At 51.7% G+C, this 55,776-nt stretch carries 60 protein-coding genes (1 of these 60 only partly in view); 28 read left to right on the top strand and 32 right to left on the bottom strand.

Annotated features, from left to right (window positions below):
- The coding region (locus PJE062_RS25215; RefSeq protein WP_008553085.1) for an SDR family oxidoreductase at window positions 1-848 on the top strand (848 nt) is incomplete at its 5' end.
- 51 nt (window positions 849-899) lie between these two features.
- On the opposite strand, the gene PJE062_RS25220 is transcribed toward PJE062_RS25215, so the two are convergent.
- Window positions 900-1,313, bottom strand: a complete 414-nt coding sequence (locus PJE062_RS25220; protein ID WP_008553028.1) for a GFA family protein — start codon at window positions 1,311-1,313, stop codon at window positions 900-902.
- Window positions 1,314-1,376: 63 nt separating this feature from the next.
- Window positions 1,377-1,793, bottom strand: coding sequence for a GFA family protein (locus PJE062_RS25225; RefSeq protein WP_008553102.1), 417 nt, complete (start codon window positions 1,791-1,793; stop codon window positions 1,377-1,379).
- Between the two features lie 205 nt (window positions 1,794-1,998).
- Here PJE062_RS25225 and PJE062_RS25230 point away from each other — a divergent pair, with 205 nt between their 5' ends.
- The 4 genes from PJE062_RS25230 (at window position 1,999) to PJE062_RS25895 (ending at window position 5,178) form a co-directional block, all read left to right on the top strand.
- Window positions 1,999-2,631 carry a DUF2799 domain-containing protein gene (locus PJE062_RS25230; protein ID WP_008553080.1) on the top strand — a complete coding sequence of 211 codons (633 nt, stop codon included), beginning with the start codon at window positions 1,999-2,001 and terminating at the stop codon, window positions 2,629-2,631.
- Window positions 2,632-2,672: 41 nt separating this feature from the next.
- The gene (locus PJE062_RS25235; protein WP_008553094.1) at window positions 2,673-3,125 is read left to right on the top strand and encodes a YtoQ family protein; all 453 of its coding nucleotides are present in this window, start codon (window positions 2,673-2,675) and stop codon (window positions 3,123-3,125) included.
- A 124-nt stretch (window positions 3,126-3,249) separates the two neighbouring features.
- A complete protein-coding gene (locus tag PJE062_RS25240) occupies window positions 3,250-4,377 on the top strand; it encodes a glycosyltransferase family 2 protein (RefSeq protein ID WP_008553048.1) in 1,128 nt (375 codons plus the stop codon).
- 33 nt (window positions 4,378-4,410) lie between these two features.
- Window positions 4,411-5,178: an FkbM family methyltransferase gene (locus PJE062_RS25895; RefSeq protein WP_008553023.1), complete on the top strand. Its 768-nt coding sequence runs from the start codon at window positions 4,411-4,413 to the stop codon at window positions 5,176-5,178.
- Between the two features lie 70 nt (window positions 5,179-5,248).
- Here PJE062_RS25895 and PJE062_RS25250 read toward each other — a convergent pair whose 3' ends face one another.
- Window positions 5,249-6,724: a methyl-accepting chemotaxis protein gene (locus PJE062_RS25250; protein ID WP_008553035.1), complete on the bottom strand. Its 1,476-nt coding sequence runs from the start codon at window positions 6,722-6,724 to the stop codon at window positions 5,249-5,251.
- Between the two features lie 163 nt (window positions 6,725-6,887).
- Between PJE062_RS25250 and PJE062_RS25255 the strand changes: the two genes are divergently transcribed.
- A complete protein-coding gene (locus PJE062_RS25255; RefSeq protein WP_037038240.1) occupies window positions 6,888-7,301 on the top strand; it encodes a GNAT family acetyltransferase in 414 nt (137 codons plus the stop codon).
- Window positions 7,302-7,691: 390 nt separating this feature from the next.
- Window positions 7,692-9,593, top strand: a complete 1,902-nt coding sequence (locus PJE062_RS25260) for a PhoX family phosphatase (protein WP_008553079.1) — start codon at window positions 7,692-7,694, stop codon at window positions 9,591-9,593.
- 93 nt (window positions 9,594-9,686) lie between these two features.
- Here the strand turns inward: PJE062_RS25260 and PJE062_RS25265 are convergent, their stop codons facing one another.
- The 9 genes from PJE062_RS25265 to PJE062_RS25305 form a co-directional block, all read right to left on the bottom strand.
- On the bottom strand, window positions 9,687-10,235 hold the full coding sequence (locus PJE062_RS25265) for a YbhB/YbcL family Raf kinase inhibitor-like protein (protein WP_008553114.1): 549 nt from the start codon (window positions 10,233-10,235) through the stop codon (window positions 9,687-9,689).
- Window positions 10,236-10,333: 98 nt separating this feature from the next.
- The gene (locus tag PJE062_RS25270) at window positions 10,334-11,125 is read right to left on the bottom strand and encodes an AraC family transcriptional regulator (protein ID WP_008553138.1); all 792 of its coding nucleotides are present in this window, start codon (window positions 11,123-11,125) and stop codon (window positions 10,334-10,336) included.
- 109 nt (window positions 11,126-11,234) lie between these two features.
- The gene (locus PJE062_RS25275; protein ID WP_008553083.1) at window positions 11,235-11,618 is read right to left on the bottom strand and encodes a GFA family protein; all 384 of its coding nucleotides are present in this window, start codon (window positions 11,616-11,618) and stop codon (window positions 11,235-11,237) included.
- A gap of 122 nt (window positions 11,619-11,740) precedes the next feature.
- Entirely contained in the window at window positions 11,741-12,097 is a 357-nt protein-coding gene (rplT, locus tag PJE062_RS25280; protein WP_008553032.1) for a 50S ribosomal protein L20, read from the bottom strand.
- A gap of 28 nt (window positions 12,098-12,125) precedes the next feature.
- Window positions 12,126-12,323, bottom strand: coding sequence for a 50S ribosomal protein L35 (rpmI, locus tag PJE062_RS25285; protein WP_008553139.1), 198 nt, complete (start codon window positions 12,321-12,323; stop codon window positions 12,126-12,128).
- A gap of 282 nt (window positions 12,324-12,605) precedes the next feature.
- On the bottom strand, window positions 12,606-13,115 hold the full coding sequence (locus tag PJE062_RS25900) for a nucleoside deaminase (protein ID WP_008553062.1): 510 nt from the start codon (window positions 13,113-13,115) through the stop codon (window positions 12,606-12,608).
- Window positions 13,116-13,155: 40 nt separating this feature from the next.
- Entirely contained in the window at window positions 13,156-13,707 is a 552-nt protein-coding gene (locus PJE062_RS25295) for a nucleoside deaminase (protein ID WP_083793311.1), read from the bottom strand.
- An 86-nt stretch (window positions 13,708-13,793) separates the two neighbouring features.
- On the bottom strand, window positions 13,794-14,336 hold the full coding sequence (gene infC / locus PJE062_RS25300; protein WP_083417159.1) for a translation initiation factor IF-3: 543 nt from the start codon (window positions 14,334-14,336) through the stop codon (window positions 13,794-13,796).
- A gap of 190 nt (window positions 14,337-14,526) precedes the next feature.
- Entirely contained in the window at window positions 14,527-15,702 is a 1,176-nt protein-coding gene (locus PJE062_RS25305) for a glycosyltransferase family 4 protein (protein ID WP_247643149.1), read from the bottom strand.
- Window positions 15,703-15,833: 131 nt separating this feature from the next.
- Here PJE062_RS25305 and PJE062_RS25310 point away from each other — a divergent pair, with 131 nt between their 5' ends.
- Window positions 15,834-16,622 (top strand): carboxylesterase, encoded by a 789-nt coding sequence (locus PJE062_RS25310; protein ID WP_008553066.1) that lies wholly within the window; start codon window positions 15,834-15,836, stop codon window positions 16,620-16,622.
- Window positions 16,623-16,656: 34 nt separating this feature from the next.
- On the opposite strand, the gene PJE062_RS25315 is transcribed toward PJE062_RS25310, so the two are convergent.
- On the bottom strand, window positions 16,657-17,553 hold the full coding sequence (locus tag PJE062_RS25315; RefSeq protein ID WP_208982489.1) for a LysR family transcriptional regulator: 897 nt from the start codon (window positions 17,551-17,553) through the stop codon (window positions 16,657-16,659).
- 130 nt (window positions 17,554-17,683) lie between these two features.
- On the opposite strand from PJE062_RS25315, the gene PJE062_RS25320 reads away from it, so the two are divergent.
- From PJE062_RS25320 to PJE062_RS25330, 3 genes are all read left to right on the top strand, one after another.
- The gene (locus PJE062_RS25320) at window positions 17,684-18,193 is read left to right on the top strand and encodes a lactoylglutathione lyase family protein (protein WP_008553135.1); all 510 of its coding nucleotides are present in this window, start codon (window positions 17,684-17,686) and stop codon (window positions 18,191-18,193) included.
- A gap of 130 nt (window positions 18,194-18,323) precedes the next feature.
- Window positions 18,324-18,947 (top strand): flavodoxin family protein, encoded by a 624-nt coding sequence (locus tag PJE062_RS25325; RefSeq protein ID WP_008553058.1) that lies wholly within the window; start codon window positions 18,324-18,326, stop codon window positions 18,945-18,947.
- A gap of 75 nt (window positions 18,948-19,022) precedes the next feature.
- Window positions 19,023-19,343, top strand: coding sequence for a multidrug efflux SMR transporter (locus PJE062_RS25330; RefSeq protein WP_008553111.1), 321 nt, complete (start codon window positions 19,023-19,025; stop codon window positions 19,341-19,343).
- Window positions 19,344-19,346: 3 nt separating this feature from the next.
- On the opposite strand, the gene PJE062_RS25335 is transcribed toward PJE062_RS25330, so the two are convergent.
- From PJE062_RS25335 to PJE062_RS25345, 3 genes are all read right to left on the bottom strand, one after another.
- Entirely contained in the window at window positions 19,347-20,222 is an 876-nt protein-coding gene (locus tag PJE062_RS25335) for a nucleoside-diphosphate kinase (RefSeq protein ID WP_008553044.1), read from the bottom strand.
- A gap of 8 nt (window positions 20,223-20,230) precedes the next feature.
- A complete protein-coding gene (locus PJE062_RS25340; protein WP_008553031.1) occupies window positions 20,231-20,953 on the bottom strand; it encodes an SDR family oxidoreductase in 723 nt (240 codons plus the stop codon).
- A gap of 160 nt (window positions 20,954-21,113) precedes the next feature.
- A complete protein-coding gene (locus PJE062_RS25345) occupies window positions 21,114-22,037 on the bottom strand; it encodes a LysR family transcriptional regulator (RefSeq protein ID WP_008553132.1) in 924 nt (307 codons plus the stop codon).
- 88 nt (window positions 22,038-22,125) lie between these two features.
- On the opposite strand from PJE062_RS25345, the gene PJE062_RS25350 reads away from it, so the two are divergent.
- The 4 genes from PJE062_RS25350 to PJE062_RS25365 all read left to right on the top strand — a co-directional run bounded on the left by PJE062_RS25350 (window position 22,126) and on the right by PJE062_RS25365 (window position 25,938).
- Window positions 22,126-22,707 (top strand): flavodoxin family protein, encoded by a 582-nt coding sequence (locus tag PJE062_RS25350; protein ID WP_008553099.1) that lies wholly within the window; start codon window positions 22,126-22,128, stop codon window positions 22,705-22,707.
- A gap of 132 nt (window positions 22,708-22,839) precedes the next feature.
- Complete coding sequence (locus PJE062_RS25355) at window positions 22,840-23,883, top strand: patatin-like phospholipase family protein (protein ID WP_008553026.1); 1,044 nt, start codon at window positions 22,840-22,842, stop codon at window positions 23,881-23,883.
- Between the two features lie 88 nt (window positions 23,884-23,971).
- Complete coding sequence (gene mepA / locus PJE062_RS25360; RefSeq protein WP_008553030.1) at window positions 23,972-24,982, top strand: penicillin-insensitive murein endopeptidase; 1,011 nt, start codon at window positions 23,972-23,974, stop codon at window positions 24,980-24,982.
- Window positions 24,983-25,233: 251 nt separating this feature from the next.
- Window positions 25,234-25,938, top strand: a complete 705-nt coding sequence (locus PJE062_RS25365) for a hypothetical protein (RefSeq protein WP_008553040.1) — start codon at window positions 25,234-25,236, stop codon at window positions 25,936-25,938.
- A gap of 64 nt (window positions 25,939-26,002) precedes the next feature.
- Here PJE062_RS25365 and PJE062_RS25370 read toward each other — a convergent pair whose 3' ends face one another.
- Window positions 26,003-26,530, bottom strand: a complete 528-nt coding sequence (locus tag PJE062_RS25370; RefSeq protein WP_008553086.1) for a GNAT family N-acetyltransferase — start codon at window positions 26,528-26,530, stop codon at window positions 26,003-26,005.
- A 398-nt stretch (window positions 26,531-26,928) separates the two neighbouring features.
- On the opposite strand from PJE062_RS25370, the gene PJE062_RS25375 reads away from it, so the two are divergent.
- The 3 genes from PJE062_RS25375 to PJE062_RS25385 all read left to right on the top strand — a co-directional run bounded on the left by PJE062_RS25375 (window position 26,929) and on the right by PJE062_RS25385 (window position 30,368).
- Complete coding sequence (locus PJE062_RS25375; protein WP_008553081.1) at window positions 26,929-27,672, top strand: hypothetical protein; 744 nt, start codon at window positions 26,929-26,931, stop codon at window positions 27,670-27,672.
- 129 nt (window positions 27,673-27,801) lie between these two features.
- Window positions 27,802-29,607, top strand: a complete 1,806-nt coding sequence (lepA, locus tag PJE062_RS25380) for a translation elongation factor 4 (RefSeq protein ID WP_008553078.1) — start codon at window positions 27,802-27,804, stop codon at window positions 29,605-29,607.
- Between the two features lie 182 nt (window positions 29,608-29,789).
- Entirely contained in the window at window positions 29,790-30,368 is a 579-nt protein-coding gene (locus tag PJE062_RS25385) for an alkylphosphonate utilization protein (RefSeq protein ID WP_008553136.1), read from the top strand.
- Window positions 30,369-30,444: 76 nt separating this feature from the next.
- Here the strand turns inward: PJE062_RS25385 and PJE062_RS25390 are convergent, their stop codons facing one another.
- The 7 genes from PJE062_RS25390 to PJE062_RS25415 form a co-directional block, all read right to left on the bottom strand.
- Window positions 30,445-31,104 (bottom strand): outer membrane protein, encoded by a 660-nt coding sequence (locus tag PJE062_RS25390; RefSeq protein WP_008553124.1) that lies wholly within the window; start codon window positions 31,102-31,104, stop codon window positions 30,445-30,447.
- A gap of 189 nt (window positions 31,105-31,293) precedes the next feature.
- Window positions 31,294-31,578, bottom strand: a complete 285-nt coding sequence (locus tag PJE062_RS25395; protein ID WP_008553112.1) for a hypothetical protein — start codon at window positions 31,576-31,578, stop codon at window positions 31,294-31,296.
- 58 nt (window positions 31,579-31,636) lie between these two features.
- On the bottom strand, window positions 31,637-31,774 hold the full coding sequence (locus PJE062_RS26445) for a hypothetical protein (RefSeq protein ID WP_008553128.1): 138 nt from the start codon (window positions 31,772-31,774) through the stop codon (window positions 31,637-31,639).
- An 89-nt stretch (window positions 31,775-31,863) separates the two neighbouring features.
- Complete coding sequence (locus PJE062_RS25400) at window positions 31,864-32,523, bottom strand: hypothetical protein (RefSeq protein WP_008553113.1); 660 nt, start codon at window positions 32,521-32,523, stop codon at window positions 31,864-31,866.
- A gap of 139 nt (window positions 32,524-32,662) precedes the next feature.
- Entirely contained in the window at window positions 32,663-33,157 is a 495-nt protein-coding gene (locus PJE062_RS25405; protein ID WP_008553046.1) for a DUF2165 domain-containing protein, read from the bottom strand.
- Between the two features lie 110 nt (window positions 33,158-33,267).
- Window positions 33,268-34,152 carry an alpha/beta fold hydrolase gene (locus PJE062_RS25410; protein ID WP_008553061.1) on the bottom strand — a complete coding sequence of 295 codons (885 nt, stop codon included), beginning with the start codon at window positions 34,150-34,152 and terminating at the stop codon, window positions 33,268-33,270.
- 258 nt (window positions 34,153-34,410) lie between these two features.
- Entirely contained in the window at window positions 34,411-35,325 is a 915-nt protein-coding gene (locus tag PJE062_RS25415; protein WP_037038273.1) for a LysR family transcriptional regulator, read from the bottom strand.
- A gap of 122 nt (window positions 35,326-35,447) precedes the next feature.
- Here PJE062_RS25415 and PJE062_RS25420 point away from each other — a divergent pair, with 122 nt between their 5' ends.
- From PJE062_RS25420 to PJE062_RS25430, 3 genes are all read left to right on the top strand, one after another.
- Window positions 35,448-36,374, top strand: a complete 927-nt coding sequence (locus PJE062_RS25420) for an SDR family NAD(P)-dependent oxidoreductase (RefSeq protein ID WP_008553073.1) — start codon at window positions 35,448-35,450, stop codon at window positions 36,372-36,374.
- 101 nt (window positions 36,375-36,475) lie between these two features.
- A complete protein-coding gene (locus PJE062_RS25425; RefSeq protein WP_008553141.1) occupies window positions 36,476-36,847 on the top strand; it encodes a DUF4345 family protein in 372 nt (123 codons plus the stop codon).
- Between the two features lie 617 nt (window positions 36,848-37,464).
- Window positions 37,465-37,911, top strand: a complete 447-nt coding sequence (locus PJE062_RS25430) for a DUF2267 domain-containing protein (protein WP_008553033.1) — start codon at window positions 37,465-37,467, stop codon at window positions 37,909-37,911.
- On the opposite strand, the gene PJE062_RS25435 is transcribed toward PJE062_RS25430, so the two are convergent.
- Window positions 37,908-38,792, bottom strand: a complete 885-nt coding sequence (locus tag PJE062_RS25435; RefSeq protein ID WP_008553039.1) for an AraC family transcriptional regulator — start codon at window positions 38,790-38,792, stop codon at window positions 37,908-37,910. The genes PJE062_RS25430 and PJE062_RS25435 overlap by 4 nt on opposite strands.
- 212 nt (window positions 38,793-39,004) lie before the next feature.
- Here PJE062_RS25435 and PJE062_RS25440 point away from each other — a divergent pair, with 212 nt between their 5' ends.
- The 3 genes from PJE062_RS25440 to PJE062_RS25450 all read left to right on the top strand — a co-directional run bounded on the left by PJE062_RS25440 (window position 39,005) and on the right by PJE062_RS25450 (window position 42,396).
- Window positions 39,005-39,619: an NAD(P)H-dependent oxidoreductase gene (locus PJE062_RS25440; protein ID WP_008553090.1), complete on the top strand. Its 615-nt coding sequence runs from the start codon at window positions 39,005-39,007 to the stop codon at window positions 39,617-39,619.
- Between the two features lie 325 nt (window positions 39,620-39,944).
- Window positions 39,945-41,777, top strand: a complete 1,833-nt coding sequence (locus PJE062_RS25445) for a cation:proton antiporter (protein ID WP_008553127.1) — start codon at window positions 39,945-39,947, stop codon at window positions 41,775-41,777.
- A 190-nt stretch (window positions 41,778-41,967) separates the two neighbouring features.
- Window positions 41,968-42,396 carry a hypothetical protein gene (locus PJE062_RS25450; RefSeq protein ID WP_008553130.1) on the top strand — a complete coding sequence of 143 codons (429 nt, stop codon included), beginning with the start codon at window positions 41,968-41,970 and terminating at the stop codon, window positions 42,394-42,396.
- A gap of 27 nt (window positions 42,397-42,423) precedes the next feature.
- On the opposite strand, the gene PJE062_RS25455 is transcribed toward PJE062_RS25450, so the two are convergent.
- The 3 genes from PJE062_RS25455 to PJE062_RS25465 form a co-directional block, all read right to left on the bottom strand.
- Window positions 42,424-43,212 (bottom strand): hypothetical protein, encoded by a 789-nt coding sequence (locus tag PJE062_RS25455; protein WP_008553057.1) that lies wholly within the window; start codon window positions 43,210-43,212, stop codon window positions 42,424-42,426.
- Between the two features lie 118 nt (window positions 43,213-43,330).
- On the bottom strand, window positions 43,331-43,510 hold the full coding sequence (locus PJE062_RS25460) for a hypothetical protein (protein ID WP_157039348.1): 180 nt from the start codon (window positions 43,508-43,510) through the stop codon (window positions 43,331-43,333).
- 93 nt (window positions 43,511-43,603) lie between these two features.
- Window positions 43,604-46,294, bottom strand: coding sequence for an autotransporter domain-containing protein (locus PJE062_RS25465; RefSeq protein WP_050773984.1), 2,691 nt, complete (start codon window positions 46,292-46,294; stop codon window positions 43,604-43,606).
- A gap of 461 nt (window positions 46,295-46,755) precedes the next feature.
- Between PJE062_RS25465 and PJE062_RS25470 the strand changes: the two genes are divergently transcribed.
- Window positions 46,756-47,343 (top strand): AprI/Inh family metalloprotease inhibitor, encoded by a 588-nt coding sequence (locus PJE062_RS25470; protein WP_083793313.1) that lies wholly within the window; start codon window positions 46,756-46,758, stop codon window positions 47,341-47,343.
- 385 nt (window positions 47,344-47,728) lie between these two features.
- On the opposite strand, the gene PJE062_RS25480 is transcribed toward PJE062_RS25470, so the two are convergent.
- From PJE062_RS25480 to PJE062_RS25500, 4 genes are all read right to left on the bottom strand, one after another.
- Window positions 47,729-49,012 carry an amino acid permease gene (locus tag PJE062_RS25480; RefSeq protein ID WP_008553051.1) on the bottom strand — a complete coding sequence of 428 codons (1,284 nt, stop codon included), beginning with the start codon at window positions 49,010-49,012 and terminating at the stop codon, window positions 47,729-47,731.
- Window positions 49,013-49,224: 212 nt separating this feature from the next.
- Window positions 49,225-50,601: a tyrosine phenol-lyase gene (locus PJE062_RS25485; protein WP_008553084.1), complete on the bottom strand. Its 1,377-nt coding sequence runs from the start codon at window positions 50,599-50,601 to the stop codon at window positions 49,225-49,227.
- A gap of 1,285 nt (window positions 50,602-51,886) precedes the next feature.
- Window positions 51,887-52,153 (bottom strand): hypothetical protein, encoded by a 267-nt coding sequence (locus tag PJE062_RS25495; protein WP_037038275.1) that lies wholly within the window; start codon window positions 52,151-52,153, stop codon window positions 51,887-51,889.
- 1,361 nt (window positions 52,154-53,514) lie between these two features.
- Window positions 53,515-53,790 (bottom strand): GIY-YIG nuclease family protein, encoded by a 276-nt coding sequence (locus tag PJE062_RS25500; protein WP_037038260.1) that lies wholly within the window; start codon window positions 53,788-53,790, stop codon window positions 53,515-53,517.
- A gap of 325 nt (window positions 53,791-54,115) precedes the next feature.
- On the opposite strand from PJE062_RS25500, the gene bamE (PJE062_RS25505) reads away from it, so the two are divergent.
- From bamE (PJE062_RS25505) to PJE062_RS25515, 3 genes are all read left to right on the top strand, one after another.
- Window positions 54,116-54,514 carry an outer membrane protein assembly factor BamE gene (gene bamE / locus PJE062_RS25505; RefSeq protein ID WP_208982490.1) on the top strand — a complete coding sequence of 133 codons (399 nt, stop codon included), beginning with the start codon at window positions 54,116-54,118 and terminating at the stop codon, window positions 54,512-54,514.
- A 496-nt stretch (window positions 54,515-55,010) separates the two neighbouring features.
- Window positions 55,011-55,400: an outer membrane protein assembly factor BamE gene (gene bamE, locus PJE062_RS25510; protein ID WP_037038278.1), complete on the top strand. Its 390-nt coding sequence runs from the start codon at window positions 55,011-55,013 to the stop codon at window positions 55,398-55,400.
- A gap of 204 nt (window positions 55,401-55,604) precedes the next feature.
- A protein-coding gene (locus PJE062_RS25515) for a DUF134 domain-containing protein (RefSeq protein WP_008553105.1) crosses the window boundary here: on the top strand, window positions 55,605-55,776 show its beginning. The gene runs 275 nt beyond the window's last position; only the first 172 of its 447 coding nucleotides appear in the window; it begins with the start codon at window positions 55,605-55,607; the stop codon falls past the right edge of the window.

Genomic DNA, 55,776 nt, shown 5'->3' on the forward strand with positions numbered 1-55,776 from the left:
TGGGAGCTGGATACTCAGCTCGCCATTTTGTGAAAATGTATGGAACCGAGTTTTCCTGGATTGGCGGGACGACCCGCTCCGAGGAAAAAATGGCGGACCTGCAATCCAAAGGGATTCATCCGATCCTTTTTGATGGCGAAACAGCAAGTGATGAGTTGTTAGAGGCGATTTCGTCTGCAACGCACATTCTGGTTTCAGCTGCCCCAACCGATGATGGCGATCCTTTGCTGTACGCAGCACGAGATGCTGTAGTAGAATCGAAGCCAACAGCGATCTGCTATCTTTCCACCATCGGCGTTTATGGTGACCATGAGGGCCGGTGGGTTACAGAAACAGCTGAGTGTAATCCAACCTCCAAACGCTCTAAGCTGCGCCTTGAAGCGGAGAAGGAATGGCTTGTATTTTCTGAAGAAAGCGGCATCCCGGTCAGTATTCTGCGCCTTGCTGGTATCTATGGCCGTGGACAGAACGCACTATGCAATCTGGACAAGGGTAAAGCGCGCCGGATTATCAAGGAAGGTCAGGTCTTTAACCGCATTCACGTGAGTGATATCGCGGGTGCAGTTCAGCATGCCTTTGAGGACAATGCATCCGGCATCTTCAACGTTTCTGATGATGCGCCTTGTCCGCCTGAAGATGTGGTGGAGTATGCCGCCCGTCTGATGGGCGTTGAACCACCGCCAGCAATTGCTTTTGAAGATGCCGACCTTTCGCCTATGGCGATCTCGTTTTATGGCGAGGTGAAGCGTGCAAGCAATGCGAAGCTCAAAGGGGCTTTGGGATACAAGTTTAAGTTCCCAACCTATCGTGAAGCGCTCGACTATATGTGGGAGAACGGGTGGAGCTAGAGCCTGTTAGGAACATGCTCTGATCCAGCCGCTCACCTTGCACCGGTTTTATTAGACTGTTTCGTGTTGAGGCAGGTCTCCTTCTATTTCGTAGTAATCGCCTTTGCTGGCGCAGAAGATGTGACCTGCCGTTTTCAGGCCTGTCGGCTCATCCAACAGCCCAGCGCTGAAGTAAACTTCATGAGCAATCTCGGGGATTTTGTCTCCGTGATAAAACAGGCTGCTGCCACAATTGCTGCAATAAGCGCGTCTTGCGTAATCAGATGAGCGGTAATAGGAGATGTTCTCTTCGCCGCTCTCAACTTTCAAAGCATCAAATGGAATCGCCAGCGCATGGAACGGGCCACTGTTCCAGCGGCGACACATGGTACAATGGCATAGGCCAACCTCTTTTTTTGGCACTTCTGCTTTGAATGAAACCTCACCACAGAGGCACTTCCCTTTATAGATCTTCAGATCAGACATACCTACTTCCCCAATACATTTCGCGTATCTGCCAAGACAATCCGATATGGATATATCTGCCCGTTAATCCTCATGGCCATACTGCGGGCGGCCATCCTCAATTTCATAGTAATCAGCCTTGGCAGCACAGAAAATGTGGTTGCCTGCACTCAAGCCAGTTGGCTGGTCCAAGGCGCCCACTGCAATCGAGATGCGATCTTTCCATTGTGGGTGGCGGTCTGCATGCCAGAACAGGTTTGAGCCGCACTTTGAACAGAAGCCGCGGCGGGCAAAATCAGAGGATTCGTAGTACTTGACGGCATCTTCCCCCGCAGTGAACTGCAGGTTCTTCAGAGGCAGGCTATAGGCATCAAAAGGACCACTCCCCCACTGCCGACATTGCTTGCAATGACAAGTGCTGATTGGTTCGTCTGGTGCCTCACCTTCAAAGGCGACTGCGCCGCATAAACAACGTCCTTTAAACTCGATTGTCTTTGTCATCTGACTATCCAATACCTACTGAAAAGGGGTTGTCTCTCGAATCGAGAGATATATGATTCCTTAAAGAGAACATATAGAGAACATTTGTATTCAGCAAGCGTTCAGGTTAAGTCTCCTATGTGGGTTTTCATAGATTCCAATTTTGTCCATTCAGATGTGCTGGGCACCGCCCAATCGGATGGACCGTTTAGAAGGCATGTTGGGGATGCGGGTAGCTTTAGCTGTTGTGGGACTTGGATTGGCACTGAGCGGGTGTGCCTCTCTTTCTGAAGAAGATTGCAAGATCGGGGATTGGCAGGGCATCGGAGTCGTTGATGGCCGCGCTGGCTACACCTCCGACAAACTGAACGAGCACACCAAAGCTTGCAGTAAGTATGGCGTCACGCCAGACGTAAGCGCTTACATGGCAGGCCGAACCATCGGGCTTCAAAGTTACTGCACGCCGATCTCCGGCTTTGAGCAGGGCCGTGAGGGCAAAAACTACCGTGGTGTCTGCCCGATTGCGACTGAAGAGAATTTCAAAGTTGGCTATTCCCTGGGTAATCAGCTTTATGCAGCCAATGAAGCTGCCAGCGACGCTCAGGAATCCGTTTGGGAAATCCAGCGCCGCATCGACAGGCTGGAAGAAGAAGCACGCGGTGAAGACTGCAAGTCAGGCAAAGAAGGAAAGGCGTGTCGCAAAGCTGCAGACGCTGCACGAACAGACTCCTATCTGGCACGGGCTGACTTGCTGCTTGCACAAAACCGGCTGTTCTCTTTGGAGCGTCAACGTGATCGTGTCCGAAAAGAAGTCACCAACAAGCTGCTTGACCTTGAACCAAGCTACAACCCCTCCTAAAATTTGCAGGCAAATGCAGATTCTTAGGGGAAGGCGAGCCGATGAAAACGTGGCGTGTTTATCTTTCAGGTGAGATCCACACCGATTGGAGAGAGCGAATTGAACATGGTGCGGCAGATGCAGGCCTGCCTGTCCATTTCGATAGTGCCGTAACTGATCACGAAGCCAGCGATGATTGCGGTGTTGAGATTTTGGGCGCTGAAGAAAGCAATTTCTGGCGGGACCACAAAGGTGCGAAGGTCAATGCCATCCGCACCCGGACGCTGCTCTCTGAGGCAGATATCGTTGTGGTGCGTTTTGGTGACAAGTACCGCCAATGGAATGCTGCTTTCGATGCCGGCTTCGCTTCAGCTCTGGGCAAAAGCATCATCGTGCTGCACGATCCGGCACTGACGCACCCACTGAAGGAAGTAGACGCAGCAGCCTTGGCGGTGGCCGAAGACCCAGATCAGGTGGTTGATCTACTGCGCTACGTGATCCGCGGCGAACTGTAAGCCCCTCCCAATTCAAGGGAAGACGCTCCAATAACACAGCCCTACACTCCCCTCTCAACAAGAGGAACGAGTGTGGGGCTTTTGTTTTTTAATGGCCTAATCACTCAACTGGTGGGCAGGTGCAGTGACGAGTGTTCGCGATCTTTTTGATTTTGATGAGTTTCCCAAAATCAGTTTGCCGGAAGATGGGATAATCGTTATCACGAGAGCCCGTAATGAGATGTTGAGATTGCCCTTTTTTCTGGAGCATTACCGGAGTATTGGGGCAAGTCATATCTTCGTTGTCGATAATGACTCCACTGACGATACAGCAGCTTTTCTGGAAACACAGCCAGACGTTACGCGGTTTCACACCAGCAAGCTCTATAAGCAGTTCAAACGAAACTGGCTGCTCGCCATTTTAAATGAGTTTTGCACCGATCGCTGGACTATTCTGGCGGATACAGACGAACAGTTTGTTTATCCAGGATGGCCAGAAACCAAACTGACTAACCTGACAACTTATTGGGACAGTGTTGGTGCAGAGGGCGTAATAGCTCCGCTGATCGACATGTACTCCGACAAGCCACTGGTTGATGTTGATTACAAGCAAGGAGACCCATTTCTTTCTGCATGCCCATACTTTGACACGACCTCAAGTTGGGCGATCACACGACCTCCAGAGGGACGCACTCCAGGTTTTGAAGTGCGAGGCGGTATCAGAGGACGCCTATTCGGTATTCCTCCTAAAAGGCGTGAGTTCTTTCCGCTCAATCGCTTACGTAACTTGTACCTCGCACCTGCACATATTCACTGGCGGTTACCATTACGAGATTATGTAGAAAGACGCCTAAAGCGCTTTTTGTACAAGCAGTGCCCACAACTCACGAAAGTTCCCCTTATCAGGTGGAACCCGACTTACTCCGAAATGTGGAGCGTTCACCGCATCGACATCAGGACCAAGCTGGCTGATGACTGGGGAGCAATGCTGCACTTCAAGTTCTTTCAGGACTTCAAGTTTCGCGTTGAAGAAGAACTAACCAGACAAGCTTACTACGCTAATGGATTAGAATATAAGGCCTATTACGAGGGCCTTGAAAAGATCCTACATCAGTCACCTGCATATTCAGGATCAATGAAGCTCTCAAGCGTGGAGGACATCTATGCATCCCGACAAGCCTACTGTTCGCGTGAGCTACAAAAATACTTGAAGCAACTTGCCCACCAACCTCATGTGACGACTTCTCCTTCTCAAAAAGGTGCCGTTGCCTAAGTCTTTGCTACACACAATTATTGGAGTCTTGGAATGCGGTTTTTTGAAAACCTTGAACATCAATACAAAATGCGTCGGCAATACAAGAAGTTGCGCGGCATCAAGTTGGATGTTTCTCAATCTGAAATCGACCTTTATGTCAAAGAGCAAATCGTTCGCGGCCTTTACGAGCATGAAGAGTTTTATCTTCTGACACGGTTGCTGAAGCCTGAAGACCGTGTGTTAGAGCTGGGGGCGTGCGTTGGCTTCTTATCAGCAGCAGCTGCCAAGATATGCGGTTCAAGCAATGTGATGTGTGTTGAGGCTAATCCTGAACTAATCTCGGTTATTGAAACCAATCACTCGCTGAATGGTGTGTCACCCCAATTAGTCAGTGGCATAGCAGCCCTCAAGGACGTTGAGCAGTCTGAGTTCTTTGTAGGAGAACGAGCCTCTGGTTCATCAATACTTGAAAGGGAAGGCAGCCGAAAAATTCTGCAGAAAACAGTCAACGTCAATCGACTGATCGCAGAGTTTGAACCGAGCTTTCTGATGATGGATATCGAAGGTGCAGAAATCGACCTTTTACCAGCATTAGACTTGTCTGACATTCGCATGTTGATTGTTGAATTTCACCCAAAACTCAATGGTTTCGATGCAATAACGGAGTGCATCAACGTGCTCACAGAAAAAGGCTTCGCATTACGGGTTGATCAATGCCAGAACAAATGCATGGTGCTTCAACGGACTACAGATCCTGACCATGCAATGAGTTCACAACTCAGCCATGTTCTTGAAGAGCAAGGTGTCCTTTCTCAGTAGTTTATTTTGCATATTCGCATTGATTTTATGGCTGCCGTTTTCGACAGCCATGTGCTTTTATAGAACAACATCACGCATTGAAAGCGATGAGGGTGTTGCCCCAGTGGCGGCCTTTGATCCAGATGGGGGCTGAGACGAGTTTGATCATCATGATCTTTCCGCCGCCCATATCCCGGCGATAGGTTTGCAGGCTGTACTCTTTGGTGTTTTTGCTTGCATTCAGGCCAGCGCGGTCGTCAAACATTCTGCGGTTACGGCAGTTGGCGGCGTTCCAGACCGGGTCATTGCCCTGAGGCTTGGAATACTCTTTGCTGTGCGTTGGAAGATAAGCGTTTTTATCCAGTGCAGCACAGAAGATGATGTGTGGATCCAGATCTTTGACTGGTTCCTGAATGTCAGGCAAAACCCGGTCAGTCATTTGTGTGAAAGACGCCATGAATTGGACGGGGTTTGATCCCTCAATCGGGGTGTAGTTGAAGTCAAAGAGATCGTTGATTGAGATGCGGCCTGCATCCACTTCGCCTTCAAAGGCTTCCATGGTTTTAGCTGCAGCATCCTTGGCGTATTCAATCATCTGCTGATTGAGATTATCGCCATGTTCGACGGCAACTTCGGCCAGAAGAGCATCGGCAGTTTGTGACGTTCCTAGCATCTGGCCGGATACCTGCTCAATGCTCTCAGCATTGGCGGAGACCACACCGACCATTTCATCGCGATTGCGCAGCAGTTCGTCCGTATCAGCGTCATTGTTTGCGCAAGCGATGCGGATGGATTCTGTGTTGGCAGAGATGTTATCGACCATTGCTTCCAGCTCGTGGAAGAGATCGTTGATGGACTGTGTGCCGTTTTCAGCAGTCGCTACTGTATCAAGTGCGCCCTTACCGAGATCCACCAGAGTATCTGCTTCTTTGCCGAGCTGAAGGATTGTTTGGTCAATTTGTTCAGTCGCGACTGTGGTTTGCGTCGCAAGCGCCTTCACTTCGCTGGCAACCACGGCAAAGCCTTTGCCAGCCTCGCCTGCACGAGCCGCCTCAATTGTTGCGTTGAGGGCCAGAAGGTTGGTCTGACGGGCGATGGCGTCAATGGAACTGGAGAACTGACGCACATTCGCAAACGAGGCCTGGAGGCCTTCCAGTTGACGATTGATGTTGCTGATGGTTGTCGACAGACTGTTGATGTTGGCGAGTGCATCTGTCACCACTTCCTGAGACTTGGACATGGTATCGCGGGCATTGGTCGTCTGCTCTGCTGTCTGCTCAACGGCTGAGCTCACTTCCCGGTTACTCTCAACAACACGTCCAGAAGCTTCCTGAAGGCTTTCCATGGCTGTTTTCAGAGCGCCTGCGGTGTTGTTGACGGCATCCAGCTCTCCCGCAGCTGAGGCCATATCCAACGCGAGTGCGTCCAGCTCACCAAACAAGCGTGCACTATCTATTGAACTCTTAGGTTCTGTAATTTCCACTTCAGCAGACTGACCGATTACTTCTCCTTGGTCATTTGCAGCAGTTTCGGCGAGCAGTTGTGTGTTTCGCTTAAAAAAAGCCATGTCAAAAACCTCTCAATCGCGCAAAGGTTTTCATAGTTTTACTTATAGATTATTAACCTTGTTATTAATCCTCTCTCCCATTACAAGTGACTGGATTACAAGGGATAATAACAAAACATCCTGTGACTAAACTTCTATTTTCTAATTACTATGCGCGGTGCATATGATTTGTCGTGAAATGCGTCTGTCCGATCGGGACGCGGTTATTGCTCTTTGGAAGGCCGCTGGCGTCTTTCGTGAATGGAATGATCCAGTTCGGGATATTGCAAAAGCACTTGAGGGCGAACACTCAACTATTCTTGTCGGAGAACTGGACGGCATGATTGCCACCAGCATCATGTGCGGAGAGGATGGGCATCGCGGCTGGTTTTATTATGTCAGCACACATCCGGATCATCAGGGCAAAGGGTTAGGCAAAGCTATTACAGCTGCTGCAGAAGACTGGTTGCGCGAACGAGGCATCTGGAAAGTTAACCTGCTTGTACGTGGAGGTAACAGCCAGGTCGCGAGCTTTTATGAGGCACAAGGTTACAAGAACACCCAGAGCATCTGCCTGCAAAAGGTGATTGAGCCATAGACCATCAAGTTTTTATTCAGAATATTTAGTGGCTGTGAAACTTGCGGTAATCGATGCTGCGGTTTATAGGGTTTGGAAATTTCCTGTTGAGCCGTATAGCGTTGGGCGTCAATTCACTGAATTTTCATAGAGCTCCTTAATCAAGCCAAGCATCTTCGTCACATTTTGCAGTATTTTCTCATCTAAAATTAGAATAACGGAACAATATATAGGTATCACAACAAGTTAGCTAACTGACGCTCGTCAGATCTATATTTCACTTCTATGATTCCAATAATATGAATACAATACTCATATTACATCTGCAGTATTTTATAGGATTTATTGTTTCGTAAAGTTGTCATGCAGGCGCCTTAGTGTGCGCTCACCTTCTTCTACGGGATATTTCTAATGGCTAATGATTTGACGAATGAGCTCACAGCAGATGAGTGGGATGAGTTGAACTTCCCTCGTGCTGAAGAGAATGAATTTGACCGCGTTGTTGAGCGCGCAATTTCGCGCCGCGGTTTTCTGGGTGGTGTGCTGGCATTTGGTTCCGGCGCAGCGGTGATGGGCACAGGTGTGCTTGGTCTTTCCGCTTCTGAGGCGAAGGCGTCTGTTTCGCGTTTTGCTTTTCAGCCAATTCCAACATTTACTGACGCGACTGTTCATGTTCCGGAAGGATATAACTGGAAGATCCTGGCTCGCTGGGGCGATGCTCTGGTAGATGGTGCTGAAGAGTTCGATCATGAGACCGGTGGCTCTGCAGCGGGTGCAGACAAAGTGTTTGGTGAAAACACCGACGGCATGGAGAGCTTCCAGTATCAAGGCAAGCAACTACTGGCGATCAACCATGAATATGCCAATCGCCGCATCAACCTGCCTCAGAATGAAGATGGAACTCCAAAGAGCGCTGATGATGTTCTGAAACTGCAGCACCTTCAGGGTGTTGTGGTTATTGAAGTGGAAGAAGGCGATAGTGGTTGGGCGATCGTGAAGAACAGCCCGTTCAATCGCCGCATCACGCACAATACGCCGATGACACTTGCTGGGCCGGCGGCAGGTCACCTTCTGCTGCAAACTGCGGCTGATCCTTCAGGCACGCAGTCTCTTGGCACATTCAACAACTGTGGTTCTGGTAAGACACCATGGGGTACTTATCTGACCTGCGAAGAGAACTTCAACGGTTACTTTGGTGCAACCGATGCAGCTCCTGTAGAGCGCATGGACGGTGTTGATGCCGGGTACAAGCGCTATGGCGTCACGGATACCGGCTACAACTACGACTACCACAAGTTCGATGAGCGCTTTGACATAGCGAAAAACCCGAATGAGCCTCATCGTGCAGGCTGGGTGGTTGAGATTGATCCAACAGATCCAAACTCAACACCTGTCAAACGCACTGCACTGGGTCGCTTCAAGCACGAGAATGCAGAGGCGGTTTTGGCGCCAGATGGCCGCGTTGTTGTTTACATGGGCGATGATGAGCGCGGTGAGTTCATGTACCGCTTTGTCTCCAATGGTGTTTATGCACCGGGTCAGCCAACTGATGGTTTGCTGGATGACGGCACCCTTTATGTTGCCAAGTTCAATGATGATCAGACGGGCGAATGGTTGGCTCTGACACCAGACACAACAGGCATGGATGCGGCCAGCATCGTGATCTTCAGTCGTATTGCTGGTTCTGCTGTTGGCGCGACCACCATGGATCGTCCTGAGTGGATTTCAGCCAATCCCAATGCAGTTGAGGCGTACTGCTGCCTGACCAACAACAAGAACCGCGGCGTGAAGCCTAATGCAGGTGGTGATGACACCTCTGTCAACGGGCCGAACCCACGTGAGACCAACAAGTATGGCCAGATCGTGCGTTGGCGTCCTCATAATGAGGATCATGCCTCAGACACGTTCGATTGGGATCTCTATGTGATGGCTGGCAACCCAACCGTTCACGAAGGGCCCAAGGCTGGTTCTGAAAACGTGAATGCGGGCAACATGTTCAACTCTCCGGACGGTATGGGGTTTGACGAGAGTGGGCTTGTGTGGATCCAGACGGATGGTAGCGACAGCAATGAAGGTGACTTTGCTGGCATGGGTAACAACCAGATGCTGGTTGGTGATCCTGTGACGGGTGAGATTGCGCGCTTCATGACTGGTCCTAAGGGAGCTGAAGTGACCGGCCTGACATGGTCTGCTGATCGCCGCAGCATGTTTGTGGGCATTCAGCACCCAGGCGGTAACTGGCCAGATGGCGGTAAGCTGCCTCGCTCTTCCGTTATCGTGATCAAGCGCGACGATAATGGTGTGATTGGCTAAGCAGCCTTTCCAGCTTGAACGATATTGCCCTTCGGGAGTTGCCCTCCCGAAGGGTTTCATTTTGTGACTGTCACACTAGCGAAAGCTGAGCCTTTAGTGGCTGAAGACGGCAGTGATTTTGGCAGTCTGAAGTGTGTTCGCGCCAATCATATAGCCGACCAGTGCATTGCTTGGGTTCTCAGGGAGATCCAGTGCAGGCACGCCAAGTGCATGGATGGTGAAGATGTAGCGGTGTACCTCACCTGCCGGTGGGCAGGCACCGCCAAATCCTTTCGCACCGTAGTCGTTGGTGATTTCCATTGAGCCAGCAGGCAAAGTTTTGTTGTTGCTCGCGCCTTCTTCAAAAGAGTTTGTCGAGGCTGGGATGTTCACCACATTCCAGTGCCACCATCCAGAACCTGTTGGTGCATCTGGATCATAAGCAGTAAGGGCGAAGCTTTTGGTGCCTTCTGGCGCGTTGGACCAGCTGAGCTGCGGTGAGAGGTTGCCTCCGGTGCATCCGAACCCGTTGTAAACGAACTGGTTCGTAAGCTGCTGACCTTCAGCAATAGATGTGCTGGTGAGCTTAAAGTCTTGCGCTTGAGCAGCAGATGCAAATGAAGCTGCGATGGCCAGAGCAGTTATGAGTGGTTTCCGGAACATGTTTTCTCCAGTAACTTGGGGCGTTGAACATGTTCCATCTATAGGTTGCTTTGAAAAGACACGCTTTCACGTGCCACTCATAAACTATCAAATTTCGATCAACCCTCCCTCACTCTGATCTCTTTTGGGCGAATCCCAAAGCGTTTTTTGAAAGCCTCAGAGAAATGAGAGGGGGTATTAAACCCGCAGTCCAGCGCAATATTCGAGATTGGTTCATGCGTGGACTGCAACAAGGTCAGACCTTTTTCCAACCGGGTATGGAGCAGAACCTTTGCGAAGCCATGCCCGGACTTGGCAAGCCATCGGCGGAAGGTCGCCTCACTCATCGCAAAGTGGCTGGCAACGTCGGTGGCGCGCCATGCATAGCTCAAGTCGGTTTCAATGAGGCTGCGCACCTTGCTTAAAGGGTTGTCTGTATCAGGCTTTGACAAGTTTACGCCGATATGGCGTAGCCAGATGAGCGGCTCCAAGAGTCGGTGCTGCCTTAAGGCTTCTGGCAGTGAGGTATTTGCTAGTGTCTCTTTCATAAGAGCGAGCACATCTTCTGGCTTATGCTCTTTTCCACGCACCACCTGGATACCTGTAGCTGCTGGAGCTGCCGGTTGACCTGCATACACTGCATCTATCAGCGTGTTGGCAATGCTGACGCCATCTGCCTGATAATCGGCATCTACGAGCGGTCTGTTCTCAAGGCTGATGATAGAACCGGGAGGAAAGATGAAGAGATCACCCTCTGAACCGATCAGCTCACCGTTGTGCGGGCAAATTACCTTTTTCGTTCCCTTATGAATGAACGACAGGAAGGTTTGATGGAAGTACATGTCCGTGAACGTGGCTCGAGTGGCCTGCGTGATCAAGTGAATGGACAGGCCTGAGTCGTCTGGCAACATCCTGTCAGCTGTTTCATTTCGGAGTTGGGGCACTTTCACTGGTACTTTCAAACACCGCAGGTATCACGGTTTTACCGAGCTGGGTCAGAATGGCAAGCATTGCCCGTAATCAGAACCGTTGGATCTGAGGCGCATCATCGGTGATCTCGTAGTAGTCACCTTTGTCTTTGACGAAGATATGCTTGCCGATGTGCAAGTCGTTTGGCTCATCCAGACAACCGGCTGCGATAGCGATGTAGTCTTCCGCATGGATTTTATAGAACAGGCTCGATCCGCATCCCTTGCAGAAACCACGCTTTGCAAAATGTGAGGAAGCGTACCATTCAAGCCCATCGTCAATTGTGAAGGTGACTGCGCTTTCAGGAGCTACTGTGGAGGCCCAGACGTGGCCGCTTGTGCGCCGACACTGGCTACAGTGGCAGACTGTGACGCTGTCTCTCACTGCTTCCACCTGAAACTGAACTTTGCCGCACTCGCATTTGCCAGTGACCATGTTCCCTCTCCCCTCATTTATCAAGGAACCAAGATAGGGAGGAGGCTTTGGCCGAACAACAAAAAAAGCAGGCTCCTCTCGGAACCTGCCTTTTAAAAAGCTTCTGCTTCCTGCTTTAGCAATTAAGCTACAGCAGCCTGTGCTTTTTCAACCAGAGCCTTGAATGCGTCAGGCTGGTTGATTGCCAGGTCAGAAAGAACCTTACGGTCAACTTCGATGCCAGCTTTGTTCAAGCCATCGATGAAGCGGCCGTAGGTCATGCCGTGTTCACGGGTCGCAGCGTTGATACGCTGGATCCAGAGTGCACGGAAGTTGCGCTTGCGAGCCTTGCGGTCGCGGTAAGCGTACTGTGCCGCTTTCTCGACTGCCTGCTTAGCAACGCGGATGGTGTTCTTACGACGGCCGTAGTAACCTTTGGCTGCCTTAATAACTTTTTTATGACGAGCGTGGGCGGTAACGCCTCTTTTTACACGTGACATGGTTGTCTCCTGGTCTCAGCTTTAAGGCTTAGCCGTAAGGCAGATATTTTTTCACGATACGAGCATCTGCATCACACAGAGTGGTGGTACCACGTGCATTACGGATGAACTTGTTCGTGCGTTTGATCATGCCGTGGCGCTTGCCAGCCTGAGCACATTTAACTTTGCCAGTCGCGGTCAGTTTGAAGCGCTTTTTGGCTCCAGACTTCGTCTTCAACTTGGGCATTTTGCGTCCTTTCTTGTGATGATCAGCGAACCGATCAAAAATTTGCAATGGATGCATCAGAAGCCGCCACGGCATGCCCTGTATTTCCGTCTTAATTCCTATAAATTATAGGAGGCAGAATACCGCCGGGCGACTTTGAACGCGGCCTTATAAAACTGCCAGCGTGGGAATGCAAGAAGATTCCCGTCAAACTCGGCTTGAATAGCCAGAGTTCAACCAGTTTACACCCCTGCCCTTGCCAGAGTGTGCATGACTACGGTGTCGCGGGGTGTTTTCGGCTCTTCAGATCCTGATGCCAAGTCTTTTAAGTGCACGGCCATAATCCGTAAAGAGCTGCTGGCAAGCCTGGCGTTCAACACCCTCAAAAATTGCTATTTCAGGTCGCTGAACCATGCTTGCAGCCAGGTCTTTGGCCCGCAGGTTCATTTCCTGCGGCCAGAAGTTTGTAGCGTCCTCATTGGTGTAAGCCCCAAACACCAGCGTGTCGAAACCGGCCCAGATGGTGGCGGCCATGCACATGGCGCATGGCTCACACGTGCTGTAGAGGATGCCGCCCGGAAAACTGCGGGTCTTGCTGGTCTCACTGGCGAGCCGAATGGCATTGATTTCACCGTGGCAGGTGGGATCACACTCCTTGATCACAGAATCATAAGCCTGCGCCAGCAGCTCACCTTCAGAGGAGTAGACTGCACAGCCAAATGGCGATGGGTAGGGTGTCTCCAGCGAAGTCGCAGTATAAGCAATCAGCTCTCTCATGCGCTGATGGTGCAGCTCCAGTTCGCTTTCTGTCATCACGTCCCTCCCCGATCTTTAGTTTCGCGAGGTTTGTTCGTTAGATGCGAATGCCGAGTTTGATCATGGTACTTGCGCAGTCAGTGAAGAGCTGCCGACAGGCATCGCGTTCAACCCCTTCGATGATCTCAATCTTCGGACGCATGATCACGTGCTCTGCGATATCGCGCGCGCGCAGGTCCATCTCCTGCGGCCAGAAGTTGATTGCATCCTCATTTGTGAAAGCACCAAAGACCAACGTTTCCACTCCGATACTGATGGTTGCTGTCATGCACATCGGGCAAGGCTCTGAAGTGGCGTAGAGGATGCTGCCGGGAAAGCTACGGGTCTGATACTTTTTGCAGGCTTCGCGAATGGCGTTGAGTTCGCCATGGCTGCTGGGATCGCATTCGCGGACCATTCTGTTGTAGGCTTGTGCGAGTAACGTCCCGTCTGAGCCATATAAAGCGCCACCGAAGGGCGTGGGATATGGTGTTTCAAAGGAGGTTGCAGTGTATTCCACCAGCGCCTGCATGCGCTTTTGGTGTGTAGCCAGCTCGTTGTCCATGTGCTCCAACCGTGTTTCGTTGCCCCAAATGAAAATACCCGACACGCTGTGCCGGGTAATCTCAAAATTCTCTGGGGCTTCGGTTGAGTAGCTACACAGAAACCAAGCTGGAGCGCTTCAACCTGAGCCTATTAACGAGAAATAGGTGCTAGCACCATCATCATCTGGCGACCTTCCAGCTTAGGATGGGATTCGACCTTAGCGATATCTTGGGTCTCTTCCTTCACCTTAAGCAGAAGCTTCATGCCGAGATCTTGGTGAGCCATTTCACGGCCACGGAAGCGCAAGGTTACCTTCACCTTGTCTCCGCTCTCAAAGAAACGCATCATGTTTCGCATCTTCACTTCATAATCATGAGTGTCGATGTTTGGACGCATCTTGATTTCTTTGATCTCAACGATCTTCTGTTTTTTGCGTGCTTCAGCAGCTTTCTTCTGAGCTTGGTACTTGTAACGACCATAGTCCAGAATCTTACAAACAGGTGGTTGACTGTTCGGAGCAATTTCGACCAGATCCAAACCTTGTTCCACCGCCATTGCGAGGGCTTCTTCGGTTGGAGTTGGGCCGAGGTTCTCACCTTCGGCGTTGATCAGCTGCACTTCGCGAACGCGAATCTCTTTATTGGTGCGCGGCCCTTCCTTAGTGGGTGGCGGTGCGCGAAACGGACGGCGAATGTGAGTATCTCCTCTTTAGACTGCCGAACTTGCGAATATTTGATTGCAGTTCAATGACTCGTTCCAACTGTTTCGTCAAGTCGAGAAACACTTCCCAAGAACATCATTTTCGCTGCGTCGCTAGAATCAGGAAAAATGCCACGTAAGTCAACACTAGTTTTGTAGGTTCTGACGCGACATTTACAACCAGTTAGCAGTCTGTTGGTAACAGCTCCCGGTAAACGTTTAGTGTGGCTGAGCACATGGCCTGTTTGGTGAAGGATCGCTCGACATGATCATGGGCGCGCTTTGTTAGTTTTGCCCGCTCTTCTTCACTCATATCCAGCGCCTGCGCCATGAGATCACAGAGCTCTTCTGCATTGCCATTCTCAAAATGCCAGCCTGTACGTTCTTCAGCTTTCACGATTGGCGGCACGAGCACGGTTTCCGGCACAGCGCCGATGTTAGAAACGATAATAGGCACACCTGCGGCCTGCGCTTCGACAGCTGCACGACCAAAGGCTTCCGCCTCAATGGAGGCCACGACAGAAGCATCTGCAATCGCGAGGGCTGCCGGCACATCAGAACAATGGCCAACGATGCGTACGTGTTCGATCAACTCAGACTCTGCGATCTGCAACTCAAGAGACTGGCGGTAGGCTTCGCGGCCCTGATCATCACCAGCCAGAACCACCAGAACATCATCATAGCCACCACGCTCGATCAGCTGGCGCGTGGCTTCGATCAGAACACGCTGGCCTTTCCATTCCGTCAGGCGCGCCAGGTTCATAACAACGCGGCGGTTATCGGAAACACCCCAGCGGGCACGTAGATCTGTCACGCGCTCATCGCTGATGTTGTCCCGATTAAAGGATTCAACATCTGGTCCACGATAGATGACCGAGGTCTTACCCTTAGTGCGTGGGTCACGTTTTTCGACCAGATCCGCAGTAAAGCGAGAGTTGGCAATCACTTTGTCTGCGCGGGTCATGGAGGAATTGTAGAAAGCCTTGAACTTGTTGGTTTCCTTGTAGATGCCGTGATAGGTGGTGACATAAGGAATGTTCAGGCGGTGTGCTGCCCACAAAGCGGACCATGCAGGAGCTCGGGATCTGGCGTGCACCAGATCAACCCGGTTCTGCTGGCAGATGCGCTCAATCAGATAAGAGTTGCGCCACATGGTCCATGGATTCTTGGACTTCACTGGCAGTTCAAAGTGCACGGCACCGGTTGCTTCCAACTCAGGAACCATGCGTCCACCCTGCGAGATCACAAGGCTATTCCAGCCTTCGTTGACGATCGCCTCCGCCACATCCACTGTGGTGCGCTCGGCTCCGCCGGTTTGAAGGTCGGGGACAATTTGCAAAATGGTTGGCACTTTGGACATTTCTCTATGTTTTTTGAGCGGCATCCAACTATGCTCGCCCAAATGAAAGGCAGGCACGCGCGGAAGCACGATAATCAGGTTTCCAAACAGTTGCCGGCCACTATAAGCCGATAAGCGTTTGGAGGTTATGAATGAGTGCTGACTTACCGCAATTCATCAGCGTTGGCAAAGGAGACAGTGCGCGGCAGATTGCAGTGCGACATGATGAACGCGGTGCACCGGGTGTTCTGTGGCTTTCCGGCTTCAAATCCGACATGCTTGGCACAAAGGCAGAAGTGCTTGCAGAATGGGCTGAAAAGAAGGGCCTGACCTGCACCCGCATGGACTACTCCGGTCACGGCGAATCCGGTGGTGCGTTTGTTGATGGCACCATCTCCCTTTGGCTGGAAGAAGCTGTGGCTGTGTTTAAACAGTTCTGCAAAGGTCCGACTGTTGTCATTGGTTCTTCCATGGGCGGTTGGATGGCTTTGCTGCTGGCTAAGGCACTTCATGAAGCTTCGGAAGAAATGGAAAGCTCCCTCTCTGGCATGGTGCTGATTGCGCCTGCTCCTGATTTTACCGAGGAACTGATGTGGAAGCATGAGTTCACTGATGAGATCAAACAGGAGATCATGGAGAAAGGCCGTTTCGAACGCCCTTCCGAGTATGAAGACAGCCCTTACATCATCACGCGTGACCTGATCGAAGACGGCAGAAAGAACCTGCTGCTCGGCGAACCAATCATCACCAACTGCAAGACCATCATTCTGCAAGGCCAGAAAGATGACGCTGTGCCGTGGCAGCATGCTTTGCGCATCGTCGAAGGCATGGCCCATGACGATGTGGTGCTGACTTTGGTGAAAGACGGCGATCATCGCCTGTCGCGTCCTGAAGATCTGGATCGCATGATCGCAGCGGTGGCCGAACTCGCCCAGCGTTGATTTAATCTAGTGGTTAGGCTTCTGATGCAGGAGCCTAGCTGCCGCTCATTTGCCCGCATAGCTCTGCGATTTCCTGGTGAAACCAATCATACCGAGCAGGTAGAGGGCGATGCTTCTTTACCGTCAGATATAGCGGGTCGCTGACGGGTTCTTTCAGTTCCAGAATATTGATCTTCTGCTGTGCTTCAAAGCTGCGCACTGCAGTTTTGGGCAGAACTGTATACCCCAGCCCTCGCGCGACAGGCACGAGGATCTGGCTGAGTTGGTTGATATAGCCAGTCACCCGTAGATCACTTTTAGCAGATGCCATCTCCTCAAAATTCGGCGTAAGCAAGCGCTCTGCATAATGCTGGCCGTCTGGATGATCAATGAAACCCTGCTTTTGCAGGTCTCCGAATGAGACTGCTCTTCCTTTGAAATCTGCTGGCACGACAAGGCAGAGAGGCTCGTTGCCGATGTGCTGCTGTTCCAACGCTGAGTGCTGTGCTTGTTGGGTGACTATGCAGAGATCCATCTCGTTGCTTTGTAACAGCTGAAGGCTACGATGGTTTGGAGCGACTTCGACCTTCAGCGTTAAACCGGGATGGCGGTTCTGGTGTGTGAGTAGCTTAGGGTAGAGATAGAGCGCCATGGAACCGGAGCACGCAATGCGGATTTCACCAGTGTTTGGGTCATCCTGCTGGATAGCCTCCCGAAGTTCTGCCTCCTGCTTTTCGGCTGTGAGCGCGAAGCTCAACAGAAGTTCCCCTTCCCGTGTCAGCTCAAAGCTCTTGCCGATCTTCGTAATCAGAGGCGCTCCGACCTGCTGCTCCAGCTTTTTCAGATGCTGGCTGACGCCCGGCTGTGTCATGCCAAGTTGAGTAGCTGTCAGCGTGAAGTGGCCAGTTTCGGTTAATTTGACGAAGGTTCTGAGCCATTGGGAGTTTAGCATGGCCCCAACATACATAACATTAAATTATCATAAAACTAATAAATGATAATTTCTTATTTTCTCACAGACTTGCTACATCCAACGTGTTCAAGGCATTCCGCCATTTGAGATTAGCGTAGCGAGGTTTGTTATGTCCGCCCCTTATCCAAGACGTTTCTCCCACATTGGTCTTTCTGTTCCTGATGTGGAAGCTGCGGTGAAGTTCTATCGTGACGTGATGGGCTGGTACATCATCATGGAGCCAAGCGAGATCGTTGAAGATGACAGCGCAATTGGCGAGATGTGCACCGACGTGTTTGGTAAAGGCTGGAAGAGCTTTAAAATTGCTCACCTATCCACCAGCGATGGTATTGGTGTTGAGCTCTTTGAGTTTGCTCAGAACGAGAGCCCGGAGAACAACTTCGAATACTGGAAGACCGGTATCTTTCATTACTGTGTTCAGGATCCTGATGTGGAAGGACTGGCAGCCAAGATTGAGGCTGCAGGCGGTAAGCGCCGCATGAAAGAACCACGCTATTACTATCCGGGAGAGAAGCCTTATCGCATGATCTACATGGAAGATCCGTTCGGCAACATTCTGGAGATCTACAGCCATTCCTACGAGCTGCACTATTCCAGCGGTGCCTACCAGAAATCCTAGGTTCTCCAAGGTGTGCTCGAAGAATTTTAATCGAGCACATCTAAATCTGCCCCAGCTTTCTTAGAGTGGCTGAAAGGCGTTTGGCTGCAAATAGACCAGTATTCTGACAGGTCTTGAAGAGTAGCAGCCCATGTCAAAAGACATTCTGGTGGCAATCGCCTTCTTTTCCGCCAACGGACACACCGAGGCGCTGGCACATGCGATCGCACGCGGAGCCCGTGAAAATGGTGTGACCGTTACCTTTGTGCCTGTCAGTGAGTATGAAGACACGGACTGGGGCACTCTGGAAGCCGCCGATGCCATCGTCTTTGGTACACCAACCTACATGGGCGGTGTTGCCGCTCCCTTCAAATTCTTCATGGATGCCTCTGCCACCGTTTGGTACAAACAAGGCTGGATCAACAAGATCGCCGGAGGCTTCAGCGTTTCCGGTTCCATGAGCGGTGACCGGCTCAACGTTTTCCTTCAAATGGCGACCTTTGCCGCCCAGCATGGTATGATCTGGGTGAGCCTTGGCATGCCTCCTGGCAACAATTACAGCTTTGGCAGTAATGACGACCTCAACCGTCTCGGCGTGTACTATGGCGCAGCTGCGCAGGCCAATATGGATGAAGGGCCGGAGGTTACTCCGCCGCAGTCGGACCGTGACACAGCTTTCGCTTACGGCGCCCGTATCGCCAAAGCAACGCGTCGCTGGGTAGAAGGTGGTCACAATCAGCCTCAGCAAAGCAAAGGTAAGTCTCCCTTGCATTGATGGTGTACTATAAGCTTGTGTTTTAGGGTGTTTTTCTAGTTTGGAAGCAATCATGGTTGTTTTGGAGGCAACTGAATGGCGTGGATCTGGCTCATCATTGCAGGCATGTTTGAAATGGCTTTTGCCATCTGCCTCAAGCTCTCTGAGGGCTTCACCAAACCGCTCTACACCATCGCCTTTGTCATCACGGCCTTCCTGTCGCTCTACTTCCTGACCAGAGCGATGGCCTCCATCCCTATCGGCACGGCCTACGCCGTCTGGACAGGCATCGGCGCCTCCGGCATCGCAATCTTGGGCATCTTTCTCTTCGGCGAACCTGTCACCTTCCTCCGCCTCTTCTTCATCGCCCTCCTCATCGCCGCAATCGTGGGGCTGAAGTTTGTGTCGAATGGGTAGTGGTTAACTACCATCAAACGCTGCATCAAGCTGCGCGGAAATCTCCTGAGATGCTCTTATGAAACCGGGGGTTTTCTCCCCAAAGCTGCCTCCGACACAGAACAAACCATTCTCAAAGATCGCCGTGCGAAGCATCTCTGTTTCCAGCAGAGTGAAGCTTGGTTTGTAACAGACGACTCCTTGTATTTTATGCTTCTCTTTCAGCGACCTGATCGAGGCTGGATGATTGCTCAAATCCTTCAATAACAAGACTTTCACTTCTGATGCATTGTCTGAAAAGCAAGCATTCTTGCATCGAAACCGCAATATCTCGGCGTTTGGCTGCAAAACGTCACGAACGGCAACATATCTGCAGTTGCTCAAGCTAGATATCGCCCGGAATTGAGCTGAACCTGCTTGTTCTTCATCTGAGGCAATCAGATTGAAGCTTCCCAGTTTTGATAGTTCCTCCCGTTGCCCTTGATCCAGACAGTCAAAGACAACACCCTGATCAGCGTACTGATGGTGATCATCAATGTTCAAGCTTGGAAAAAAGAGCCCAAACTGAACGACAAACTCATTACCGGGCTCTGTTGAGTGCAAGATGTTGCGGAGTTTACTGGTAGCGTGCTGTTTCCGGATCTTGTATTTGTAATTACGCCCAAAGCTTACAGCAAAACAGCCTTTAAAAAGCAGAGCGGTAATAGGGCCACTGGTCATATATTCCAAATGCTCTGAGTTCTTGCAGATAAAGCACTTCTTGAACTCAGTTTCCGACAATTGCTTTGAGGCCACCGCAACAATCTCAAAGCCGTTCTGCACCAGATCATCCTGAATGCTCTCAGTAAACCACTCGTGCTTTTCCTGATCCGGTTTGATGAGGATGATGTTGTGTTCCATAGTGATTGTCAGACGAGGTGAGCTTCTTTGTTGTCATTCGTGATTGGTGCCATGTCATTGTCCAGACATTCAACAATCTCAACTCGTGCTGGATTTCGAAGAAGCTTTGCATATTTGTATTTGAAGCGACCGCTTGAACACTCGACGATCTGATCTGCTACCCATTTGGGATCCAACATCGTAGTGGTGTCTTCATTCGTATTGTCCCAGAAAGACGTTCTAATGCCTGAAGGAGCTGCCACGAGAACCTTTCCCAGACTTCGATCCCTCACTAACGATGCTCCCAACATGCCCAAGCCTGACTTAGTTGCGCAATAAGCAGGCTCCATCTCGCGAGGGGTGTATTGAGAGCTTGACGTGACCAGCATTATCTTGAGAGGAAAATCGGATCTTTTCTTGAGACGCTGGATCAGCAGCATCGGGGCCAGCAAACCAACATTCACCATTGCACTCAGATCGTCATCTTCAAGTTCATCAATATGGCCCCTTTGCAGAAAACCGGCTGCATAAACGAGTGTATGGACAGGTTCAAAGCTGTCCAAGACCCGATCAATGTCCTGCCCAAGCTGAACTGGATCATGGTTCATTGCGAGGTTCTGGAAAGTTACACCTTCAAGATTTGGCTGCTTGCGCCCAGTAACACAAACAGTATGCCCTTCAGTCGCATAGTGCATTGCCAGTTCGAGACCGACGCCAGATGTTCCACCAATGATCAAAATGTTCTTTTTCATGAATAGGTCTTTCTAAAAAAGTTTTGGCCGTCCTCGACAAGATGACTAGCAGCTCAAATGGAACTTCACGATAGAACGGTCTGTTTTTGCATGTCAATTTGAGTGGGAAGCAAAGCTTCTAAGCGAACTTGCCGAAGTCTTCTCAAAACACAATCTTCAACTACCGATACTGCCTCGTGGTTTCTTTCATGAGGGTGCGGGTCCATTGGATCATGGGGTCGTGGTGGTAGCATTCGTGCCAGTAAAGGAAGAACTCCTGGTGGTGGTCTTTCAGGAAGTCCGGCACCGGTGAGGCTATGGTGTTGTGGCCCTCGTAGATTTTCTTGTCGAAGATTGAAGGCACAAGGAAGAGTAGGTCGGTTTGTCCGCAGAAGTGCATGGCGGCGAAGAAGCTGCCGATTTTTACAGCGACGTTTCGTTTGCGGCCCATTGCGGCCAGCTTCTCATCAATGATGCTTTGCCCTGATCCTGTAATCATGACCGAGATATGGTCTTGAGCGAGATAGTCATTCAGCGAGATTGGTTTGCCTGCAAGCGGATGGTCTTTGCTCATCAGGCAGACGTAGCTGAACCGGCCCAGCGAGATGCGGTGGAGCTGACTTGTGGCTGCGCTTGGCTCCTGACCCGAGAGGACAAAGTGAGCTTCTCCATTTTCCAGCGGCTCAAATTGGTTGCGGATATTGCTCTTCAGCTCCAGCTTCATACCCGGAGCTTCCTGCTTCATCCGTTTCAGAAGAGGTGGGCCGTAGAGGTTCACCTCCAACTCAGGGCCAGAAAAGCGAATGGTCTCTTGCGCCGTTGCCGGGTCAAACTCTGGTTTTGCGATTACGTCCTGAATGGTTGCCAGCACAGATGGGAGCAGCCTTTGGATTTCGGCAGCTCTTTCCGTCAGCTCATAATCTCCGGCGATGCGCACCAGCAGAGGATCATTTAGCAGATCACGCAAGCGCTGTAGAGCGCGGCTGACTGCGGGTTGGCTCATATGCAGCTGTGTTGCTGCCAACGAGACATGCCTCGTTTCCAGAAGCTTCTCCAGAATGACGAGAAGGTTCAGATCCACTCCACGCAAATTCACCTGACGCATACCCACTATACCCTACATGCATTAGACGAATACTTGGTAGCTGAATAAACCGGTTCTGTCGATCTTACAGTGCAGAAAAGGAAATACGATGAGCAAGGTGATTGTTGTCTATCATAGCGGCTATGGCCACACGCAGGTTTTGGCGGAAGCGGTGCTGCGAGGTGTGCTGGATGCTGGCGCAGATGCGGAGCTGATGTCCGTTGCTGAGCTCGAGAACGTGAATTGGGAAAAGCTGGCTGCGGCGGATGCCCTTATCTTTGGCTCTCCAACTTACATGGGCAGCGCGAGCGCACCGTTTAAGGCCTTTATGGATGCATCCTCCAAGGTTTGGATGGAACGTGGCTGGGTGGACAAAATCGCCGGTGCTTTTACGGTTTCAGCCTCTCGCAGTGGCGATAAACTGGGAACACTGACACAGCTGAGTGTGTTTGCTGCACAGCATGGTATGATCTGGGTCGGGTTGGATCTGATGCCGGGCAACAATAGCAGTAAAGGATCTGAAGAAGATCTCAATCGCCTTGGCAGCACATTGGGTGTGATGGCACAAGCCAATGCTGATGAAGGTCCTGAGGTGGTTCCACCACAGGCAGACAAAGATACCGCCAAGGCACTTGGTGGCAGAATTGCGAAGGTGGCTGCTGCACTCACCCGAGAGAGCGAGGCGGCTTAACCCTTAATTCACTGCAATCGCAAGTGCTTGGGTTTCTGCCCTGAGAGGTGCCATCTCTTCACCTCATTTTTGGACAAACTCGATACGTATAAGAGCAAATTAAAACACAAGATCACTGTATCGGGTTTGTCTATGAAAAGAAGAAAACGCATTATTCTATCCATTGATGGTGGTGGAGCACGCGGCCTTATTCCAATCCGCTTGCTTCGCGGGCTTGAAACCAAGTTGTATGAGCGCGGCAAGTCTGCACCTCTTTGCAAATACTTTGACTTGATCTGTGGCACTTCCAGCGGTGGCCTGATTGCAGCTGGTCTAACAGCTCCAAATCCTGATCGCGACAAACCCGGCCAACCTGCCATGAGCCTAGGTGACTTGCAGGAGTTTTTTGAAGTTGAAGCTCGAGAGCTTTACGTCAACAACCGTCGCCATTGGCTGCCACGGCGCCTTTACAGCGCGTTTGGGCAGTTCAACAAAGGCATTCAGGAACGCCCGATTGAGCAGGCGATCAAACAGCATATCGGTTGGAGTGCCCTTTCCTGCAGTCTGACTGCTATCTTGCTCACTGCTTATGATCTGAAGAACCGCCGTGTTGTTTCCATGAGCAACAACACCACTGGACGGGATGACTATTACTTTTGGCAGGCCGTGCGCGCGACAACTTCCTCCCCTTCCTGGTTTGAACCTGCCCGGGTTGAAAACCTGACAACAGGTGATGAGGAAATCATGATTGATGCGGCTGGCTTCCTGAATGATCCGGTGCTTGCGGCCTATGCTGAAGCACGGCGCCATGGCTGGAATCCGAAAGACATTATCATCCTCTCCCTTGGCACCGGCAATCCGGTGGAAGAGAAACACAGCTTCACTCAAGCGGTGAACTGGGGCACCAGCGGCTGGCTATCACCTGAAGAAGGCACGCCCTTGCTTTCCAGCTATATGCACGGCCAAACAGCATCCACCGGACAGTATGCGGACGTGTTGTTCAAGGACATGCCGGGCGTGGAATACATTCGCCTGAACGCGGACCTGCCGCACTTTGGCAGCGACATTTACAGCGTTCGCCCTGGTGAAGTGCTTCAGCTGAACCGCATTGCGGATGATCTGCTTTCATCCCACGATACCGAGTTGGACAAACTGGCAGACATTATGGAAGAAAGGCAGGACGGCCCCGGCTTTTAGGCTTCACAATCCTTCTGCCCCTGCTACAACTTCCGGAATGATAAGTTAAAGTGATTCACGTTAAAGGCGTGATCACATCGGAGGGATCATGTTGGGGTTGAAAGGTTATCAGCGCACTGCAGCCATAATCACAGGCAGCATCGTCGCAAGCCTGTTTGCTGCTGGTGCGCAGGCTGTGCCTCTTCCTGACACGAAACCCCAGATTTCCGTTGAAGATTACAAAGAGGCCTTAGGCAAGCTGCCGGAGTTTCCGGGCGCTGCCAAGTATCACTTCGGGCACAAAAAAACGCCTGCAAAAACGCATCCGCTCTCCTTTGGCAGCTATGCAAGAGGCTGCGTGGCAGGCGCTATTGCCATTCCTTATGATGGCGAGAACTGGCAAGTCATGCGCCTTTCCCGCAACCGCAACTGGGGGCACCCGGTTCTCATCGATTTCCTGAAGCGGCTGGCTGCAGATGCACCTTCACTGGGATGGAACGGTTTGCTGGTGGGTGATCTTTCTCAGCCACGTGGCGGGCCGATGTTGACGGGGCATGCCTCTCACCAGATCGGTCTGGATGCGGACATCTGGCTGCGACAGATGCCGGACTATCGTTTCAGCACCAAACAGCGTGAGACTGAGAGCGCGATTTCCATGCTGAATGGCAACCTCAGCAAGCCGGGCGCAGACCGAAAGGTGAATCCAAATCGCTGGACTGATGCACACGCCAAGCTGATCCGCCGTGCCGCGCAGGATAACGGTGTTGCCCGTATCTTCGTGAACCCCACCATCAAAAAAGCACTGTGTGACTTTGAGACTGGCGATCGCGACTGGCTGCGTAAAGTTCGCCCCTGGTGGGGTCACCACTACCACTTCCACGTCCGCATGGCCTGCCCTGCCGACAGCACACAATGCAAGAACCAAGCAGTCCCACCTGCTGGCGATGGCTGTGGCAAAGAACTCACCTACTGGCTCTCCGACGAGCCGTGGGTGCCCAAAAAGCCAAAACCAGGCGAAAAACCAAAACCAGGCGAAAAACCAAAGCCACGCAAACCAAAACCACCGCTTTCCGTAGCAGACCTACCAAACAGCTGCGCGACTGTACTGCGGACGGAGTGAGTTTGGGGTGTTGTTGCTCTTCTGACTATGCAAGAGATGAAATGCGCATTACTAAACACAACAAATAGATATATGTAAAATTGTATTAAAACGCAATAAAAACAAGTATTTGACTCCATAACGCAAGATAAATAATAATCAACCAGCGCATGTAAGCGTTATATTTTGCTACCTACAGATATGATGTCTGCTGGTTCAGTGTATGTGCTGACCTCAATAGCAAATTTCTTTATTCTGTAGAGGCTGTTATTATGGAAGCTAGTGGCGTTCGCCTTTCTTTTTCATTCACCAATTTTGCTGGTAACAATGATCCTGCCCCTATCATGACCCAAAATGAAGTGGCTATCGGATTACTTGAAGATATTGTTCGTTTCACACCTGATAATGAACTGCGCAGAGCAAGTCATGATGCAAAATCTGCTGCAGAAAGCAGTAATGATCCAGCAAAGAAAGCCATTAGCAAAATATTTGAAGTTCTTGTCGGGCTTGATCTTGATGCGATGGATAATGTTATTCAGTCTTATCTTTCTCAACAAGACCGCCAGGCTAAAGCCATTCAAAAATTCTTTGACGTTTCAAAAGAGTGGACCGATCCGAACAGCACAGCTGTACTCCAAAATGTGATGAGTGCCATTTATGCCAGCGCGAAAAGCGGTGACAAGATGGCAATTGAGATTCAACAAGCGATGCGTGATGGCACGCTTATGATGGAAGACATGGCAGATCGGGGTTTTGAAACCGAGTCTAACTACATCGTGTATCTCAATCCCGATGGTGAGTATGTTGTGGGGCTATCTTCGATCAATCATGTCGGCAAGTACTCAAGTGCCGACGAGCTTTTTGCAGATCTAACCTATAGGAATGCAGAAGGGCGAACCATTGATAAAGAAACGGGTCATAACGCATACTACGTTAAAGTTGCTAAGAATCTTGCTTTCTACTTTACTTGGCCTTGAGCTCTTTTTGCCCCAGACTAGTTAGGTTGATGTAAGTTAAAGGGAGCGATGTTGCTCCCTTTCCTTAGTCGCACGCATAAGCTGCTGGGGCTTTATCTTCGTTTAAGATGAGGGTCATCAAGGTGAGGTCTAGCCAGCGGCCGAATTTGAAGCCGACTTGTGGGAGTTCTCCGGTGATCTTGAAGCCAATGCGTTCGTGGAGGCGGATTGAGCCTTTGTTTTCACTGTCGATTGCGCCAATAAGGACATGGCGATCATCCTGTTTTGCCAGATCGATCAGCTTTTCCAACAAAACGGAGCCAGCACCTCTGCCGCGTGATTGCGGTGTTACGTAGACAGAATGCTCCACTGTCTTATTGTAACCAGATTTTTCTCGGAAAGGCCCGTAACTGCCATAGCCGAGTACATCTCCATTCTCATCTTCGGCTACAATGATCGGAAACCCGCCTGCGATCCGCTTTTCAAACCAACTCTCTCGATCTTCCAGCGTCTCCAGGGTATCCGTCCAAATCGCTGCCAGTGTTTTGACGGCATCATTGTGAATTTCCAGAAGTATCGGAAGATCAGATTTGGTTGCATGACGCAGTTTCATGTAAGTTCCTCAAGAGAAAAGTGCTGAGTTAGCTTTGTCACAATTCAAAAAAGACCTCAAGAAAGCATAACAGACAAATACTTGAGTTTATTACAGTATCCCACTGATTGAGGATGTGGCTCTCACATGATCGGCCTAGGCCTTCGCTATGATTTTTAGCGGGCTGTTTGGGTAAGAGGCTCAATAGTTTTCATGGTTGACAGAGGCGGCAGGTTGTCGCCTTCTTTTATATTGCAAGACTACTGATAATAATTTCAAATAATACAAACCTAAAACAAGTTATATCATTGTAATTCATACCTATATTTTACATGTTCTGTGAATTACACCATTAATTACTTGGTAAGACTTGTCTATTTGCGCGAATCTGCCGTCAGGACTTCAGGAGATAGTGCGCAATGGGAAAGCTTTCCTCTACTGTAATCATGTTAGTTTCTGCGTTATTGGCGACAGGAGCACTCTCTGCCCGTTCGTTTGCTGCGGATTTAGCTGAGGCTGCGCAAGCGGCCGCAAAAGAAGCTGCCGAAAAAGCTGCGATGGGCATGTTTCCACTCAAGCCGTATGCGGGGGCAAAGGGATTTGTCTCGTATGCACCAGCTGGTGACTTCTACTCGCCTGGAACTGGGCGAACCAACTTTATCGACTACAACATCGGTTGGAATGCAGCTGCTTTTGGCGGCGTCACCGCGGGTGACTTTGTAAAACTCCAACTCGATACAGGCTACATAAGTAACAACGTCTCGAGCTTATCTGGTGTGACAGATGGGAGTGGATCGGTAGCAGCGGCTTATGTGTTGGCTGGTGTTGTGCTTTCTGCACCTCTTTCACCGCTCACAAAGAAGGTAATCCCATTTGCCGGAATCAGTATCGGTCCAGCCTTTCCAGTTATTGGGGAAATTACAGGACAAATTGATGGATCTCCCTTCACCATCAAAGGCAATCAGGGTGTTGTGGGTGCGTTATTGGCCCGTGGTGGCGTGACCATTGCAATCAATGCAAAGCTTGGCGCTACTCTCGAATATGGGTTCTTTCAGACCGCCGACTTTTCACTTAGCACGACAGATAATATTTCCAGCTCTGGCAGGGCCTCAACAGACATGACGGCGCATTTGTTTGGACTTGGATTTGAGTATCATTTCTAGCCGGATTGCTGCAAAAATCTGAGATCTGGCGGATTGCTATTCACTTTATTGGCTGGAAAACAGGAAAAAAGCGCGTGGGCGCTTATTATGTGCTTTGCCATAGAGCAAAGCAGTGGTAATTGAGCGCCCATGACGACCAAAACTTTGTCCAATATTCGCAATTTCTCGATTGTCGCGCACATCGACCACGGTAAGTCCACCCTGGCCGATCGCCTCATCCAGTCTACCGGCACTCTCACTGAGCGTGAGATGACGGAGCAGGTTCTCGATTCCATGGATATCGAGAAGGAACGCGGCATTACCATCAAGGCTCAAACCGTTCGCCTGATCTACAAGGCGGAGGACGGTGAAGAGTACACGCTGAACCTGATCGACACCCCAGGTCACGTGGACTTTGCCTATGAAGTTTCTCGCTCCCTCGCTGCGGTGGAAGGCTCCCTGTTGGTGGTTGATGCCTCCCAAGGTGTGGAAGCGCAGACGCTTGCGAACGTCTATCAGGCAATTGACAACGACCACGACATCGTGACCGTGCTCAACAAGGTTGATCTGCCTGCTGCAGAGCCAGACCGCATCAAAGAGCAGATCGAAGATGTGATCGGCCTTGACACTTCCGAGTCTGTGATGATTTCAGCGAAGACCGGACTTGGTATTCCTGATGTTTTGGAAGCGATCGTCAAACAACTTCCTGCCCCTGTTGGCAACCCGGATGGCCCGCTTAAAGCCATGCTGGTGGACAGCTGGTATGACACCTATCTGGGTGTGATGGTTCTGGTTCGTATCATTGATGGTGAGCTGAAAAAGGGCGACACCATCAAGATGATGGGTACTGGCGCTGTTTATCCGGTTGACCGTGTTGGTGTGATGACACCAGCATTTGTGGCAACGGACCGTCTTGGACCGGGCGAAATTGGCGTTCTGACGGCTTCTATTAAGGAAGTTGCTGATACCCGTGTGGGTGACACCATCACTCATGACAAGAAGGGCTGCACCGAAGCGCTGCCGGGCTTTAAGCCAGCACAGCCAGTTGTGTTCTGTGGCCTCTTCCCGGTTGATGCAAACGACTTTGAAGATCTGCGTTCTGCCATGGGCAAGCTGCGTCTGAATGATGCGTCTTTCTCTTATGAGATGGAGACATCGGCAGCGCTTGGTTTTGGTTTCCGCTGTGGCTTCCTCGGCCTGCTGCACCTTGAGATCATTCAGGAACGTCTGTCCCGTGAATTCAATCTGGAGCTCATCGCGACAGCTCCATCTGTTGTTTATGAGATGGAGATGACGGACGGCTCTCAGTTTGAGATGCACAACCCAGCAGACATGCCGGATGTTGTGAAGATCAAAGAGATCCGTGAGCCTTGGATCCGCGCGAACATCATGACCCCTGATGAGTATCTGGGCCCAATCCTGAAACTGTGTCAGGATCGCCGCGGTATTCAGGTTGATCTGTCTTATGTTGGTTCGCGTGCTATGGTCACCTATGACCTGCCGCTCAACGAAGTGGTCTTCGACTTCTATGACCGCCTGAAGTCCATCTCCAAGGGCTATGCCAGCTTCGACTACACCATCAGCGAATATCGCGCAGGTGATCTGGTGAAGATGTCTATTCTTGTGAACGAGGAGCCCGTGGACGCGCTGTCCGTGCTGGTGCACCGTTCGCAGGCGGAACGTCGTGGCCGTGCCATGTGTGAGGTTCTGAAAGAGCTGATCCCACGCCACATGTTCAAAATTCCGATTCAGGCTGCCATTGGTGGACGTGTGATTGCGCGTGAGACTCTCTCTGCTCTACGTAAGGACGTGACCGCGAAATGTTATGGCGGTGATGCTTCTCGTAAACGTAAGCTGCTGGATAAGCAGAAGGCGGGTAAGAAGAAGATGCGCCAGTTCGGTAAGGTGGAAATCCCTCAGGAAGCGTTCATTCAGGCGCTGAAGATGGATGACTGAGAAACGCTCGGGCCAATAGGCCCGGCGCAATGATCCAGTGAATCATTGCGAGTTTCGAAGGCACGCTAGTGTAAGCAGCTTTAGCTGCGGCGAGCGGGCAAGCCTTTCTTACCAATCAAAGAATTCAAAGGCGGCCTCTGGTCGCCTTTTTCGTCAATAAAGAGATCTAAAGGCAGATAGCCATGTCACTTGAGAATGACCTGCGCAGCCGCGCGGATAACAAATGCGAGCTTTGCGGTGCGACAGAGGATCTTGCTGCTGTTGCAGTTGGCCCAGAAAGCGATGACAGCGCTGAGAAATCCATTTTGGTCTGCAGCACTTGCTCCGCACAAATGGGCGGTACTGCGGAGCTAGATGTCAACCATTGGCGCTGCCTGAACGAAAGCGCCTGGAGCACAGAGCCTGCTGTTCAGGTGACTGCATGGCGTCTGTTGAACAAGCTTTCCGGTGAAGCCTGGGCACGTGATCTGCTGGATACTTTGTATCTGGATGAAGAGACACTGGAATGGGCACAATCCGGGCAGGAAGCTGCAGATGATGAAGACGCTGTCGTGCACAAGGACACACACGGTGCAGTGCTTTCAGCTGGCGATACAGTCACCCTCATCAAAGACCTGAAGGTTAAAGGTGCAGGCTTTACAGCCAAGCGCGGCACAGCCGTTCGCAATATCGCCCTTGTTCCAGACAACGCCGCTCATATTGAAGGCCGCGTCAACGATCAGCGCATTGTTATTCTGACCGAGTTCGTGAAGAAGTCCTGAGGGGCTTTACCCGTTACTCATTGCAGGTTTTAAAGGGAGCTATGGAGCTCCCTTTTTTTGTTCTCCCAAGCCAAACTCAGAAGTTGTAACGCAAGCCAACCTGAGCGATGTGGCTTTGGAAACTGGTTGTAATATCTGGACTTCCAGCGGGTGCATTTTTTGCACTAAACTCAAAGTCAGCTGACTGCATGAAGTTGTATTCACCGACCACTGACAGATTATCCGTCAACTTGTAGGCAGCCCCTGCATTCAGCTTCAAAAACGGCGTTACGCTCTCCTGAACCTCGTAGGTCTCCGATGGATAACCCCAATGCGCATTATCAATGGTTACTTTGCCCATATCGAATGACGCCAAGCCTGCGCCAATTCCGATAAACGGTGTAAAGCTCTCAGTGAGGCTATAGTCAAAGTAAACGGATGCGGAAGCGTGGACTGCAGAAAAGCTACCCTTCTTAACTTTCTCACCGTCGATTTTATCAAAGCCAGAGCGTAGATAACCGATATCAGCCTGGACTCTGAGGTACTCATTCAGGCGTTTGCCTGCATTCAGGCTGGCGTTAAAGCCAAGCTTTCTCTCAAGGGATGACTTTAGCCCAGGAGCACTCACGTCTTCCTTTGCATTTGACACCAGACCACCGGCAAACCCGACATAAGTGCCTTGCAGAAAATCACCTGCAGAGGCTGGCAGTGCCAGCAGTGTCACAACAGAAAAACAGAGGATCGATTTGATTGTCATAATAACCACTCTCAAAAATTGAATAGTGGTTTTGCGTAGCATGCAGCTCAGGCAGCTACAGTTTTTAACGATAGAACTGCGGCATGAAATTGAGAATTACTAGTCAGTTTATCGTTAAACACTCCCCATTTGGGGTAAATTGCGCTTCAATCAAGCATATTTTGGAAGCCTAATATACTGATTACATGATTATTGCCACTTTTCTTTTGGCGGGCGACCTGATTCTTTATCTTCCATTTCCTGACGCTTCTTTTCCATCTCACGAAGCCATTCTTTGTGCTCCAATACTTGCCGACGTTGATAGTTGCCGTGTCGACGGGAAAGTTCCTCACCATGAACATCTCCCAGATTGTTTGGCTCTTCGCGATGAGGAGAATGGTAGGACAACGGTTTGCGAGTTCTACGGCCACGACGAACATCGTAAATCACGGCAGCGACGATACTGATTGGAATGAGCCAAAGCAGGTAGTGCAAGGGAGACCTTTCAGTTGTAAGAGGTCACGATAACAGGGAGCATTTGCTTACTCAGGTTCTACTCTCCGCCACCATCACCGCCACCGCTGTCGCCACTATCACCGCTAAAGTAACCAGGATCATTACTGGCATCTCCACCTCTTCCCAACAACACAAAAACAACTACGATGATCGCAAAAATAATAAATCCGCTCAAAAAGTCTCTCCAGTTTCTTTCGCAAAACAGCTCCGGTCTTTACCGGGGTCAATTCTTATAGGGTATCTTTAAGAGAAGACTGCGAAAAGTTAGTTCTCTTCATCTTTGCGGTGCAAGCGGATTTGTGAGTGGAGGGTTATTTGCTCTGGTGTGAGGCGCAGGAGGATTTGGTTGTCGGCCCATTGATGCAGGGCTGCGCCGGTGTTTGAGGTGTGGATGCGGTAGTGGCGGCCTCCCTGGCGGGCGTACCATTCTATGCGGTCCTTGTTGAACCACTTATTGGTTTTCAGCGGGTGCAGCATTGTCAGATTGCCGGGGCAATCCGCCAGCAGCAGGTCGATGGCGTTTGTGGCGTTGGTTTCATCAATGATGCGGTGCACTTCGCAGATCTGTGGTTTCTTGATGGTGGCGAAGCGCTTGCCGACGTGGGCATACTCGTTGAAGTGCGCCATGCGTTCATCCTGAGGCAGGTAATCGAACACATGGATGACGCCATCGCAGATGGAAGAGAAGTAGAACGAGCGGTTGGTGTATTGGAGTGTGACCCGTTGCGGTTGGTTGCCGATTTTACGTTGTACGGTGTTGCCGCTGCCTGTCAGGTACTCGTCTCCCCTCTTCTTCTGAAGGGCAAGGCCGAGACCGATCAAGTAGTCATTGTCCAGAAAGCGAGCGGGAATGGACCCGTGCGGCTTCCGGTTGGAAGCGGCTGGTTGACCTGAAAATACATTCCTCCCGAAGCTGGTATCCATGTCTGTTCCCCGTCAACACAAGTGCTCTGTGTTTCAAATGTGAAACAATTCCTAGGTAAAAGCAGTCCTTCAATTGCCTCAGCTGGATAGTCTCAGGCTACATCTCATAGGGTGAATCTGAGGGGTATTTTAGCGGGTCCTAACCGGCCTCTTCGTCCCTCTGATTTACGAAAATGAGGCCGAGGAATGCGATGATACTGATGTTGTAGGAAGTCTCGATTGCCCCGCGCCCTATTGGCGATTGCCAGGCCAGGAACCACTCTCCTGCGCCAACAACGAAGACCACGAACCACAGCAGGATCGCGACGCAAAAGCCAAAGGAAACAACGGATTTGGAGCGATTGAATGCGGCGGCTGGCTTATGGATGTTGGCAAGCATGCGCAGACTGCCGAGGATCAGAAGGAAAGCAATGAAGCCTTCAATTGCCAGGATGATGATTAGGAACGTGGGGGCTGTTTCCAATGAGAAGACAGCACGGAATTTGGGACTGGTGGGGAAGGTGTCCACCATGGAAATGACGGTTTCAATATATGCCAGATTTGCAGGGGCATCCTGATAGTTATTGAAACAGACCATGGCGGCAAACACGCCGAAAGAAAGGGCAATCAAAACTTTGATCAGACGAAGAAGCATGGCGTTACCCGCTTTTTCGCCAGTAGAGCAGATTGAGGCTAAAGGCCGGTTAGGTGCTGCCTTCAGCTCTGGTGTTTTTCATTTGCTCTCTGTTAACGGGCGGAAAGGCCTCAGGAAACCTCCAGAATTTCCGGCCATAGCGCTTCATTTTGCTTGGTGAAGGCTTTCAGATGGCCAACTTCCTTCAGCTCGAAATCTGCTGGATTGAGGGTCTGGCGGATGATCTGCGCGTCTTTGTAGAGCGGCTCCATGCGATCGATGGAGGCTTTGGGGGCTGTTTCATCATCCGTGAAACCGATGATCTTGATCGGGCCTTTGTAAGGGTTTGGGTTCATTTGAGGGAGAACCCCACCGATATCGCTGGAATAGAATGTGGGAGACGTACACCACTTGCGCCACTGCCAGTAAACACCGGCGGGCACATCCGCCCCAAGGCCGAGGGCCTTGCCGGGCAGGTAACCTTTCAGGCGTGTTGCGATTGGGCCCAGCAGATACCAGAACAGGATGACCATGAAGAAGTATGGCAGGTGGTGATCACGCCAGTAGACCTGCCCGCAGGCCACAGTGGTGACCTTGTCGACCTTATCCAGATTGGAATGGAAGGGCAGCATGAAACCGCCGAGGGAGTGGCCGATGACATGCTTTTGCGGTGTGTCCGCTAGCTTCAGCAGAGCATCAAATGCGGCTTGCTGATCAAGCAGGCCCCAGTCCGCCATTGTGGCGGAGGAGTTGCGCGGGTGAGTTTGCTTGGATGCGCCGAAATCCCGGTAATCATAAGTGAGGCACAGGTGGCCTTGTTCGGCAACCCAGCGGGCGAACCGGGCATAAAACAGTTGCGGCACGCCGGTGGCGCCGTGGATGATGACAGAGGACTTGGGATCCCCTTTGGGCCAATAGGCTTTGCCAGTCAGTGTGGCGCCTTCACTTGGAATTTTTACTGTTTCCACGCGCTGCTCACTTTCGGCCATCATGTCTTCCAGTTGCTTCATTGCCATAAACACTCATCGCTAAAACAGTTCATCTGTACGTTCAAACACTTGATCTGCTTTAGCTCTTGTTTTTGCGTATCTTTATCCGAATACCATCAGTCGCTATCGGAGATACTCTGCAGATAGCCGCATAGGATCATATATTAACGTATAGGTAAAGCTGAAAGGTAAAATATATCCCGCGCTTTTAAGAGAAGGTTTCATGAGTTCATTCGTGGGAAATAGGAGACTTCTGAGGGCCTTGCATAGGCCCGTGCTCTGCGATCAGCTGTCGGTTTTCGTACCGGCGACCCAGAACTCGTTGCGGCGGGCGGTGATGCGTTCGGCGACGAAGTCAACGAACAGGCGAACGCGGGCGGTGTTGCGCAGGTCGCGGTGGAGGAGAAGCCAGATGCTGCGGTAAGGCATTGGTTTTTGGAACGGGGCGCGGATCAGTGTCGGATGTCTGTCGCCCAGATTGCAGGCCAGATAGGCCATGCCAAGACCTGCAGCCGCCAGTGAGATGAGCGGCACCAGTTCTGAGACTCTGTGCTTGAGCTTTGCTTTGGGGTAGCAGCCGTTCAGGATCCATGGTGCGGTGGTTTCCCCTTCCGCCTCATGCCAGCCGATGAAGTTCAGACCTTCTCCGCTGTTGTCTTTGATCCGCTCGGCGTATTCGCGTGTGCAGTAGGCAGCCTGAGACATCTGCACCAGCTTGCGGCCCACCACATCCTGTGTGACTTCGTCGGCGATGCGAAAACCGACATCAGCTTCGCGCCGTGTCAGGTCGGCCACGTTGTTGGTAAAGTTCAGGTTCAGATCGATATCCGGGTACTTCTCAGCAAACAACACCAGATCATCCATGATGGAGGTCATAGCCAAACCGTGGGGCATAGTCACGTGGATGGTGCCTTGAGGCTTGGCATCGCGGCCGACGATGATGCGGGAGGCGGTGGCCATTTCGTCTTCCACACGCTCGGCATAAGGCAGCAGAGCTTCGCCCAGTTCCGTCAACACCAGTCCGGCTTTGGAGCGATCGAACAGGCGGCTGCCGACACGCTCTTCCAGCACCTCCAACCTGCGGGCCAGAGTTGTGTGGTTGACGCGGATGAGAGTTGCGCCCCCACGGATGGTGCCGCTGCGGGCCACAGCAAGAAAATACTTCAGATCATCCCAGTTCAATGAATAGTTTTCCTGCATGGCTTTGAGCATTTCCGGCGGTTCAAATTTGGAACATAGCGTCCAGTTTTACCCATCTACACTTCAAAATTCAACCGGACTAGATTTTCTGCATGAGCAAATGAACAGCAGGAAACGCAGCGATGTCTCCGATCAAATCCGTTTTAATTACCGGTGCGAATGCAGGGTTGGGCCGTGAGGCCGCTCGGCAGCTCGCAAAGGTCAGCACCATCGAAAAAATCTACCTAGCCTGCCGCAATGAGGCCAAAGCTCAGGCTGCCAAAGCAGCTCTTGAAGCAGAGGCTAAGCGCGAGATCTTCGAGATCATCCTCATGGATGTAATGGACCCCGCCTCCGTGCGTCACGCGATCAGCCAGATGACAGCGCCAGTCGATGCATTGGTCCTGAATGCAGGCGGTGTGGGAGGCCGGTCTCCCAATGGCATGACCGCACATGGTGTGACCAACATTTATGCCGTGAACATGCTGGGGCACGTGGTGCTGGTGGATGAGATGCTGGAGCGTCAGCTGATCACGTCCACAGTGCTTTACGCAGGCTCTGAAGCTGCACGCGGCATTCCAAAGATGGGTGTTACCCGCCCAGCGCTGAAAGAAGCATCCGTAGACGAGTTTCGCGCCATGGCGGATGGGCGCACGTTTACTGAAAAGAGCGACCCGATGGATGCCTATGCGAGCGTGAAGCTTATTGGCGCACTCTGGATGTCCTCCATGGCACGGCAGCACCCGCATGTTCGCTTTGTGACCATGAGCCCGGGCGGCACCACGGGCACCAACGGGTTCGACGATATGCCTTTCCTAAAAAGGCTGTTCTTCAAACACGTAGGCGGTTTTCTGATGCCTCTATTGGGCATGATGCATGGCGTTGAAGATGGCGCGAAGCGCTACGTGGACGGCATTCTGGACCCAAAATTCAAGAGCGGTGTTTTTTACGCCAGTGCTGGCGAAGGTGCTGTTGGCAAGCTCGTCGATCAAAGCACTCTTTTTGCTGATCTTGGCAATCACAGTTTTCAGGACAACGCCAATCAGGCTGTCCACCAACTGGTCTCATGACCTGAAGCAGCTTGCCTGCATTCCTTCTTACTATGCGTATCTGCGAGACCCCGTTTCCATTCCCCGGAGATACGCCCAATCCTTTTAAATGGAGAGATACAATGGAAATCGCATATCAAATTATGGTTGGCGCCCCGACACTTATGCTGCTTGGCCTGGGCACCGTTTCAATGTTTGCCCCTTCCCGCATGACCAAGAATTTTGCGCTTGAGCCGATTGGCGTGGCAGGGCTGAGCACCATTCGCTCCGTCATTGGCGGGCTGTTTCTGGCGAGCGTGGCGCTGCTGATCACCGGTTATGTGACGGCACAGCCTCAGGCTTACGTTGCTGTTGCGATTTTGCTGGGTGTTGTGGCTGTGGGCCGTGTGGTTGGCTTGATGGCTGATGGTTTTGTGAAAGAGGTCATCCCACCTCTGATCGTGGAACTGGTGCTGATCACTGCACTGCTTGGCGCGTTCTTCCGCCCGTTCTGAGTGCAGACATGAAAAAGGCGGCAGAGCTAGAGTCCCCCTATACCCTAGCTCTAGCCGCCTGTCATTGCGGGTTGTTGCAGGCCCCCTTCCGTCCTTAGAAACCTACAACCCACACATCCGGCTGGATGTCACTGTCATTCCTTGCTGATGTCCGCATCCATTCCAGCGATTACGCTATCAGCCGGTTTGTTACGTGAAGCAAACTCAGAAACCACAACCATCCCAAGGATTGCTAAGAATACACAAATGAATAATGCCAAGCCGAAAGTCATATTCCCTCCACCTCAATGACAATCAAAGCGTAGATAGCAAATTGACCTATGTCAATACGAATTTATAATTTGACTAATGTGAAATTTACTCATGGTCACAACGGATATTCTTTTTGCATTTCATTCTGCGATGCACAATTTAGTATAATTATTTCTTTTATTATTCTTATCTCTATTTCTTCTAGTGTTTCACCTGCCTTTACTCAGCACCATAGTACATATACGTAGAATACCTAAGTTAAATCGATTTAGATCGCATTCGAAAATCGAAAGCTTTTGCAGCGCGAAAACGTGGGTTAAGCTCATGCATCAGCTGACCACCCATATTTTTTCGGAGGTACTTTCATGCCCATGCCTCAGGAATATCAACTCGCATCACAACAATACGAAGCCTTCCTTCTGGATGCCATGGAATCGATGGATCTGGTGACACGCAACCGCACTTACACCTGCGTGCAGGCCACGTTGCTGGCCTTTCGGAAGCGTTTGACTGCGGAGCAAGTGCTGGCCTTTGCCGATACCCTGCCTGTCGTGCTGCGTGCGATCTTCACGTCTGGCTGGAGTCGGGATGACTTTAATCCTGAGTTTGGCACCATGGAGGACTGGGTGGCGGATGCCAAGGCGCTGCGCAGGCTTCACAACTTCTCAGATGACGAGACTCCGGCAGGCGTCGCCAAAGTCCTGCGCCGCCATGTCGACCTGCCTCATTTTGAGCAGGTGCTACAACAGATCGGCCCTGATGCCATGCGGTTTTGGGGATTTAAGAGCACTGCTGAGGCAGAGGCCTCCTAACGGGCAATGCTTTCCCGAGCTTTTGCCGCTGTCGTTCCAAAATGCACTTTAAAGTCCCGGCTGAACTGCGAGAGGCTTTCATACCCAACCTGCGTTGCAGCCTCATTAGCACGCTTGCCTTCATAAAGGATCAGGCTGCGGGCATGGTTCAGGCGCAGTTTCTTGAGGTATTGAACCGGCGTTTCACCCGTTGTGCTGCGGAAGGCACGATAGAAGGCTGAGGAGCTCATCCCGATCTCTTTGGCGAGCTGATCCACGGAGTACTTGCCTGCCAGATTACCGCTCAGTTTTTGAAGAACACGGGCAATGCGCGCGCTTGGATTGCCCTGATTGCTCAACATCCTCAGGACGCTGCCGTGGCGATCATTGAGAGCACGATAATGCAGCTCACGCACCAACCCTGCCCCCAGCACAGAGGTATCAACCGGTGAAAGCAAACAGGCCGTCAGGCGCTCGACAACGTCCTGCATATGATCACTCATGGCCACCGGCTCTGCACCCAGTTTCGTGGTGGTGTTGGAGACAACAGGGTCATCAACCTTATTGATAAGCTCCAGAAGGAGTGAGGTGTCCAGATCCACGACCAGACCTGAGAGGGGATTTTCCGGGCTTGCTTCTGTTGAGCATTCAAAGGCCAGCGGCAGACCAACGACCAGATAGTTGTTTTCATCATACTGGAAGCTCAGATCACCCAGGTAGAGAGACTTCCTGCCTTGCCCGATGATGATGATACTGCTGCCGTAAACCAATGGCTCCCGTGGCAATGGCACCGTGCTGTGAAACACGCGCACTCCGGGCAAAGAGGTTTCAGCAATCGCGTTATCATCCCCCATATGAAAATGGTCTATGAGGTCATTCATAGGTTGGCGCAGGGTGGTCATTCGGCACGTCCAATTCTCGTAGTTGCCAGTATAGTGCAACAAACTTGCCGGTAGAGACAGCCATCCTCAGCGAGAAGGCAGAATCCAGCAACAAATTGGCTAGATACGGCATTCCCCAAAATCGTTGAAGCCACAATATTTGGCGCAACGCGGTCGCCAGGCATCCCAGGCACATCCGGCGTCTCGCACATGACACGACCTAGGAGATACCGATGAACATCCTCATCCTGAATTGCCACCAACACTACGCCTTTTCCGAGGGTAAGTTGAGCCAGACGCTGGTTGAGCGCATGAAGGTGCAGCTTGAAGCTATGGGCCATGCCGTGCGCACTGTGGCGACCTCCGGTGAGTTTGCCGTTGAGACCGAAGTGGCGAACCATCAATGGGCTGATACGGTCATTTTACAAATCCCGGTGAACTGGATGGGTATTCCGTGGAGTGCAAAGCGCTACATGGATGAGGTTTACACTGCAGGTACAGCAGGCGCATTTTGCAACAATGATGGCCGCACCAGTGAAGCGCCTAAAAAGAACTACGGCAACGGCGGCACGTTGACGGGTAAGACCTATATGCTCTCCCTTACGTTCAACGCTCCGAGTGAGGCATTTGACGATCCTTCAGAGTATCTGTTTCAGGGCAAGTCTGTAGACGATCTGTTTTTCCCTCAGCACATGAACTTCCGCTTCTTCGGCATGACAGGCTTGCCGACATTTGCTTGCTATGATGTTCTCAAAAATCCTGAGATTGAGCAGGATTTTGAGCGGCTGAGCACTCATCTGAATGCAGTATTTGAGAAAAACTCTGTCACAGATAAAGAACTTGTATAGTCCGCGAAGGAGGTAATCTCCCTCCCCCACGACGAGCTCACTCGTCGTTGTATGCCGTCGTCAGTCTCCGCGCTGATGGCGGCTTTTTTCATTACCGGGCCTACGCGGCACAATGAGAGCCTCAACGCGACGGACGTTTCAATGGAGACCTTGTTTATTTGGCTCATGCCTATAAAAACTTAAGCATGATCCAGTGGTCGATGTGTGCTGAACTTCAGCGCAGAGTTTGAGTTATCGGCTCTTTGTTGATCCGGGTGGAAGGACGGTTCCAACCGGGTTTGCGCTTTCGACCACACACCTGCCACGGCTACAGAGGGTATTGACCGTGACCGACTTTCTTATTCTCGCCTTTGTCTTTCTGGTTGCGGGCGTCATCTCTGTGCCGATTGCTTCGCGTTTCGGCCTTGGGTCTGTGCTGGGTTATCTGATTGCCGGTGTTGCCATAAGCCCGATCCTGTCGGGGCTGAATGTGGACGTGGTTGGGGTTCAGCACTTTGCCGAGTTCGGCGTGGTGATGATGCTGTTTCTGGTTGGGCTTGAGTTGGAACCAAAGATGCTTTGGTCCATGCGCCAGCGGTTGCTTGGACTTGGCGGTTTGCAGGTTGGTTTGACCACTGTGCTGGTTATGGGCGCGGCCATGTTGCTGGGCCTCTCCTGGAATGTAGCGTTGGCGAGTGGCGTACTGCTTTCGCTGTCCTCAACCGCCATCGTGCTGCAAACACTGAGTGAAAAAGGCTTGTTGCGATCAGACGGAGGACAGGCCAGCTTTTCCGTGCTGCTGTTTCAGGACATTGCCGTCATTCCAATCCTTGCGCTTCTACCACTGCTCGCCCTGCCAGAGCTTGCTGGTATTGCCGGAGATGTTGCTAGTCATGGTGCCCATTCGGGGGCAGAAGAAGGTGGCAGCTTAAGTCTGGTGGAGGACTTGCAAGGCTGGCAGGCGGCGCTGGTTACGATTGCTGCGATTGCCGTTGTTATTGCAGGCGGTTTTTATCTCACCCGGCCTATCTTTCGCTACGTTGCCATGGCGAATCTGCGAGAAGTTTTTGTGGCGACTGCGCTGCTGTTCGTGATCGGCATTGCCTTGCTGATGACGTTGGTCGGGCTATCGCCGGCGCTGGGAACGTTTCTGGCCGGTGTTGTGCTTGCAAACAGTGAGTATCGACACGAGCTGGAGAGCGATATCGATCCGTTCCGCGGTTTGCTGCTTGGGCTATTTTTCATCACCGTTGGCGCTGCCATCAACTTTGAACTGCTACTGGCTAATCTGGGTATCACGCTGCTGCTCACGATCGGTCTAATCGCGATCAAGCTTTTCGTGTTGCTGGTGTTGGCACGTCTGTTCCGGCTTAAGGGTAATGCTAAATGGTTGTTTGGTCTCAGCATGGCGCAAGCAGGTGAGTTTGGCTTTGTGCTGATTTCCTTCACGGTGGCCAATCATGTTCTTCCGCAGGCGATTGCTGATCAGCTGTTGCTAGTCGTTGCTATGTCTATGGTGCTGACACCAGCGCTTTTCATTGTGTACTCGCAGGTGATCCAACCGCGGCTGGCCTCCAAAGATGAGTTGCCTGCCGATGAGATTGCTGAGAAGAGGCCGATCATCATTGCCGGGCATGGTCGGTTTGGCGGTGTCATCAATAACATGATGCGGACAGCAGGCTACAAGACAACGGTTCTGGATTACTCCTCCGCTCAGCTGGAGATGCTGCGGGCTTATGGCCTTCGTGTGTTCTTTGGGGATGCAACGCGGCCAGACTTGCTGCTCGCTGCGGGGATTTCTGAGGCTCGCTTGTTTATCGTTGCGATTGATCAGCGGGAGGCTGCCACGGAGTTGGTGCGCCACGTGCGCAAGCATCATCCGCAGGTGAGCATTGTGGCGCGTGCGGTCAATCGCCATCACGTCTACGAGCTTTACGCAGCCGGCGCCCACCACATCATCCGCGATACCTTTGACAGCGCCGTCCGCGCGGGTCGATCTGCCTGGGAAGAGCTAGGCATTCCCAAAGACAAGGCCGAGGAGATGGCGCAGGACTTCGTGAGAGAAGACAAGCAAGTTCTTAGAGAACTGGCGGAGCATTATGACCCGACCGTGCCAGCCCACGAAAACACCGAGTACATCAACCGCGCCCGTGAGCTGATTTCGAAGCGGGATCAGTAGGTGGAGGTGTCAGGAAGGTCTGCGACGACACAGAACAACATCGGAAAACCTGTGCCTTCTATCGCAGGTTCGTTGACTGGGTTTGGCGGCTGAGGCAGGGAGACGGGGTTTTGCCAGCCTTCCCAAAGGTTTGGGGTCTATTGTGGCTGGGTGTTCTTTGATTGAGTGATGTGAGCTGGATGTTTTGAGTATGTTTTTGAAGTACTCTGGGTTGGTCGTTTGTTTGTTGCTGGCTGCTTGCAACGGAGAAGACCAGACGACTGCGGTTTCTGATGTGAGTGCGACCAGTGTTGCTGAGAATGTTGTCAGTGCCTCTCAACCGCGTTCTGTTGTTATCGAGAACATCCAGATTGCCTGGCAAAAGGCATCGGCATTGGAAGAGCGGCTTGGGTCTGAGAGGAGCCTGATGTCAGTCACGTTCACTGAAGTTGATCCGCAAAGCCATACGCCCATCGCCTCCCCGCGCCTTTCCGTGAAAGAGAGGCTGTCGCTGGCAGAAGCGGCGATCAGGCAAGCGCAGGGGTGTTATTATCACGGCTATGACCCTGCTACCAACGCAGTTGAGGGTTTCATGTGGGAGGAGCTCGACAACATCATCGTGGTGTTGGCTGAGTGCTGATCGAGCTCACTCTAGTACGCCTGCTGCTTATTTGAAGACGCAGCGATTGATGGCAGGCTCCTTGCCATCCAGTTTTTTCGAAAGGATCTTGGCTACACCTAGTGGCGCGCCAACCATAAGCTCTGTTCCCGTAGAACTGACGGATTTGACCGAGCAGAGCTTGTCGTGGAACGAGCTATCACAGCAGGTGCCGTCACTGTTGCTGTCGCCGGGGTCACATAACCATGGGCCAGCGATCTGGAAGCCTGCCTTGGGACTAGGCACTGCTGGACAAGAACAGATGATCTCATCGTCCTTCACCGGTCCAATCCCCGGAAAATCCTTGCCTTGTGTGCTGTTGAAGCAGAAGCCACCATCGCATTGCGCTGAGTAGCCAGCGGGGGCCTCCTCACTGTTTGGGCAGGTGTACATTGCCATGGGCTCGCCCAGATTTTCGCTTTTGGGATCATAGTCAGTTTCCATCTGGCGCGGGGTGGCATAGGTGCTCACGGTGAAGCCGTTGTCGATGCCAGCTTTCAGCAGATCACAAACGTCCTTCTTCTCGCCATTCTCTTCATAGTGAAACGGCAGAGAAATGCTCTGCTCATTCAGCGCATCACATTTGCAGTAGGCCACGGTGTCGACCGTCCAGCACTTGGCGGTGGCGCACAGTGCGAAGGCGTTGGGCTCATCCTGCGATACCGGGCATTCCTTGAACAGACTTGGATCCGTACTTGCGTCCGTACTGGTATCGGCCTGAGCTAAACTGCTGATGAGCATGGAGAAGGTGATTACGAGCCCCAGTGTAGCTAAACGAGAAAGGGATTTCAGCGGCATGTGTACTCTCCTTTATGGATAGAACCACTGCCGCCTCACGGGCTCATACTCAGAGGTTCCCAGATGCAGGCGAAGGTGCAGTGCTGTCATGTCGCTGAGTGGCAGAATGCGTGCTTCGTCAGGTGTGATCATCAATCAAACGCCCCTCACCCACCTTCACGATGCCGCTAGTTGCTCTTGGATCATTCGGGGCATCGATAACGAGCACATCTGAGTTCAGGTGGTCGGAAGGATCAAACTCAGACGCGAACTGAAGGTACGCTGAGACGCGGATGGGACAGTTGTATGATGGAAACATGAATTCCAACATAAAGACGACTTGCGATTTCTGCTTGAAATATAGGGGGTTATATCTGCGGGAGCGTGTTTTGTGCAGTAAGCTTGGCTACCTTTAGTACTGCCAGAGCAGACGTATATTGAAACCATGGTCCTGAGCATCATCAGAAAGCAGGCCGTAGTAGGCGGCGCCCAGGCGCGCGGTGTCAGTCAAATGGGCATCCAGACCAGCTTCCAGGAGGGCCACGTTTTGCGAGATTGGAACGCTGGTGATGGTGAAGGGATTGCCTCCGCTGATGAAGGCCTGCGTGAAGTTAATTGTGTCTTGCGAAGCGTACTGCCAGGCAGCCAGCCCGCTCAGAGTGGTGCTTAACCCGCCAATGGAGAAATCCCAGTCAGACCGCAGGCCCAGCGTTGTAAAGGTGATGCCTTCATTCTGGTTGTCCGCTGAAAGCGCGGCATCATTCCCCTGCTCGCGATATCCTTTGCTGAACAGGTGAACATAGGCTACGCCAACAAATGGCTGCATGCGCGCTTCACCCAATTGCCAGTCATAACCCAGCTCACCAAACACTTGCAGTGTTGTGGCGTTTTGATCCGATTCCAACTCATCTGCGATCAAGCCAGTTACTTCTCGATCAAATCTCAGCTGATGCCATGTGGCTACAGCACCACCTTGAAGAGATACTGGTAAGGCGTTGATCTGCGGAAGCTGGGCATATCCGCCTACGGTGTAGTTTTCGCTGTCACCTGAAGACAGGCGCGAACTCACGTTGAAGTCTGAGCGAGAGAAGCCTGCCACAAGCCCAAGACGCAGGAACTCATGGACCTCACCATCTGCCCCAAACAGCATGCCGCCGACATTGCGGTCTGTCGTTGCCGCATTGCCATCACCACCAAAGGACGCGTAACTGCCATATACTTCAGTCCAGAAGCTCAGTGAGCCGATAGCTGCTGTCTTTTCTGGTTCAACCAGCCCGTCATCACGTTGCTTGCCGATGGCAAACAGGTGATCGTTTATCCGCTGGCGAACGTAGCGGGCATCATCAATTAAGATGGCCCGCGCTGATGCATTGATCTCCCCAGACGTGAGGTCGTAAGCTTCGCGCGCGTCAGAGCCATTTGCGTTGGCAGCAAGCAATGCCATGTGAAGGGGATTACTGCTGCCGAGGCTTTCAATCGCGGCAACAGTGGCACTTTGATTTCTGGTTTGAGCCAGATCGGCATAGCTCACGCTGTTTCGCACCAAAGAGAGGGCGATGTCATTGCCTGTGCCTGTGGCGTAGTCGAGGCTGCTATCAAAAAAGGCAAGGTTGTCTTCGACATCAGCAAACGTGCCAATGATGCTATCTGCACCATCATTTTCAACAATCACGAGCGTGGAGGTCGGAACGAAATTTTGGCCGTATCTTCGCTGTAGAAAGAGCACTTCGAGCACTGTGTCGCTGGCATCAAATGTTCCGTTGACGATCAGCTGATCTGATGCATCCAACGTTGGGTCAGCCTCTCCCTGAACTTCAATTTCCAGAGTGCCTGCACCGGAGTAGTTCCCATTGATCGTTGTCGTGCCTATTGAGCTGCCCGGTGCAATGCGCCCGCCATTGTTGCTCACATTTCCATTGATAGATCCATGACCACCCAACATCCCATCCTGTCCGATGACCACGCTCCCTGGAAGGACAGCACCGCTGCTGACCGGAGAGGACCCTACGAGTAACATCCCTTGCCGAATAGTCGCTATACCGGTGAATGCATGTTCGTCCCCGTCTAGCGTCAGGGTGCCGCTTCCCGTCTTCTCCAGTGCCCCGCTGCCGGTCAGATCGCCCTCGTAACTTCCATTTGTTGACTGATTAAATTCAAGAGTGGCACCTGCGTCGATGGTAATATCACCTTGCAGGCTTGCCGTGTTTCCCGACAGAGTTCCGCCCTGCACGGTTGTTGTGCCGGTGTAGCTGTTGGTGCCGTTTAGGATCGTTGTTCCTGCAACAAAGCGGACTGAGCCTGGTCCCGAGATGTTCGGAGCGAAGCTGTAATTATCACTGGTGTGGTTGAAGACAATCTCACCGGTTGATCGGCCAAACACGACATTCTTCGCGCTGATGAACCCCGGTGACGTTGCCGCTGAACCTTCGGCTGCCCCAATGTTCAGAGTGCCCCTCGAATTGGTTCCCCCAATATCCGGCTTTGCGATGTCGAGCGTGCCGCTCCCGTCAGATCCAACAATAACACGACCGCCATTTGATAAGGTCAGCTCCCCCCGACCTCTACGGCCAATGATTGTTTCTCCAGAGGTTGTGAGGGTTGAGTTGCTTCCTGAGACCGTTGTGAGCCCAGTTGCCCCGGAAAAGCTGAGGTAAAATCGCTGGGTGTTAAGAGCAGCGCCGTCCGTTACCTCCAACTGGCCCTCAGACCCCACCCCAACAGCAAACGTGCCTCCATTGCTGTAAGTGGTCCCGTTGCCATCAATGGACACTGTGCCATGTCCCTCGAAGCTTCCACCCACAACCGTTGTTGTTGCAGTAGAGAACGATGCACCACCTGATATGTTGAGGACACCCGTTCCTCCCACCCCGACATCAACGGTTGCGCTGGATGAAACATGGGAGTCAGCACCCGAAACTGTGAGGGTGCCATGCGAAGTGGGGGTAAAACCCAAGAATATATTACGCGCAGAAACCCTGCCATCATCTCGACGGTCAGAGTCTGTACTGTATTCTCCAATGAACAGGTTGTCGTTTATGTTCCATGGGTTTGGCGGATGTCTGCTTGAGCCGCCAACCACGTATGACTGCCCGAAATCAATCATCACAGGCCGAGCCTGACCCGAGGTTGCCTGAAAGAGAAAAAGAGGAGTTACGCAAAAACTGATTGCCGCCGTAGATGGTCGGAAAGAACAAAGAGCAGGCAATACTTTTCTGGCAATCATCTGAATGTCCTGCAGTGCATTCTTGATTTTGGGCTTAGGGCGAACTCAAGCCATATCTTGTCGATCTTTCAAATATTCAGGAACCCTTTGGTGATACCTGCGCTTTTTTTACAAGGCGGACCTCAACATTTATGGATGGAACTTTGGCGCGAGGTGTATCAGGCTATATGAGTGACGTTTTCTCGGGTTTTTGCGGCTGTGGTTCCAAAGTGGACTTTGAAGTCAGGGGTGGTGGTGTTTTTGGACCTCTTGTTGTTCCGTGAATCAACGACAAGCACACCAGTATTCGGCTCATCGATTAGATGCACCAAGTGTACTTAAGCAATTTAATCAACTTATGATTGCAATATACATTTATTGATCTAAAATCCTCACGTTTGATATTTATTGAGGATTTTCACTTGCTTAGGCGTACATATACACTCGTTGCTCTTTCTGGATTATTGATTGCACTGGCAGGTTGCCAAACATCATCTAAAAACACTGAGAAAGAGGAGCCGAAGCTAGAACTGTGCTCGGCCAATAACACCACAAACAAACTTAGTTATTCTTCCCAGGCTAATGTGTTTATCTCCACCGATTCAATCAAAGCCCTCGCATCAGTCGCAAAATTTATCGCCAACGAAGCCTCTGCCCCAACTTCAAAAGAGCTCCTGGGTGATTGGACACTTGTTGATCTGAATGCCAGGAAGTCGTGCCCATTGGAGATGACATCCGATCCGCACGATAAAGCCAAGCATGCGATCAATACCAAGTCAGGCTGTGCATTGAGCAAGAGCAAAGCTGCTTCATGGAATCTGGATGGAAAAGAGCTTGTTCTCAAATCGCGGTCGGGGGGAGAAACCGCAAGGCTTGTTAAAGTCAACAAGACCTGCTGGGCAAGCTCAGGATCAGCTCCTCAAAACACACAGTACGTTTTGAAGCGTTAAAGAGATCCCAGCTCCACCTGTATGGGGCAAGGACGTTTAGCAAGACACACTTCCTCTGGGATGCTTTTACAACCAGCAAACACCCCGAACCTACCTCCCAGCAGGTTCGGGGTGTTGTTTCTGGGGCGGAACAGCAGAAAACTTGCCGCAGCCGGGAAGAGCTGCGGCAAGTCTGCAGCTGGCAGCAAAGGGCCAGCTGGATTGATTGCGGGAGCTTTGGCAGAAACCCGCAATCAAAATTTGCCCCGACTAAAAGTCGTGTTTCTTGCGATCTTTTCAGAGCGCCTAAAGCAGTTCGGTTCCCATTAGATCGATTGAACTGCTTTAGTTTTTTTGCTTCTGCGTGTCTTTGTCTGAAAAGCGTTTCGGCTTCTCAGTCAGACGCTTAGCCGAAGATCGGCAGGTTGCCAGTCAGCTCGAACGCGGTGATGATGAACACCAGAATACCGAAGCCGAAGACCATTGCCTGACGGGCGTTGCCGCCTGGGACCTGGTACATGTTCGGGTTCCGCTCACGGCAGATGCGCACCATGACGATTGGAGCCAGCAGTGAGAAAATCACCAGAACCACGCCCGCATAACCGATTGCAGCGATGAACCCGTGAGGGAACAGGATTGCAAGGATGATGGTTGGAACGAAGGCGATGCCGACTGTCTTTGCTTTACCGGCAACGGTCGCTGTGTCGAACTTGAACAAGTCAGAGATGTAGTCATACAGGCTGAGGGACACGCCCAAGAAGGATGTTGCTACAGCCATGTTGCCGAAGATCTGCAGGATGACAGAGATGTTGGCACTGATACCAGATTCGCTCAGAGCACCGATGATGTTACCGATGTTACCGCCTTCTGCGATGATTGCAGGGAAGTCATCACGGGAGATGTTTCCGAATACTGCGAACATCCAGAGGAAGTAGAAGAAGCCTGCAAGGAAGATTGCGATCAGCAGCGCCTTGCTGGTGCGCTTCGCATCCAGACCCAGATAGTTGGTTACGGTTGGTACGGTGATCTGAAGACCGAAACTCGCCACCAGGAAGGAGATGGTGTAGAACGCATATGGCATGCGATCACCGAGAGAGATCTCCGGGAACAGGTTGGCTGTTGAGGAGTTGCCGATCAGTGAGCTCAGGCTGATCATGAAGGTGATGATCATACCGCCGATGAGAACGGTGTTCACACGGTCAACCGCTTTGGTTCCCATCATCACAATCGACAGAAGCACGACTGCGAAGATCAAACTCGCAACCCCGGATGACATATTCACGTCACCGAAGATGGACAGCGAGTAAGTGATGATTGAGCTGCCGCCTGAGATGTAGGCGTAGGTCAGAACATAGCACAGGAAGGCAACGGAGAGGCCGTTTACGATGCGGCCAAAGTTGCCGATGGTGCCCTTTGCAAGGCTGTCGTAGTTGGAGCCTTCAGGGAAGTGCAGCGTGACTTCCATGATGTACAACGATGCGGTGTGCATGATGTAACCAACGACGATCATCAGAACCAGACAGACGGTGAACCATACACCACTGTTGGCTACTGGCAGCGAGAACATGCCCGCGCCGACGGCGGTGCCAGCAGCGATCACACTGGCGCCCAGGATAGTGCCCTGACTTTTTTTGGTAGTTTGCGGTTCAACTGTCTCTGCAGCTGGAACCTGCTCAGAAGCGATGGTCATAGTGAGCCTCCCAACTCCGGCGTTTTGCCGTGACCAAGAGAGAAACCATCTGCCGAATTGAATATGCCCCGCGGCAGAGCTTTCCCGAAAAGCGCACATAGGCTTACGATGGGTAAATCTTGTGCTTTGATAACAACAGAGGAGAGCACGCGGGCTCTCCTCCAATGCAGTTTACTCTATGACTATTTCTAGTCACTTCAATAGCTTATCGCTTAAACTTCTGCGAAACGGCCAGTGAAGAAGCGCAGTACCTTAGGCTCGAATGTGAATTCCAGACCTTTGATGCTTTCGCGGTTTTTGTAGAGCTCGATGATTGCGTCTGCGACGTAGTCCATGTGAGCGTAGGTGTATACGCGGCGTGGGATTGTCAGACGAACGGTTTCGAGTTTTGGACGGTGGTGATCACCGGTCTCGATGTTACGGCCTGCGGAAACGATACCACGTTCCATGGTGCGTACGCCGGAGGTGCGGTAGATCGCAGCTGCCAGTGCCTGTGCAGGGAACTTGTCCTGTTCCAGGTGCGGCAGGAATGCGCGTGCATCGAGGAAGATTGCGTGACCGCCGTAAGGCTTAACCATTGGCACGCCAGCTGCGTCCAGACGCTCACCCAAGTAACGGATCTGGTTTACGCGGTGTGAGATGTAGTCGAACTCACAGGACTCTTTGATGCCGATTGCCATTGCTTCCATGTCGCGGCCTGCGAGACCACCGTAGGAAGGCATACCTTCGAACTGAACAACCATGCCTTTTGCTTCAGCAAACAGTTCGTCGTCGTTCACACACAGGAAGCCACCGTTGTTTGTCAGGCAGTCTTTTTTGCCGGACATGGTGCAGCCGTCGCCGTAGGAGAACATTTCGAAGAGGATTTCCTTGATGGATTTGTCTTCGAAGCCAGCTTCACGTTCTTTGATGAAGTATGCGTTTTCTACACAACGGGTTGCATCGTACATCACTTTGATGCCGTGCTTGTGGCAGAGTTCGGATACTTCTTTGATGTTCGCCATGGACACTGGCTGACCACCAGCGAGGTTCACGGTTACTGCAAGACAGATGTAAGGGATCTTGTCGCCGCCGACTTCGTCGATCAGTTTCTGCAGTTTTTCGATGGAAACGTTACCTTTGAACGGTACGTCTGCCAGATCCGGATCGTGAGCTTCGTCGCAGATAACGTCTACGAACTTCGCACCGTTACGCTCCTGGTGGAAACGTGTGGTGGTGAAGTACATGTTGCCTGGTACGTAGTCGCCTTCTTTAATGGTCAGAGAAGACAGGATGTTTTCTGCACCGCGGCCCTGGTGAGTTGGGATCAGGTGTTTGAAGCCGAAGTATTCTTTTACAACTTTTTCGAGGTTGTAGAAGTTTTCGGAGCCAGCGTACGCTTCGTCGCCGACCATCAGGCCTGCCCACTGCTTGTCGGACATTGCGGAGGTACCGGAGTCGGTCAGCAAGTCGATGTAGCAGTCTTTAGACTTGATGAGGAAGGTGTTGAAGCCAGCTTCCTGAATTGCATTTTCACGACGCTCATCGTCGATGAAGTACATTGGTTCAACAGATTTAATCTTGAACGGCTCTGGCATAAACTTAGACATAAGAACGTCCTCTTACTTACTTCTTTACCAATTGGGCGGAAAGAGCGGATCTTTCCGAATTCTCAGGGAGTGAGGAAAATAGTGATTTCCTGAAGTTTATTTACTTACGAATGGAAATCTTTTTCTCTTCACCAATCTTCATCAACTATTAGATATCCAAATATTCGATCATCACAATAAGTAACAATATCCATATGTGAATAAATAATCGTTTTTATATACAGACCACAGCGACATATACCTTTATGCAATACACAAGGCGCTGATAGTTACATGCGCATTACTTGACTATGCAGAGTATTAATCTGCATAATCTTGGTTGTGCTGTGATCTGTATATTGTCTCCGCAGCAAGTCTCAGGCATGCCGGTGCCGTTCTTCTGCTCCAATGCGCTCAACACTTGGAAGACAGGATTAAGACAAACGCCATTATTCTGAAGCAAACAGGGCACACCTGCAGCGCAAACCGGAGGTGCCGACTGTATTGCTTATATCAAGACACAGTTCTTCGGCCACTTAGGGGGTGTGGTTTCAGAGTGGGTGCCTGATATTTACTTGTTTTGGAGAGTGCTGCATGTTTGGCTGGCTTCTGCTCTCTGCATCTTTGGCGGACTATAGGAGGCAGAAGGCGAGCTGACATGCGGCCGTGCAGCAGGAGCGACTCCACTGCAGGCGAAAGGTCGTTAGACGAGGTGCAGGTTGTTGGCCATGGATACATCTTCGATGTGCCAAGGCAGCTTATCTCTTTTCAAGATATTCAAATACAGCTGATACCAGCGCATTTTCCCAGCCCCAATGTAAATTCATCATTGAACTTATTACACACTCAGGAGTTTGGGCGAATTGGCCTGAAAGTCAAAAAGAAAAACTACTTAGGTACAGGGGCTTGGTGGGGACAGGGCTACCGCGACGCGATGTACTTGCCTTTACAACCTCCCTGAAATACCAAGGGTTTTCTGGATTTTACCGGCGGGCAATGCGCAAGTTGCCGCATTTCAAAACATCATATTTATTCCACAACAAACTTATATATTAGCGATAGCTGCTAATATTTTTAGATTGATTGGCATGAATCACTTTCACGTTCAGGCAGAGCACATGCGTGATTTGCACCGGGATTCGCGTCAGCTTTAAGCTTACAAGAGACTGGCCTGCGGGGTGAGCGCAGACCAGCAGGGTGCCCATAAGCTTCATCAGCCCCATGCGAGCTGTTGGAGGCCCTCAGCGGGGCGTGCTGTGATGCGGGGTGGGCGCAAAGCGCCGCGAGCACCGTTACAGCGATTGGGTCATGAAGCTGTTGCTGTGCTTATCGGCTGCGGAAAGGCGACCCGCTCCAATGTTCCGCAGGTCTTTTTCAGTGCTTCAAGGCGGTCACACAAAGCGTAGTGCAAAGTGAACAAAGCATCCCGTTCCGTGCTGTGTTTTAATCGCTCACTCAGCACTAACTGCTGCATGTAAGCGAGGTTCTCCAAATCGGAGACAGCAATGGTTACTTCGTCAATTTCATTCTGAAGAGTGTTTGTGGCGCTGCATGCGCATGCGGAGTCGTCCATATTCAAAGCCTCGTTGTTGGCTGTTGAAGGACCGCGCGACAGGAAGCTTTTGGAACCCACTGGCGAGCGGGAGGCCAAAAACCTGACAACGACAGGCGGGCTTATTCCCCTCCGAAGAGAGTATTGTATTCGCCGCCCTCCCGCTCATAGCAAAGGGTTTGCGCACTTTTGGAAAAAAGGCACAAAAAATCCGCTAGTTAACGGGAGCGGGTACCGCGTTGTGAGAGGTTTTGGGCCTCACCCAAGAGCATGCAACCAGATGCATGCGGTGTCAATGGGCAAGGATTACGAGCAAGGGTTGTGTGGCTGTGGGGAGACGGTTTTGGTGGGGAGAGGAGCTTCTTTAAGACGTCATCCCGCGCTCGATGCGGGACCCAGCTGAGCGCTCACTGCATTCGGTGGAAAGTGATGCTGCACTCCAAACCGCAACGCCTTTGCCTCACCACCCTGGGTCCCGCATCGCGCTACGCTTGTGCGGGATGACGGTGGAGGGGTGCTGCGGAAGTTCTTTTTTGGCGAGGTTGGTTGGGACCACTTGTCGAGCGGCAGCGTTGGCGATTGATGATATCAGTTCAGAAAGAGGTTAGACGTGCCCCCAGCCGTCATCCCGCACTTGATGCGGGACCCAGCTGGGCGCTTACCACATTCGACGGAAAGACATGCTGCACTCCAAAACGCAACCTCATTGCCTCACTACTCTGAGTCCCGCATCGCGCTGCGCTTGTGCGGGATGACGGCGGAAGGGGATGCTGCGGCAGTCCTGCGCTTGGCGAGGTTGGTTGGGAGCACCTGTCGAGCGGCAGCATTAGCGAATGATCGCATCAGTCAGAAAGAGGTTAGACGTGCCCCCAGCCGTCATCCCGCACCTGATGCGAGACCTAGCTGGGCGCTCACTGCATTCAGTGGAAAGTGATGCCGCCCTCCAAAACGCAACCTCTTTGCCTCACCACCTTGGGTCCCGCATCGCGCTTCGCTTGTGCGGGATGACGGCGGAGGGGGATGCTGCGGCAACTCTTTTCATGGCGAGGTTGGTTGGGAGCACCTGTTGAGCGGATGCGCTGGTGCAGCAGCGTTGGTGCACGAGAGCAACAGCTTGGGACGGCGCAAGGTGCGAGCCCTCATGCCGTCATACTGCCTATGCAAGTGGTTGATTGATGATGGAGCAACAAGTATTTGGCGTGGAGGCTTAGGCTGTATCCCCCAGTCGTCATCCCGCACCTGATGCGGGACCCAGCTGGGCGCTCACTGCATTCAGTGGAAAGACATGCTGCATTCTTAAGCGCAATGTCTTTGCCCCACCACTCTGGGTCCCGCATCGCGCTGCGCTTGTGCGGGATGACGGTGGAGGACTACCGGGTTAGTTAGAGATACAAGTCCTGCCAAGTGGGGTTGAGGTTTTCAATCAGGTCGATCTTCCATGCCCGTCGCCAGCGTTTTAGTTTCTTCTCCCGGGCGATTGCGTCTCCGATCCGCTCAAACTCTTCAAAGTACACCAGTTGGGAAACGCCATACTGCGCTGTGAAGGATGTTGCTATTTTTTCGCGATGCTCATGAACACGCCTTACCAGATCATTGGTGACGCCGGTGTAAAGCGTCCCATTTCTGCGGCTTGCTGTCATGTACACGTAATAGGTCATGACCTAGTTTGCGACGATGAAGATGAAGCGACAACATCACGAAATAGCCAATGCATTGTTCTTGGTGGGTTTCAGCTGGGTCCCGCATCGAGTGCGGGATGACGGCAGAGAGGTGGCTCGAGGGGGGCGTTGTGGGGCTGCAGGAAAACGTCGATAATCGGCAGCGCGCTCAATCTTAAGTTTAACTGGCTCCTTGATTAAAACCAATGGCATGTGCCCCGCATATCTGGTAGGGGAGTTTCTATTATAAGTTGCGGATTCCCGGTTAGTGTTGGGGCCGTTTTGGAATACAGGCCAGCTGACGCCAGGCCTGATGGGGATTACTTTGCGTTTCACGAAAATCATGATTTCTGTTGCGCTGGCAGCATCTCTTGCTGCTTGTGCATCTGTTGGCAACGAGAACATTCGTAAAGAGACAGCTGCGACTGTTGCGACCAAGTTGACCAAGGGCAAAACCACCAAGGACGATGTGGCCAAACTGTTTGGCAGCCCGGACACTGTAGACTTCAGCGATAGCGGCAACGAGATCTGGAAGTACCAGCACGTGCGCTCCCAGCCGAAGGTTGAGAACTTCATTCCTGTAGTCGACATTCTGGCTGGTGGTCAGGATCTGCAGAAGAAAGAGCTGGCCTTGTTCTTCAACAGCCGTGGTATTTTGAAAAACTACACCATGCTGGAGACTGACAGCGAAGTGCGCACTGGGTTGATTAACGCGAACCAGTAAGCCCTTGCGGGGATAAGTTTGGTTTTGGGCGGCGGGAATGATGGGCTGCCCAAGGCTTTTTCTCAGAGCACTTATTCTCCTTTTTGCGGGGGGCGCGTCGGTTTGGGTGGTACCGCTCTACCAATTTCCATAGGAACGCAGAAAAACGCAAAGTTGCACATAGCAACGCAAAATGATGGGTGACGTGTTATGCCCGTTTTATGCTCGCGCGTTTGTGATGGGATCTTCCACATGCTGGGTGCAGGTTGTTTTGCCGGCATTGGTGCAGCTGCAAAGCGCCCTTCTCTCTAATACGCTGAAATTATTCGATTAATTCCCTCTCCAGATTACCCTTGATAGATATGACACGAGTCTTATCTCAGGTTTACAGCGCTCTTATATGAGGCCACGCTCAATTAAGAGAACGAAGGTCTATTCCCATCGGATAAGACCTCGCGGTGCGTTGGCCTTCACAAACCAACGCAAACCAACGCAAAGGGGCATAAGTTTGCGGATTGTGCATGTTATCCTCGCTCTGGGGCTTGGCCTTGGCGTTTCCGGCTGCGCTTCTGTGGGCAATGAAAGTCTTCGCCATTTGACCCGTGAGGGATTGGATGGGCAGCTGGAGACTGGCAAGACCACCAAGGAAGATGTGCGCGTTGCCCTTGGCGATCCGAACACGACGGACTTCACCGACAGCGGCAATGAGATCTGGAAATACAGGCATGTACGGACGCAGGCGAAGGTTGAGAACTTCATTCCTGTGGTTGATCTGCTTGCCAGCGGACAAGATGTGACCACCAAGGAAGTGGCCCTGTTTTTTGACCGTGATGGATTGCTGAAGAACTACACCATGATTGAGGTGGAGGACGAGGTCCGCACCGGACTTATCACCGCGAACATGTAGCATAGATTTTTCATCGGATTTGGGCGTCTGGCGCGTAAGTGTCGGGCGCTTTTGGTGTTTATGCCCGTTGGTTTGTGGAGTTATGCCCTTAATGCGGGGTGCTGTGCGGGATTGGTTATGAGCATATGTTCATTTCCTAACTTGTCAGCTTGGATTTAGAGGCGCACTATAATGAACATATGCTCATAATAAGGAGTGTTTGTTATGCCACGACCAAGAAAACCACGCCGCATTCATGGAGCTTCGGGTGCTCAGTTCTTCAAGCCGCAGGGGGTGCCTTTGCGCCAGCTTCACGCTGCTGTGCTGAGTGAAGACGGGATGGAGGCGTTGCGGCTGGCAGATGCCGAAGGGCTGGAACATGCTGCAGCGGCGGATC

Source organism: Pseudovibrio sp. JE062, from assembly GCF_000156235.1.
GTDB lineage: Bacteria > Pseudomonadota > Alphaproteobacteria > Rhizobiales > Stappiaceae > Pseudovibrio.

Bases quoted from the DNA above. Each gene is read 5' to 3' on its own strand.
- PJE062_RS25225 (WP_008553102.1), bottom strand. From the start codon at position 1,793: ATGACAAAGACAATCGAGTTTAAAGGACGTTGTTTATGCGGCGCAGTC.
- PJE062_RS25320 (WP_008553135.1), top strand. From the start codon at position 17,684: ATGTCCGCCCCTTATCCAAGACGTTTCTCCCACATTGGTCTTTCTGTT.
- PJE062_RS25400 (WP_008553113.1), bottom strand. From the start codon at position 32,523: ATGGATACCAGCTTCGGGAGGAATGTATTTTCAGGTCAACCAGCCGCT.
- PJE062_RS25335 (WP_008553044.1), bottom strand. From the start codon at position 20,222: ATGGAACACAACATCATCCTCATCAAACCGGATCAGGAAAAGCACGAG.
- PJE062_RS25480 (WP_008553051.1), bottom strand. From the start codon at position 49,012: ATGACCATCGCTTCTGAGCAGGTTCCAGCTGCAGAGACAGTTGAACCG.
- PJE062_RS25375 (WP_008553081.1), top strand. From the start codon at position 26,929: ATGGGAAAGCTTTCCTCTACTGTAATCATGTTAGTTTCTGCGTTATTG.
- PJE062_RS25350 (WP_008553099.1), top strand. From the start codon at position 22,126: ATGAGCAAGGTGATTGTTGTCTATCATAGCGGCTATGGCCACACGCAG.
- PJE062_RS25900 (WP_008553062.1), bottom strand. From the start codon at position 13,115: ATGACAGAAAGCGAACTGGAGCTGCACCATCAGCGCATGAGAGAGCTG.
- PJE062_RS25420 (WP_008553073.1), top strand. From the start codon at position 35,448: ATGTCTCCGATCAAATCCGTTTTAATTACCGGTGCGAATGCAGGGTTG.
- PJE062_RS25265 (WP_008553114.1), bottom strand. From the start codon at position 10,235: ATGTTCCGGAAACCACTCATAACTGCTCTGGCCATCGCAGCTTCATTT.
- PJE062_RS25230 (WP_008553080.1), top strand. From the start codon at position 1,999: ATGCGGGTAGCTTTAGCTGTTGTGGGACTTGGATTGGCACTGAGCGGG.
- rpmI (WP_008553139.1), bottom strand. From the start codon at position 12,323: ATGCCCAAGTTGAAGACGAAGTCTGGAGCCAAAAAGCGCTTCAAACTG.
- PJE062_RS25405 (WP_008553046.1), bottom strand. From the start codon at position 33,157: ATGCTTCTTCGTCTGATCAAAGTTTTGATTGCCCTTTCTTTCGGCGTG.
- PJE062_RS25325 (WP_008553058.1), top strand. From the start codon at position 18,324: ATGTCAAAAGACATTCTGGTGGCAATCGCCTTCTTTTCCGCCAACGGA.
- PJE062_RS25235 (WP_008553094.1), top strand. From the start codon at position 2,673: ATGAAAACGTGGCGTGTTTATCTTTCAGGTGAGATCCACACCGATTGG.
- PJE062_RS25435 (WP_008553039.1), bottom strand. From the start codon at position 38,792: ATGACCACCCTGCGCCAACCTATGAATGACCTCATAGACCATTTTCAT.
- rplT (WP_008553032.1), bottom strand. From the start codon at position 12,097: ATGTCACGTGTAAAAAGAGGCGTTACCGCCCACGCTCGTCATAAAAAA.
- PJE062_RS25485 (WP_008553084.1), bottom strand. From the start codon at position 50,601: ATGTCTAAGTTTATGCCAGAGCCGTTCAAGATTAAATCTGTTGAACCA.
- PJE062_RS25255 (WP_037038240.1), top strand. From the start codon at position 6,888: ATGATTTGTCGTGAAATGCGTCTGTCCGATCGGGACGCGGTTATTGCT.
- PJE062_RS25270 (WP_008553138.1), bottom strand. From the start codon at position 11,125: ATGTTGCCAGACGACTCAGGCCTGTCCATTCACTTGATCACGCAGGCC.
- PJE062_RS25430 (WP_008553033.1), top strand. From the start codon at position 37,465: ATGCCCATGCCTCAGGAATATCAACTCGCATCACAACAATACGAAGCC.
- PJE062_RS25250 (WP_008553035.1), bottom strand. From the start codon at position 6,724: ATGGCTTTTTTTAAGCGAAACACACAACTGCTCGCCGAAACTGCTGCA.
- PJE062_RS25275 (WP_008553083.1), bottom strand. From the start codon at position 11,618: ATGGTCACTGGCAAATGCGAGTGCGGCAAAGTTCAGTTTCAGGTGGAA.
- PJE062_RS25410 (WP_008553061.1), bottom strand. From the start codon at position 34,152: ATGGCAATGAAGCAACTGGAAGACATGATGGCCGAAAGTGAGCAGCGC.
- PJE062_RS25260 (WP_008553079.1), top strand. From the start codon at position 7,692: ATGGCTAATGATTTGACGAATGAGCTCACAGCAGATGAGTGGGATGAG.
- lepA (WP_008553078.1), top strand. From the start codon at position 27,802: ATGACGACCAAAACTTTGTCCAATATTCGCAATTTCTCGATTGTCGCG.
- PJE062_RS25500 (WP_037038260.1), bottom strand. From the start codon at position 53,790: ATGACCTATTACGTGTACATGACAGCAAGCCGCAGAAATGGGACGCTT.
- PJE062_RS25465 (WP_050773984.1), bottom strand. From the start codon at position 46,294: ATGATTGATTTCGGGCAGTCATACGTGGTTGGCGGCTCAAGCAGACAT.
- PJE062_RS25495 (WP_037038275.1), bottom strand. From the start codon at position 52,153: ATGGACGACTCCGCATGCGCATGCAGCGCCACAAACACTCTTCAGAAT.
- PJE062_RS25895 (WP_008553023.1), top strand. From the start codon at position 4,411: ATGCGGTTTTTTGAAAACCTTGAACATCAATACAAAATGCGTCGGCAA.
- PJE062_RS25315 (WP_208982489.1), bottom strand. From the start codon at position 17,553: ATGCTAAACTCCCAATGGCTCAGAACCTTCGTCAAATTAACCGAAACT.
- PJE062_RS25460 (WP_157039348.1), bottom strand. From the start codon at position 43,510: ATGTTTCCATCATACAACTGTCCCATCCGCGTCTCAGCGTACCTTCAG.
- PJE062_RS25345 (WP_008553132.1), bottom strand. From the start codon at position 22,037: ATGCGTCAGGTGAATTTGCGTGGAGTGGATCTGAACCTTCTCGTCATT.
- PJE062_RS25340 (WP_008553031.1), bottom strand. From the start codon at position 20,953: ATGAAAAAGAACATTTTGATCATTGGTGGAACATCTGGCGTCGGTCTC.
- PJE062_RS25310 (WP_008553066.1), top strand. From the start codon at position 15,834: ATGAGTGCTGACTTACCGCAATTCATCAGCGTTGGCAAAGGAGACAGT.
- PJE062_RS25305 (WP_247643149.1), bottom strand. From the start codon at position 15,702: ATGTCCAAAGTGCCAACCATTTTGCAAATTGTCCCCGACCTTCAAACC.
- PJE062_RS25220 (WP_008553028.1), bottom strand. From the start codon at position 1,313: ATGTCTGATCTGAAGATCTATAAAGGGAAGTGCCTCTGTGGTGAGGTT.
- PJE062_RS25390 (WP_008553124.1), bottom strand. From the start codon at position 31,104: ATGACAATCAAATCGATCCTCTGTTTTTCTGTTGTGACACTGCTGGCA.
- PJE062_RS25455 (WP_008553057.1), bottom strand. From the start codon at position 43,212: ATGCCGCTGAAATCCCTTTCTCGTTTAGCTACACTGGGGCTCGTAATC.
- PJE062_RS25330 (WP_008553111.1), top strand. From the start codon at position 19,023: ATGGCGTGGATCTGGCTCATCATTGCAGGCATGTTTGAAATGGCTTTT.
- PJE062_RS25385 (WP_008553136.1), top strand. From the start codon at position 29,790: ATGTCACTTGAGAATGACCTGCGCAGCCGCGCGGATAACAAATGCGAG.
- PJE062_RS25425 (WP_008553141.1), top strand. From the start codon at position 36,476: ATGGAAATCGCATATCAAATTATGGTTGGCGCCCCGACACTTATGCTG.
- PJE062_RS25355 (WP_008553026.1), top strand. From the start codon at position 22,840: ATGAAAAGAAGAAAACGCATTATTCTATCCATTGATGGTGGTGGAGCA.
- PJE062_RS25365 (WP_008553040.1), top strand. From the start codon at position 25,234: ATGGAAGCTAGTGGCGTTCGCCTTTCTTTTTCATTCACCAATTTTGCT.
- PJE062_RS25450 (WP_008553130.1), top strand. From the start codon at position 41,968: ATGTTTTTGAAGTACTCTGGGTTGGTCGTTTGTTTGTTGCTGGCTGCT.
- PJE062_RS25415 (WP_037038273.1), bottom strand. From the start codon at position 35,325: ATGCAGGAAAACTATTCATTGAACTGGGATGATCTGAAGTATTTTCTT.
- mepA (WP_008553030.1), top strand. From the start codon at position 23,972: ATGTTGGGGTTGAAAGGTTATCAGCGCACTGCAGCCATAATCACAGGC.
- PJE062_RS25440 (WP_008553090.1), top strand. From the start codon at position 39,005: ATGAACATCCTCATCCTGAATTGCCACCAACACTACGCCTTTTCCGAG.
- PJE062_RS25370 (WP_008553086.1), bottom strand. From the start codon at position 26,530: ATGAAACTGCGTCATGCAACCAAATCTGATCTTCCGATACTTCTGGAA.